Source organism: Bordetella genomosp. 7 (assembly GCF_002261265.1).
Taxonomy (GTDB): domain Bacteria; phylum Pseudomonadota; class Gammaproteobacteria; order Burkholderiales; family Burkholderiaceae_B; genus Bordetella_A.
Genome location: NZ_NEVK01000006.1, coordinates 169,113 through 226,783 on the forward strand (window position 1 = coordinate 169,113; position 57,671 = coordinate 226,783).

Here is a 57,671-nt window from a genome sequence, read left to right on the forward strand (position 1 = left end):
CATGACCGGATTTCGTGCACGGCCTCGTACAGGATGAGCTTTTCAAGCAGTGAAGCGGGCGAATCCCAGGTAAGCGGACGCAGTTCGAGCAGGCCGACGTCGAACCATGCCGACAGCAGCGATTCCAGGTCTTTTTCCAGCGCCTGCAACCCGGCCACCTGCTTGCGCCAGCGCAGCATGTCGGCGCGCAGCGCCACCAGGAAACGCAAGCCGTCGGGCAAGGCGTTGAAACGCCTGAAAAGCCTCAGGCCCTGGTCGCCGCGCGGTTCCAGCCCGCCGCTGACGCCGGCCAGTCCGGCCAGCAGCTCGCGCCGCCGCTTGCTGTCGGCTGCGGTATAGCCGCTGCACCAGCCGCGCGCCAGCTTGTTGGCCGCGACATCGGTCAGGCGCGCCTGGAACAGGGGCAGGAGCTCGGCGGCGCCCGGCAGGCGCCCGCGATCCCACCAACGCCCCAGGCGAGCCATCAGGCCGGCGCTTTCTGCCGCGGCGCTGTCGTCGACGGCGACGTCCGGCTCAGGCTGCCGGGTGCCGCGTGCGTACGGACTGGAGTCTAGGGCGGTCATGAGCGGGCTCCTGCGTGTAAGTGGGGGAAGATTCGGTCGCCGCCTCGGCCTGGCTGGCCAATACGCGCAATGCGTCGAGCTGGCGCAGCAGGTGCTTGCGCGCCAGCGCTTCGGCCGCTTCGGGGTCGCGGGCCTTCAGGGCCGCGAAGATCGCCAGGTGCTCGGCGCACGAGTCGGCCATGCGCCCGGGCAATACCAGGCTCTTGTGGCGAAACAGGCTGAGCACCTTGCGCAGGTTGCCCACCATGTCCGACAGCCAGTGATTCCTGGCCAGCGCCTGCACGGCTTCGTGGATGAGGGCGTTGGTGTCGTAATACGCGTCGATGCGGCCGGCCGCGGCATGTTCGGCCAGCGCACGGTGCAGCGGTTCAAGCGCCGCCAGGTCGGCGTCCGAAGCCTTGATGGCGGCCTCGTGGGCGCACCGCCCTTCCAGCATGGCCATCAGGGGAAAGATGTCTTCGAGGTCTTGCAGCGACAGTTCGTTGACGAAGCAGCCGCGCCGCGGCTCCAGCCGTACGAGGCCTTCAGTGGCCAAGACTTTGAGCGCCTCGCGCAAGGGGGTGCGCGAAATGCCGAGCAGTCCCGTCAGCCGCGTTTCGTCTATCCATTCGCCGCTGGCCAGGGCGTGCGAATGGATCATGGCGCGCAGGCGGTCGGCAACCTCGAGGTACAGCGCTTGCCGGACGATGGGAGCAGTCATGAGGCGGGATGTCGTAATTCATAATTATGAACAGCCATCATACCGACCTCCCCCCGGCGGGGGAAGCCCCCGCGCCATAGGTACTATCCCGATACCGCCGGTGGCTGGCGGCTAGAAATGCAGCATGCCGTCCACGGCGTGGCGCATCAGGGCGCGCGCCCAGCGCCGCGCCGGCAGGCCGTATTGCCCCTCTACGTCTTCGGCGCGGGCGAGCAATTGCGCGGGTGTGACCGCCAGGGGCGGCCCGGTGAAGGCCAGCACGATCTGGTTGCCGGCGTCGATTTCGGGCAACAACAGGATGCGGTCGTCGAACGCCTTGCGCAGGTTCTCGATATTGCGGCCGAAACTTTCGTGCTGGCCGAACAGGTTCACCGACAGAACCCCTACTTCGCCCAGCACGCGCCGGCAGCCACTGTAAAAGGCCACGGAATCACGCACCGGCCCGCGCGCCGAAGCGTCGTAGAGGTCGACCATCAGCACCGGGCAAAGACCCGCGTGGCGCGGGTCCGCCACCCAGGCGGCGGCGTCGTCGTGCTCGACCGAAAGGCGCTCTGCCGCCGGCAGGCGGAAGAACATCTGGCATACGGCCGTGACTTGCGGGTTCCATTCCACGGCAACCACCGGACTGCGGGTGTGTTTCAGGCAGAAGCGGGCCAACGAACCGGCCCCCAGCCCCAACAGGCCGATGGATTGTTCTTTGGGCGGCTCGAGAAACAGCAGCCACGCCATCATCTGCGCGGTGTATTCCAGCACCAGGGCGGCGGGCGTCTTGATGCGCATGGCGCCTTGGATCCATTCGGTGCCGAAATGCAAATAGCGGATGCCGTCGGCTTCAGAAAGCGTGGGCTGGTCGAGAGTATGGGGAGCGGGTCGGACAGGCATCGCGCGATTGTAGCCAGCGCGGTACCCTGTGGCTTGTCCCTGTTGATGGAGCCATGTCGATGTCCAACGCGCTCTCGAGCACGCAAGTCGTACGTAAAACCGTCATTCGCACCGCGGGCGGACTGGTGGCCTCACAACACCGCAGGGCGGCCGAAGCGGGCGCGCAGGTGCTGGCTGCGGGCGGCGACGCCGTCGATGCCGCAGTGGCGGTGTCGTTTGCCGCCGGCGTGGCCGAGCCCTGGATGAGCGGCCCGATGGGCGGCGGCGCCATGACCCTGTACCGGGCAGACCAAAACCGCGCCCAGGTGGTGTATTTCGGCATGCGGTCGCCGGCGGGACTCGACCCCGCCCACTATCCGCTGGCGGGCTCGGGCGCCGTGTCGACCGACCTGTTCCCATGGCCGGCGGTGGTAGACGACCGCAATGCGCGCGGCGCGACCGCCGTGGCGGTGCCGGGCACGGTGGCGGGCATGGAGCTGGCCCATGCCACGCACGGGCGCCTGCCCTGGCGCGAGTTGCTGCAGCCGGCAATTGCGCTGGCGCGCGAAGGCCTGCCGGTCGACTGGTACACGACCTTGATGATCGCGGGCTCGGCGCGCTGGCTCGCGCGCGACGCCGATGCCGCGCAGATGTTCCTGGACGACGGCATCTGGCCCAAAACCGGCGGGTGGGCCACCGCCGCGGGCCAGCGCATCATGATGGCCCGCGCCGCCGACACGCTGGCTTGCCTGGCCGAGGACGGGCCACGCGCATTCTACGAAGGCGACATCGGCGCGCAACTGGCGCGCGACGTGCGGGACAAGGGCGGATGCCTGACCCCGCAAGACCTGCGCGACTATCGGGCGTCGATCCAGGAGCCGCTGTCTATTCCATATCGCGGCGGACGGGTCTACGCCACGCCCGAAATGACGGCAGGCCCCAGCCTGGCCCGCTGTCTGCAGCGCCTTCAGACCCGGCTGCAACCCGGGCAGGCGCCCGATGCCGGTGCATTCCTCGCCTATGCCGACGTATTGCGCGAAGAATACCGGTGGCGGCTGTCGAACATGGGCGACAACGAAGACCCGCGCACGCCCGCCTGCACCACGCATTTCAGCGTCGTAGACCGCCATGGCAACCAGTGCGCCGTCACGCAGACGCTGCTGTCGGCTTTCGGGTCGCATGTGGTCTCGCCATCGACCGGCATGCTGCTGAACAACGGCATCATGTGGTTCGATCCCGAACCCGGCAAGGCGAATTCCCTGGCGCCAGCGCGGCGGTGCCTGATGAATATCTGCCCCGTGATCGGCGAGGCGGACGGCCGCCGCTTTGCGCTGGGCGCCTCGGGCGGGCGCAAGATCCTGCCTGCCGTCATGCAGCTGGTGTCGTTCCTGGTGGATTACCGGATGAGCCTGGAAGACGCCTTCCACCATGCCCGGCTGGACGCCAGCACCGACATCGTGACGCTGGATCCCGGCCTGCCCGTTCAGGCCTACCAGGCCGTGGCCGCCGCATACCCGCATGCACAGGCGCCGCGCACCTTCTACCCCTACGCGTATGCCTGCCCGTCGGCCGTGCTGCGTGATGGCGGCGAGAACCAAGGCTGCACCGAAATCATGGCGCCATGGGGTGACGTGGCGCCGGAGCCGCCGCGCGGCTGACGGGCGTCATGCCGCAGCGGCCTGGCCGCCGTCGTTCCACAGGATGTCGAGCAGTTCGCTTCGGCGCCGGCCGCCGCCCAGCATGGCGGCAATGTGCAGCACGCGCTTCAGGTACAAATGCATGCCGCTTTCCCAGGCGATGCCCAGCGCGCCATGCAGCTGGATTGCGTGCTGTGCGGCGCGCGGCGCGCTTTCCAGCGCCAGCAACTCGAACACGGCGCAGGCGCGCGCGGCGGGCTCGTCCGCGGCGTCGTCAAGCAGCCGCGCCGCTTCCTTGCCGGCCAAGGCGGCATCGTCCAGCGCCATCCAGTCGTTGGCCAGCCGATGTTTGACGGCCTGGTTTGCGCCGATTGCGCGTCCGAACTGCTGCCGTTGCCGCGCGTGTGCGGCAGCCGCGTCCAGCGCTGCCCAGGCCGCCCCCAGCATTTCCGCCGCGCGCAGCAGGCGATAGCCCTGCAGCCATGCGGCACGCTGCCCATCGCTCATGGACACGTCCAGGATATCGGCCGGCCGCCCTGCCGCGAGCCGCAGTGAACCGGCGGTCGGGTCGATGCCGACGCCTGCGGGGCCGGCGCACGGCCCGTGCAATTCGAGCCGAATGCCGGCCTGGCTGTACCGCCATGCCAACGCCTGCCTCTGCGCCAAGGCGTATTCCACCAGCAAACTGCCGTCGGGGCGACGTTGCGCGGGCGCGTACGCGGCACTGCCCGTCAGCACGGGTTCCAGCCAGGCCGCCAGCTTGCCGCCGTCATGCGACTCGGCCGGCAACCGCTGCAGAAGAGTCATGTTGGCCACGAGCGGCGCGGTCAGCAAATGTCGGCCCGCCTGCACTGCCAGGGGCCAGGCGGCGCCCAGCCCCTGCCCCATGCCGCCGGCGGGCTCGGGCAGCAACAGCGCCGGCCATCCCAGTTGTGCGACCGTGGCCCACAGGTCCGACTGCTCCGCGGGGTCGCCCGCCATGCGGCATGCAACCGTTGCCGGATGCCGTTCATCGAGAAAGCGCCGCGCGGACGCTTCCATCATGCTGTCGATATCGTTCAATTCGGCGTATCCCATGCGATCAGCCCTTGGGCAGGCCAAGTATCTGTTCCCCGATGATGTTGCGCTGGATTTCGGACGTGCCGGCCAGTATGGTTTCGGCACGCGACCACAGGTAGGCGCGCATCAGGCCTTGTTCTTCGCGACCCGCCGAGCCGCCCGCCAGGCAGGCGTCCGGCCCCAGCAGGTCCAGGCCCAGCTCGAGCAGCCGCTGATGCGCCTCGCTCCAGTGAACCTTGGTGGACGACCCCTCGGGCCCGGGCGGGTCGCCGCGCTGGGCGGCCTGCAAGGCGCGCCGCGATTTCAGGGCCAGCACGTGGCTATCGGCGGCAAGCCTGGCCCACCGGTGCCGCACGGCGGCGTCGTCCGCGCGGGCCTGCCCCGACGCGTCCGCCCGCAGCGCCAGGGCGCGAACCTGGTCGAGCTCTTGCGCAAAGCGCACCAGTCGCGGGATGAAATAGGTGCCGCGCTCGAAGCTGGCGGCCGCCATCGCAATTTTCCATCCCTGGCCTTCGTCGCCGAGCAGGCAATCGGCCGGCACGTGCACATTCTCGAAAAAGACCTCGCAAAATTCCGCCTCTCCGGTCAACTGCCGGATGGGCTCGACCCGCACGCCGGGCTGGCGCAGATCCACCAGCAGAAAACTCAGGCCGCGATGCCGCTGCGACTGCGCATCCGTACGCGCCAGCACAAAGCACCATGCTGCGCGATCGGCGAACGAGGTCCATATCTTGTGCCCGTTCAACAGATAGCCGCCCGGCGCGGCCTGGGCGCGCGTACGCACGGCAGCCAGGTCCGAACCCGCCCCCGGCTCGGAATACCCCTGGCACCACACATCGCGATTGGAAAGAATGCCGGGCAGGAACCGTTGCCTTTGCGCCTCGGAGCCAAAGTGCAGCAACGTCGGCGCCAGGATGCCATGACCGATCAGGTTGACCCCCAGCGGGGCGCCGCAGCGCGCATGCTCTTCATGGAAGATGGCCTGCCGCTGCAACGACAGTTCGCGCCCGCCGTACGCACGCGGCCAACCCATGCCAGACCATCCCTCTGCGCACAACGTGTCTTCCCAGGCTTGCCGGAAATCCAGGCTGGCAGGGTCGGGCTCGCCCTGCCAGGCGGCAATAAAGCGCGCATAGCGGCTGGCAAGCCAGGCGCGCAGCGCAGCGCGGAACCCGGCATCGTCGGCCTGCCCGTCCAGGGCGAGCGGATCAAGTTCTGCGGCGCTCATTGCAGGCGGATGTCCGAGTCGCGCGCCACCTTGGCCCACGTGCCGATGTCCTGCTTGATGAACGCCGCGAAGGTCTGCGGATCGCTGCCGATAATGTCCAGCCCCAGGTCGGCGAATTTGCGCTTGACCTCGTCGCGCTTCAAGATCCTGTCCAGCGCCCCGTAGATGACGTCGATGGCGGCGGGCGGCGTGCCGGCAGGCGCCACCAGGCCCAGCCAGGGCATGGCCGAATAGCCCGGCAGGCCCGACGCCGCTACCGTGGGCAACTCAGGCACCGAGGCCGACGGCTGCGACGTGGTGACCGCCAGCGCCCGCAGCTTGCCTTCTTTGACGAACGGGCCGGACGACGCCCAGGCGTCGAACATCACCTGCAGCCGGCCCGCCACCAGGTCCGTCAGCGCGGGCGCGCTGCCCTTGTAGGGAATATGTTCCATCTCTACGCCGGCCATGTGCTTGAAGAGCTCGGCCTCCAGGTGCGTAGAGCTGCCCGTGCCCACCGACCCATAGCTGACCTTGCCCGGATTGGCCTTCAGGTATGCGACCAGCTCGCCCACCGTCTTTACCGGCACAGACGGATGCACTTCCAGGATATGCACCACCGACGCCACCTGGCTCACGGGCGCAAAGTCCTTGACCGGGTCGTAATTCACCTTGGTGTAGATGGCGGGAGCGATTCCCAGCGACGACGCCGCCATCAGCAGCGTGTAGCCATCGGGCTGGGCGCGAGCCACATAGTCCGACGCGATCATCGTGCCGCCGCCAGGCTTGTTCTCGACGATGACGGGCTGGCCCAGTTCTCCGCTCAACTGGTCGGCGATCAGGCGCGTCATGATGTCGGTGGCGCCGCCCGGCGAGAACGGCACGATGATGCGCACTGGCTGCGACGGATAGGCGCCTTGCGCCCAGGCTGCGGCACTGATGGTTGTCGTGGCCAGTGCGATGCCGGCCAGCATTTTCTTCAGCATGATGTCTCCTCCTGTTTATGGATCGATGAACGACTGCGATATCGGCAGGATCAGGGCATCCAGCACGGCGACACCCTGCCCGGCCTCCTTGACCAGCAGCGGATTGACTTCGATTTCCGCCGCCTGCGGCGTGGCCAGTAAAGCCTGCCCCACGGCCACCATTGCCCGGCATGCGGCGGCCAGGTCCGCCTTGGGCTTGCCACGGTAGCCGTCAAGCAGCGGGAAAACTTTCAGCTCCCGCAGCATGGCTTCGGCCTCGGCGGCATCGATGGGCAGCAGCCGATGGGCCGTGTCCTGATACAGCTCGGTCAGTACGCCCCCCAGCCCCACTGTCAGCACCGGGCCGAACACCGGATCACGCGTGGCGCCCACGATCAGTTCGGCCACGCCCCGCTCCATTCGCTGTACAAGCACGCCGTCCAGGCGCGCCCGCGGTGCATGGCGCGCGGCCGCAGCGACAACGCGATCGTAGGCATTGCGCACGGCGTCGGCATCACCAAGCTGCAAGGCCACACCGCCCGCCTCGGTCTTGTGGGGAAGATCCGCGCTGACAATCTTCAGCGCCACGGGGTAGCCCAGGGCGTCGGCCTGCGCCACCGCCTGATCGGCATCCCGGGCATGCCGGGACGTATCCGCCAACCCGAAATGCTGCAAGTGAGCGCGCGCTGCCGCTTCGTGGCAAGGCAGCGCGATCGCGGCCTGCGCGTCGGCCTCGACCAGAGCGGCGGGCTCTTTACCGTTGCGTTGCCGGCGAGCGTCGCACCAAAGCAAAAAGGGCGCGAGCGCCGACACCGCGAGCCCGATATCATCGAACACGGCCACGCCCGCGTCGCGCAAGGCTTGCCGGCACTGCGCCGCACCGGTGTCGATCGCGGCGAACAGGCGCGGATGCGCGCGCGCCACCTCGGCCAGCGCATCCGCCATACGGTCCAGCATGTAGCCCGGGGCATACACCACCACGGCATCCACCGCCTCAGATGTCGCCAGCGCGCCCAGCGCCGCGCGCACGAAGCCCGGATCGTTTACTACGTTGCCCGTCACGTCCACCGGGTTGCCCACCATGCCGTAATCGGGAATGCCGCCTCGCAACACCTGTTGAAGCTCGGCGGGCAGCTCGGGCAGTTCCAGGCCGGCCACAATGCACCGGTCGGCCAGGATAGCGCCCAGCGCACCCGACATCGTCAATACCGCGACGCGCCGCCCGGCGCTGCGATGACGCAACGTAGCCAGATACGCCAGCTGCGCCATCTGCGCAAAGTCATGCGCTTCGATCACGTCCAACTGCCGGAACGCGGCGCCGTAGACGCGCCGGTCACCCGCCAGGGCCGAGGTATGCGAGCGCACTGCCTGGGCGCCCTTGTCCGTTGCCCCCGCCTTCAGGGCGATCAGCAATTTGCCGCGCCGCTGCAGCTCGCGGCAGGCCTGCACGAAGCGGCCGCCATCGCGCAGCTGCTCGATGTAACCCAGCACGATCTCGGTATGCTCGTCGCGTGCCAGGTATTCCAGATACTCGGAAAAATCGATGCACGCCTCATTGCCGGTATTGATGAACTGCGAAAACGGCAGCCCCTGGCGCCGCGCCAGCGCATACACCGCCGCGCAGACGTTGCCGCTTTGTGTCAGCAGGCTCACAATGCCCGGCTCCTGCTGCATGGGGGCGGTCTTGAATACCGATGCAAAGGCCGTGTGGGCCTGCGTATTCAGGTTGGCAAAGCCCATGCAATTCGGCCCGGCCACCAGCATGCCGGATGCGGCCGAAAATTCCTCGAGTTCGCGCTGCAGGCGTGTACCTTCTTCTCCTGCTTCTGCGAAGCCGGCTGCGTACACAATCGCCGCGCGCACGCCATGCGCGTGGCAGCGCCTGAGCATCGGCGTCACTTCGCCGGCGCCAATGGCCAGCACGGCCAGGTCGACCGATTGCGGCACCGACTCGATATCGGGCCAGCAGCGCAACCCGAAGACTTCCTGGTACTTCGGGTTTACCGGGTACACGTGGCCCGCATAGCCGAAGCGCGTCAGCAGATCCAGCGGCAGGCCGCCAATGCGGCCGGCGTTGTCGCTCGCGCCTATCAGCGCAATCGATGCGGGGTTGAGCAAAGGTTCCAGACGATGCGTCATGCCGAGCCGCCCGATTTGTTGCGCTGGATCGCCTGCGCCAGGCCGCGCTCGCGCACGGCGCGATATTCTTCGGTCAGGTGCGACAGCTGGTGCGTGTCGAAATGCGCCGCCAGCGACGTGCGAAAGCCTTGCGCATCGGCCGCGCGGTTCAGCGAACGCTTCAACAGCTTCAGGCCGAACGGCGGCGCCTGCGCGATGCGCTGCGCAAGCGCCAGGGCGGCTTGGTCCAGTTCGGCGGCGGGCACCACGCGGTTGACCATGCCGATACGCAATGCTTCCTGCGCTTCGATCTTCTCGCCGGTATAGAGCATCTCCTTGGCCTTGCGCAGCCCCATCACCCATGGGTGGATCAGCACTTCGGTTGCAGCCGCGGCCAGCGTATGCCCCACCGGATCGGAAAAATAGGCATCGTCGGCGCAGATCACCAGGTCGCACATGTTGGCCACCATGAATCCGCCGGCCACGCATGCACCCTGCACCTGCGCGATGGTGGGTTTCGAAAAATCCCAGATGCGCAGGCAATAGCCGTAATAGCGGCGCGATTCATACTCCCACCGCTCTTCAACCGTAAAGTCGGCGCGCTTGGCCTGCGCCTCTTTCAGGTCGTGGCCGGCGGAAAAATGGGCGCCCTGCCCCGCCAGCACCACCACCCTGGTCTGGGCGTCAGCCTCGGCCGCCGCCAGGGCGTCGTCCAGTTCATCCAGCATCTGCTGGCTTTGCGCATTGCGGGCTTGCGGGCGCGCCAGGCTGATGCGGCGAACCGCGCCGTGCTGTTCGACAGTCAGGGTCTGATAGTTCATGGTGTCTCCTCAATGCAGCTGCCTCGAGCATTGAATTTAAGACCCATGATTCCTAAAATACAAAATAATCGACATTAATTTCCCACAATATGAACAACAAGCACACAGCCGGCGCGCAAAGCATGCGGCGCGCGCTCGGGCTGCTGAGAGTCCTGGCCCAGCACCAGGAAACCGGCATCGGGCTCCAGGACGTCATGGCCCTTACCGGGCTGGAACGCTCCACCGCGCACCGCTTGCTGAGCGGCCTTCTGGAAGAACGCTTCGCCGAACGCGACCCGGCCACCCGCCATTACCGGTTGGGGATAGACGCCATGCAACTGGGGTTTGCGTCGCTGCGCCATACGCCGCTGCTGGACGCCCTGCGCCCGTTCGCGCAACGGCTGGCGCGCCTGTCGGGCGACACAGTGTTCCTGGTGATACGGCAAGGGGATTACGCGTTTTGCCTGCTGCGCGAGGCGGGCAGCTTCCCCGTCAAGGTATTCACCATCGACCAGGGAGAACGGCGTCTGCTGGGTGTGGGCGCCGGGGGGCTGGCGCTGCTGGCCGCGCTGCCCGATGACGAGATCGCGTCGCTCTACCAGCGGCACGCCGGGTCATATGCACAGGCGGGACTCAGCCGCGCGGCGTTGATGAAAATGGTGCGGCAGACACGGCAGGCGGGCTATTCCACCACGATAGACAGCATTACGCCGGGCGTGGCGGGCGTGGGCGCGGCATTCCCGGTGTCGGCGCTGACCTGGGTGGCCTTCAGTTTCGGCGCCATCAGCAGCCGCCTGGACAGCGCGCGTTGCATCGAAATGGGGCAGTTGCTCACACGCGAATGCCAGGCCTGGGCGCGGCAACACGGCATGCAGGGGTAAGCCGGCCCCATCATGGGCGGCGCAGGGGTTTCCGTGCGCCGCCCAATAATAAAAGCGGCGCCGGGCGCCGCCTTTATTCAGACCCGCTCGAATATCGCGGCGATGCCCTGCCCGCCGCCTATGCACATGGTCACCAGCGCATAGCGGCCCTTTACCCGCTGCAACTCATACAGCGCCTTGACGGTGATGATGGCGCCGGTGGCACCGATGGGATGCCCCAGGCTGATGCCGCTGCCGTTGGCATTGACCTTGGCGGGGTCCAGGCCCAGTTCGCGCGCCACCGCGCAAGCCTGTGCCGCGAAGGCTTCATTGGCCTCGATCACGTCCAGCTGGTCTACCGTCAGACCCGCCCGCTTGAGCGCCGCCTGCGTGGCCGGCACCGGCCCGATGCCCATGATTTCGGGATCCACGCCAGCGTGCGCGTAGGCCACCAGGCGCGCCAGCGGCTTGGCGCCGCGCCGCTCGGCCGCCGCCATGCTCATCAATACCACCGCGCCCGCGCCGTCGTTAAGACCCGAGGCGTTGCCGGCGGTCACCGTGCCGTTTTCTTTCTTGAACACCGGCTTCAGGCCGGCCAGGCTCTCGGCGGTGACATCGCGGCGCACGTGTTCGTCGGTATCGAACGTGACCTCGCCCTTGCGCGTCTTGATGACGACGGGCACGATCTGTTCCCGGAAATGCCCCGCATCTATCGCCGCGGCAGCGCGGCGATGCGACTCGGCCGCCAGCGCGTCCTGGTCGGCGCGGCTGATACCGAACCGGGCGGCCACGTTTTCGGCCGTTACGCCCATGTGCATGCGGCCGAAGGGGTCCGACAGCGCGCCGGTCATCATGTCGACCAGCGCCGCATCGCCCATGCGCGCGCCCCAGCGTTGCGCCGGGGCGATATACGGCGCGCGGCTCATGCTTTCGGCGCCCGCGCCCACTGCAATGTCGGCATCGCCCAGCATGATGGTCTGCGCGGCCGACACAATGGCCTGCAGGCCCGACCCGCACAGCCGGTTCACGTTGAACGCCGGCGTTTCCTTGCCGATGCCGGCATTCATGGCCGCCACCCGCGACAAATACATATCGCGCGGCTCGGTGTTGATGACATGGCCCACGGCAACATGGCCCACTTCGGCGCCTGGCACGCCCGCGCGCGACAATGCCTCTTTAATGACGGTCGCCCCCAGGTCGGCAGGCGGCACGTCTTTCAGCGCGCCGCCGAAATCACCAATGGCGGTACGGGCGGCGGCAACGACAACGACTTCGTTCATGGTGATCTCCCAGGCAATTGCCGGCACCATGCCGGCTGACGTCGATAAAAACGATGATAACGTGCGCGCCGCCACCCGGCGGGGCGGGCCGTGCGGATTGCTATGATGCGCGCATCCCAGCCATGCGCGGGCCCCGGGCCCGCCATCCCACCAAGGAGCCGCGATGCCCATCCTCAACATACAGATCATGCAGGGCCACGACGCCCGGCAGAAGGCAGCCCTGCTGAAGAACTGTTCCACCGCCGTGGTGGACAGCATCGGCGCGCCTCTGCCCTCGATACGCATCGTGCTCGAAGAGGTCGCCCCCGAGCATGTCATCGTGGCGGGCGAAATCGGCAAGGCCATGGCCCTGGTGGTGGTACGCCTGATAGCAGGCCGCACCGACGCTCAAAAGGCCGCGCTGATCGCGGCCCTGAGCAGCGCCGTCCACGCCAGCGTGAACATCTCGCAGGACGACGTGCGGGTAATCCTCGCCGATGTGCCCAAGACCGACATGGGCGTGGCAGGCGGGATCACCGCGCAGGCCGCGGGACGCTAGGCCGCGCTTTTCGCCCTAGGCGGCCGAGGGCGTATCCGAATTCGCCGGCTCGGCGTCGCCTACGTGTTCGGTCAGCGCCGGCGTCACCAGGTCCACCACTTTTTTGCGCGACAGCATCCCGATGAACTCGTCGTCCTCGCCGGTTACGGCTACAGGCTGGTCGCTGTGTACCAGGCGGGCCAGCACCTCGTCCAGGCCAGCCGTGGCGGGCACCGAGGCCAGGTCTTCCACATAGGGCGACACGTCGCGCGCGCCCGTATCGACGGCGCGCCGGGCCATTTCCGCTGTCAGGACGCCCGCCAGGCGCTTGCCGTCGAGCACGGGCGCATACTCAAAGCTCAGCGCCCGCATGCGTTCCAGTGCGTGGCTGGGCCGCGAACGCATGGTAAGCGTCAGGCGCGGCGGGTTCACGGCATGCGCGGCGTTGAGCACCTTGGTTCGGTTGACGTCCTGCAGGAACGCCTGCACATAGTCGGTGGCAGGATTCAGCAAGATGTCTTCCGGCGTCCCTTCCTGCACCAGCTCGCCGTCCTTCAGGATGGCAATGCGGTTACCCAGGCGCAGCGCCTCGTCCAGGTCGTGCGTAATGAACACGATGGTCTTGTTCAGCCGTGCTTGCAGCTGCAGCAGATGGTCTTGCATCTCGCGGCGTATCAGCGGGTCCAGCGCCGAGAACGCCTCGTCCATCAGCAGGATCTCGGCATCGGTGGCCAGCGCGCGGGCCAGGCCCACGCGCTGCTGCATGCCGCCCGACAGCTGGTGCGGATACTGCGCCTCGAAACCTGTCAGGCCCACCTGGTCGAGCCAGTGTCGCGCCCGCTGCTCGCGCTCGGCGCGCGCGACGCCCTGCACGGTCAGGCCGTAGGCCGCGTTTTCGAGCACCGTACGGTGCGGAAACAGGCCGAAGCGCTGGAAGACCATGCTCATCTTCTTTTGCCGGAAGGCCTCGAGTTCGCGCCGGCCCAGGCTGACCACATCCACGCCATCGACCAGGATGTGGCCGGCGCTGGGTTCGATCAACCGGTTGAAATGGCGGATCAGCGTCGACTTCCCGGAACCGGACAGCCCCATGATCACATAGATGCTGCCTTCTTCGATCGACAGGCTGATATCGCGCAGGCCCAGCGTATGGCCGCTCTTGGCCAGCAACTCTTCCTTGCTCATGCCTTGCTGTGCGGCCTGCAGCCACTTGGCCGGATGGGGGCCAAAGACCTTGTAGATGTTCTTGACTTCGATCTTGCTCATCGCTGGCCTCCCTTGCGCACGCGCTGTCCGTAAGATTGCGTGATGCGGTCGAAAAGGACGGCAAGCACCACAATGCCCAGCCCGGCCAGCAGCCCGCGCCCGACTTCCAGGCGGTTGATGCCCAGCAGCACCTCGTAGCCCAGGCCGCGCGCGCCGATCATCGAGGCAATCACCACCATCGACAAGGCCATCATCGTGGTCTGGTTGATGCCGGCCATGATGTTGGGCAGCGCCAGCGGCAGCTGCACGCCGAACAGCTGTTGCCGGGCCGTCGCGCCGAACGCGCGCGACGCTTCCAGGACCTCTCGGTCAACCAGCCGTATGCCCAGGTCAGTCAGGCGGATCAACGGAGGCACGGCATAGATCACCGTCGCGATAATGGCGGGAATCTTGCCCAGCCCGAACAGCATCACGACCGGAATCAGGTAGACGAAGCTGGGCATCGTCTGCATGATGTCCAGGATGGGCAGCATGATGGAGCGCAGCCAGTTGGCCCGCGCCATGAGGATGCCCACCGGGATGCCGATCAGCACAGACAGGCTGGCGGCCATGATCATCAGGGCCAGGGTCTGCATGCCCGCATCCCACAGGCCCAGCACCCCGATCACGCACAACAGCGCCCCCATGGCGACGCTCAGCCCGATGCGGCGGCTCACCGCCCACGCAATCGCAATCGTGACGGCCACGACAATCCACCATGGCGTGCTGCGCAGCACTTGCTCGAGCCAGACCAGCACATGCAAGAACGGCTGCGACATCGCTTCGAGCGTATCGGCGTAGCGCGTGACCAGATGATCGACAAAGGTGTCGATAGCGCCGCGCACAGCGCGCGGCGGAATAATTTCAGGAAACATAGCAACTCCTTGCGTGCCCGGGCCGCCCGTTCATCGGCAAGGCCCCGGGCGATGCGCTCGCGCGGGCGGCGCACGCCGCCCGCCACGCGCGGCGTGCGCTGGTTTACAGCGCGCCCTGCACGCGGGTGGCCACCTCGGCCGGCACCCATTTGGTCCAGACATCGGACTTGTTCTTCAGGAACCATTGGGCAACCGCGGCGGAATCGTCGCCGGATTCTTCCATGTGGGCCAGGGTTTCATCGACCTGGGGCAGCGGGATGGACACCTTCGACAGGAACTCGGTCAGTTGCGGAGCCTGCTGCGCGAACTCGGTATTGACTGCGGTGAACACCGGGTTTTCGGGGTAGGCGCTGGGTTGCGGGTCGGCGCATTTGGGCGCCGTCAGGCACTTGTGCTTTTCTGCATCGTACGGCGGCAGTTCCAGTTTGACCAGATCCAGCGCGCCCACCAGGGGGGTGGGATACCAGTAGTAGAAAACCACGTTCTGCTTGCGCTTGTACGCCGACATCAGCGCCGCTTTCTGCGCCGCGCCCGTGCCCGGCGAATACAGGGTGTAGGTGTCGCCCAGCTTCAGCGCATGGAACAGGTTGGTGCTGACAACTTCGCAACCCCATCCGGCCGGGCAGCCATAGAAGCGGCCTTTGCTGGGCTCTTCGGGGTCTTTGAACTCATCCTTGAACTTGGGCAGGTCGGCAGCCGCTTTCAGCTCCGGCAGGCGTTCGGCCGTATAACGGGGAATAAACCAGGCCTCCCCTCCCATGTAAACGTCGCCGATACGCTTGACCTTGCCGGTTTTCTCGGCCTGGTTCCAGGGTTCGGCCACGCTGTTGAGCCAGACCTCGGAGTTGATGTCCAGATCGCCCCGTTCCAGGGCGGCCAGAGCGGGCAGCGTCTCGGTGGGCAGGGTTTCGGTCTTGCAGCCGTAACCCTTTTCCATGATGAAGCGCTGGACATCCACCAGCACCAGGTTCGACTCCCAGTTCATGCCGCCGAACCGCACCGGGCGGTCCAGTTCGCACTTGGGAGCATCGGCGGCCTGTGCGGAACCGGCGAATGCAAGAAACGCCGCCGCGACGGCCAGGGATCTGACGGGGATAAAACGCATGGCTTTTGCCTCCATAGGTTCAGGGACACAACGTCAGCAAACTGCGCTGCGCTATGCCGTGGAGCTAAGGGGGTGTGCGGAAGACGGGCAGAACCGCCAATACAAACCGACACTAGCAACGAATCGCGGCCAAGGCGGCGGCGACTATTCAGACAGCAGGCCGGACGACCGCCGCACGGGCAGCTGGCGACCTGACAGAAAATTGAGCGAAACTGAATGAAGAAGCCGGCATCTTAGCCGATCTTGCTCTCACGACCAAGATCACCGCCGTAACATTCAGACATATTTGCACCGATCCTGGCGGGAACGCGACCGGTGCCACCGGGACGAAGCGCCCATTTCTCCGGGGCGCGTGGGCCACTTTCAGCCGGAAACTTTTAGTTTCATTTAATTTCTGTTGGATAAAACTTCGTTTCCGTGACCGCCGGAAACGAGCCGGGGCGCGGCTTCGTCCGGCAAAGCCATCGCGCCCCAGTCGCCGTCCACTTTACGCCTTGCTGTACATGTAGTCCCGGCGCCACGGATACGCCAGGTCAGCCGGGTTGTCGAGCTCATCGGGCCGGGCGGCAGCAGGCGGATTGACCGCAAGAATCTGGTGCAAGGCGATCCAGCCGTGCTGGAAGGCCATGGCGCAACCCGCTAGGTACAGGCGATACGCACGCAGCGACCGCGCGCCCTGCTCGCCTTGCAACACCTGTGCGGCGTCCGCGAGCCTTTCCTCCAGCGCGTCGCTCCAGGCCCACAGCGTACGGGCGTAATGCGGGCGCAGGTTTTCGACATCCACCGTCTCAAGGCCGCCGTTGGTCACCGCTTCCAGCACGCTGCTCACGTGGGTCAGTTCGCCGCCGGGGAAGATGTATTTCTCGATGAATTCGCCCATGCCGCTGCCCAGTTCGCTGTTGTACAGGCCGGCCGCCGTGATGCCATGGTTCATGATCAGCCCGCCGGGCTTGACCAGGCGATGCAGCTTGGCGAAATATCCCGGCAGCTGCGCGCGGCCCACATGCTCGAACATGCCCACCGACGCGAGCTTGTCGTACGGCCGCGTTTCGTCCAGCTTGCGGTAGTCGAGCAGTTCCATGCGAACCCGCCCGGACAGGCCCTTTTCCTGGATCAGCTTGTTTACATAGGCGTGCTGATTGCGCGAAAGCGTAATGCCGGTGGCGTCGACGCCGTAATTCTCGGCTGCCCAGAGCAGCAGGCCTCCCCAGCCGGCGCCCACGTCCAGGAAGCGCTCTCCTGCCTGCAGGCGCAACTTGCGGCAGATGTGATCCAGTTTCGCCTCCTGGGCCTGGGCAAGGTTCAGGTCGGGGGTGCGGTAATAAGCGCAGGAATAAACCCTGCGCGGGTCCAGCCACAAGGCGTAGAAGTCATCCGACAGGTCGTAGTGGAATTCGATCTGCCTGGCGTCCCGCTCGATCGAATGCCGCCATACCGAAATCACCTTGCGTACCAGTTCGGTCAACCAGCCTCCGCGGGCCGCCTCGACCGGCGATCCGGGCAACAGCGCCGCGGCAGCCTGCATGACGTGACGCATATTGCCCTGGATATCGACGCGGCCCTCGACGTAATCCTGGCCCAGCACGCCCACCGCCCCCTCTGCCAGGTGAGCAAGCGCAGACTTGTCTCGCGCCACGAAGCGTACTTGTGGGTCGGCCTGGCCGACCGTGGTTCCATCGGGCAGTTCCAATTGCACGGTAACCGGCAGGGACTGCAATTTGCGTTCTACAACAGACAGCAAAGGATTCACAGCTTCTCCCCGATATGAAAGAACTTGGCAACTTTATCGGAAACCATTGCAGCCCGTAAGAGGCTGGCGCTCATGATACAGTCGTCGGCTTGCCGCCCGCCTCCCACGTACCGGGGCGGCACAGACGCTTCCCGCCGCATGCTGCCCCGCTCTCTCACCCGCTACCTGCCAGGCTGGCTCATCCTCATGGGCGCCCTGACGGCTATCGGGCCGTTTTCCATCGACATGTACCTGCCGGCCTTCCCGGCCATCGCCAGCGATCTGCAAGTGCCGCGCGGCGCAATCGAGCGCACGCTGGCCGCCTACCTGGTGGGCATGGCGCTGGCGCAGGTGGTGTACGGGCCGCTGGCCGACCGCTACGGCCGCAAGAAGCCCATGCTGGCCGGCATGGTGCTTTATGTTGCCGCATCAGTCGGCTGCGCGCTGTCGGGCAGTGTGCAGGCCCTGACCGTCTTCCGGGTGCTGCAGGCGCTGGGCGGCGCCGCGGGCGTGGTGATTCCCCGGGCCGTCATCCGCGACCACTACGAAACACAGGACGCGGCAAGGGCCATGTCACTGCTGATGCTCATCATGGGGCTCGCGCCGATTCTGGCGCCCATCGCGGGAGGCCAGCTGTTGATAGTGTCGGGCTGGCGCAGCCTGTTCTGGCTGATGGCGGCCGGCGCACTGGCCCTGCTCGTGGCCACGGCGCTGATCATGCGCGAATCCCTGGACCCGTCGCGCGTGCAGCCACTGGGCGCGGCGCCCATCGCACGCAACTACGCCGCGCTGATGCGGCATCGCGGGTTCGTCTCGCACAGCCTGGCCGGCGGCTTCGGACAGGCCGGCATGTTCGCCTATATCGTCAGTTCGCCCCACGTATTCATCGAGCTGTACGGCGTCGATCCCCAGCACTACGGGTTCCTGTTCGGCGCCAATGCCGCCAGCCTGATCGCCGGCTCGCAGGTCAGCGCCCGGCTGCTGCGCTCGCATACGCCAAGGCAGCTGCAACGCCGGGCGCTGGCCGCGCTGGCCGCGTCCAGCCTCGCGGCGCTGGCGCTGGCGCTTGCGGGCCTGATGACCCTGCCGCTGCTCATGGCCTGCCTGATCGGATACATGTTCAGCCAGGGCTTCGTCAATCCGAACTCCGCCGCGCTGGCCCTGTCCGAGCAAGGCTCCCGGCTGGGCGCCGCATCCGCCCTGCTCGGCACGCTGCAATTGTCGTGCGGGGCCTTGGCGGGCTTCGTGGTCAGCGCCTGGCAGGGCGCCGGCCCATTGCCCCTGGCAGCGGTTCTGGCCGGCTGCGCCTGCCTGTCGTGGCTATCGGGCCACGCCGCCCCAGCGGAACACCGCCCCGTCGCTTGATTTAATTGGGTTTTTCAGGCTAGAATGGCGAGCTTCACGTTAAGTTTTCCCGTGTGCAGTCGCTATGCTTTGCGGCCGCCACTTTTTGACCACCACCCGTGTATTGGGCGGCAGGCAGCGGGTATAAGCACGGGCGCAAGCCCATCCACCTGTCTTTCCTTCCCCATCGCGGCCAGAACAGAGGTAAAAAACATGGCACGCGTATGCCAAGTAACTGGCAAAGCCCCGATGACGGGCAACAACGTTTCACACGCCAACAACAAGACCAAGCGTCGCTTCTTGCCCAACCTGCAAACGCGCCGGTTCTGGGTTGAAAGCGAAAACCGCTGGGTCCGCCTGCGTGTTTCCGCCAAGGCCATCCGCATCATCGACAAGGTCGGCATCGACGCCGTACTGGCCGATCTGCGCGCCCGCGGCGAAGTGGCCTGACCCGGCCCTCCCTCATCTACATCTAGGAGCACGACATGGCCAAAGGCATCCGCGAAAAGATCAAGCTCGAGTCCACTGCTGGCACGGGCCACTTCTACACCACCACCAAGAACAAGCGCAACATGCCCGAGAAGATGCTGATCAAGAAGTTCGATCCCGTCGCTCGCAAGCACGTTGATTACAAAGAAACCAAGCTGAAGTAATCCGGCTGGTTTAGGTATAGTTATACGGCCCTGCCCTGCGGGGCCGTTTTTTTGCGCGGCGTTGCCGCCCGGTTCACCCACCTTCCACGCGCCTCGCAGACCGCCATGTTCCGAATCCCGACCCTGTTGCATGCCGCCGCGATCGCCGCGGCGCTCGCCATAGCGCCCACGGCCCACGCCAAAAACGATGCCGCCCCGATCCGCATCGGCGAAATCAACAGCTACAAGGCCATACCGGCGTTCCTGGCGCCCTATAAAATGGGCTGGCAGCTGGCGCAAGAACAAATCAACGCGCAGGGCGGCGTGCTGGGCCGGCCGCTGCAGGTAATCTGGCGCGACGACAACGGCAATCCGGGCGATTCGGTGCGCGCCGCCCAAGAGCTCATCAGCCGCGAAAAGGTCGAACTGCTGTTCGGCGGCTTCCTGTCGCACACCGGCCTGGCACTGACCGATTTCGCCAAGCAGCGCAAGGTGTTCTTCCTGGCCGCCGAGCCCCTTACCGACAAGATCACCTGGCAGGACGGCAACCGCTACACCTACCGGCTGCGCCCATCGACCTGGATGCACGTGGCGGCCCTGGCGCCCAAAGCCCTGGCGCTGCGCAAGCAACGCTGGGCCCTGGTCTATCCCAATTACGAATATGGCCAGTCGGCGATCGCCACGTTCAAGGCCATGATGACCTCATTCCAGCCCGACATCGAGTTCGTTGCCGAGCAGGCCGTGCCGCTGGGCAAGATCGACGCGGGCGCCGTGGTGCAGGCATTGGCCGATGCCAGGCCCGACGCCATCTTCAACGTGCTGTTTGCCGCAGACCTCACCCGCTTTGTGCGCGAAGGCAACACGCGAGGGCTGTTCGAGAATCGCGCCGTGGTGTCGGTGCTGACGGGCGAACCCGAATACCTCGAGCCGTTGGGCGCGGACACGCCCGAAGGCTGGATCGTCACCGGCTACCCCTGGTATGCCATCGACACGCCGCAGCACAAGGCTTTCGCCGACGCCTATCGCAAGCGTTTCAACGAAACGCCCAAAGTCGGCTCGGTGGTGGGCTATGCGTCGCTGATGTCCATTGCGGCGGGCATCAAGCGCGCGGGCAGCACCGATACCGAAAAGCTGGTCGAGGCGTTCTCGGGCCTGCAGCTCGAATCGCCCTTCGGGCCCATCACTTACCGCCCGATCGATCATCAATCCACCATGGGCGTCTATGTAGGCGTGACGGCTGTCCAGGACGGCCAGGGCATCATGAAAGATTTTTCCTACCTGGACGGCAGCCGCCTGCAGCCCCCCGATGAATACGTGCGGCAGCTGCGCCCCGCGCCCTGATGAACGCCTCCGGCCTGCTGCTGCAGCTGCTCAACGGCCTGGCTGACGCCAGCGCGCTGTTCCTGGTGGCCGCCGGGCTGTCGCTGATCTTCGGCGTTACCCGTATCGTGAATTTCGCGCACGGGTCGTTCTACATGCTGGGCGTATACCTGGCGTTCACGCTCACTTCATGGCTGGGCGGCAGCGCATGGGGCTACTGGATCGCCCTGCCCCTGGCCGCCCTGGCCGTGGGCGTGCTGGGCGCGCTCATCGAAATCCTGGTGCTGCGGCGCATTTACCAGGCCCCCGAACTCTTCCAGTTGCTGGCGACGTTTGCGCTGGTGCTCATCATCGGCGATGCCGCGCTGGCAATATGGGGGCCCACGGATCTGTTCGCCGCGCGCGCGCCTGGCCTGGATGGCGCCGTCGAGATCCTGGGCCGCCGCTTTCCCCAGTACGACTTGCTGCTCATCCTGCTGGGGCCGCTGGTGCTGGGCCTGCTGTGGCTGCTGCTGATGCGCACCCGTTGGGGCCGGCTGCTGCGCGCCGCGGCGGAAAACCGCACGATGCTCGCCGCGCTGGGCGTCAACCAGGCATGGCTGTTCACCTCGGCATACGCGCTGGGCGCCCTGCTGGCCGGGCTGGGCGGCGCCATGGCCGCGCCGCGCATGCCGGCCACGCTCGGGCTCGATCTCGAAATCATCGCCAGCGCCTTCGTCGTGGTCGTAGTGGGCGGCCTGGGCTCCGTGCCTGGCGCGTTCCTCGCCGCGCTGCTGATCTGCCTGGCCAAGGCCGTGTTCGTATACATGGGCCAGACGCAGATAGGGCCCTGGACGTTCAACCTGTCCAAACTCACCCTGGTCGCCGAGTTCGCCATCATGGCCGTGGTGCTCGTGCTGCGCCCCTGGGGGCTGCTGGGCAAGCCGCCCGAACCCGCCGGCGCGGCCGAGACCGCAAGCCGCCCGGTGGCTCGCGCATCGCACCGCGCGCGGCTGGCCTACGGCGTCGTGCTGGCAGGGCTGGTGGCCCTGCCGTGGGTCGCCGCCGCCTGGCCCTATCTCACCGTACTGTTCACCGAAATCCTGATCGCCGCACTTTTCGCGGCCAGCCTGCATTTCCTTATCGGCCCCGCCGGCATGACCTCGTTCGGACACGCCGCCTGGTTCGGCCTGGGCGCCTACGGAGCCGCATTGCTCATGAAGCTGGCGGCGCTGCCCATGGAAGCCGCGCTGCTCGCCGGGCCGCTGGTTGCCGCCATGGGCGCGCTGTTCTTCGGCTGGTTCTGCGTGCGCCTGTCGGGCGTATACCTGGCCATGCTCACGCTGGCCTGCGCGCAGATCCTGTGGGCGCTGGCTTACCAATGGGACGCCATAGGCGGCAGCAACGGATTGATCGGCCTGTGGCCCTCCGACTGGCTGTCCAGCGGCACGGCTTACTACTACGCCACGCTGTTGCTGAGCGTGGCGGGTATCGCCTGGCTGCGCCGGCTGGTGTTCTCCGGCCTGGGCTACGCCCTGCGCGGCGCACGTGACTCGACGCTGCGTGCACAGGCTATCGGCATCGACGTGCAACGGGTGCAGTGGGCCGGGTTCACTGCGGCCGCGCTGGCAGCCGGCCTGGCCGGCTCGCTCTATGCGTATTCCAAAGGCAGCATCGCGCCCGACGTGCTCAGCGTCAGCCGCTCAGTAGACGGCCTGGTGATGGTCCTGCTGGGCGGGGTACAGTCGCTCGTCGGGCCGTTGGCCGGTGCATTCGCCTATACCTGGCTGCAGGACACGGCGGCCCGCCTTACCGAATATTGGCACGCCGTGCTGGGCCTGGCCGTGCTTGCGCTGGTCGTTGCACGCCCCGATGGCCTGGCCGGGCTTGTGCGCAGGAGCGCCACATCATGACGACGCCGCTGCTGCAGGTGCGCGGCCTGCGCAAGTCGTTCGGCGGCATCCATGCGCTGGACGACGTGTCGTTCTCGCTGGCTGCCGGCCATATGCTGGCGCTCATCGGCCCCAACGGCGCGGGCAAGTCCACGTGCTTCAACGCGCTGAGCGGGCAGATGCGTCCGGATTCGGGTTCGGTACTGCTCGATGGGCGCGAACTCGTCGGCCTGCGTCCCCAGCAGATCTGGCGTCACGGCGTCGGCCGCACCTTCCAGACCGCCGCCACGTTCCGCTCGATGAGCGCCCAGGAAAATGTGCAGACAGCGTTGCTTGCCCGCGACGGCAAGCTGTACGCAAGCTGGCGGCGCGCCGATCGCCACGGCGCGGACGCCGCCCTGGCCCTGCTCGACCAGGTCGGCATGGCCGCCCAGGCGCACCGGCCCTGCGGCGAACTGGCTTATGGCGACGTCAAGCGCGTCGAGCTGGCCATGGCGCTGGCGCACGAGCCGCGCCTGTTGCTCATGGACGAACCCACGGCGGGCATGGCTACCAGCGAACGGCACGCCTTGATGCAACTCACCCGTAATCTTGCCGACACCCGCCGCATCGCCGTGCTGTTCACCGAGCACAGTCTCGACGTGGTGTTTCAGCATGCCGACCGCATCGTCGTGCTGGTGCGTGGCCAGGTGCTTGCAGAAGGCCAGCCCGCGGCCATCGCCGCCGATCCGCGCGTCAAGGCGGCCTACCTGGGCACCGATCCGCTCGATCCGTTGAACTGACCGGCATGTCAGGCGCCGGCCTGCGGCGCCGGCGCGCCCGCGGCGCCATCGGCATCCCCCGCCCGGCCCCCGGCACAGGCCGCGCGCTGCCCCGCATACCCCATCGGCCCGCACTCGTGGAAAATACGTGCGCTGCAACTTGCGCAGATATCGGGGTCCAGGCGCATGTAGATGTCTGCAATGGCGGTGCGTTTGTCCGGGAACACGTGGTCCGCGCCCAGGCGGTCGATAAAGCCGGTCTGACGCCACATCTGCAGCACGGCCGGCCGGGGCCGATGGAAGTACAGATCGCCGCCGGCCGCTCGCCGCTTGCGCAGCTCGTCTTCCCACAATATGGCGCCCGCATGATCGATGAAGTTCATGCTCTTGGCCATGATCAGCAAGTGGCGGGGCGCGGCAGGCGCCGTGCGCATGGCCTGAAGCCTGTCGGCCACATGCGCCACCGCGCCGAAATACACCGAGCCCTCCATGCGCAGCAGTTTCAGTTGCGGGCATTCGGGCAACGCATCGGGCAGCCCATCCAGCACTGCAAAATGGCGATCTGGATCGCGAGCGTCGAAACCCATGGTACGCATGGCCGGATGCGATGTACGGTGCAGGTAGACCATCAGCGACAACAACGTGCCCAGCAAAATGGCGATTTCCATGCGGATAGTCACCGTGGCCACCATGGTGGCCAGCGCGATCATGCACTCGCTGCGCTGCACGCGCGCGGTCGCGCGCCAGCGCGGCAGGTCGAGCAGGTTCCAGCCCACCAGGATCAGCAGCCCCGCGATCGCGGCATGGGGAATCAGGGCCAGCAATGATGCGCTGGCAGTCACTAGCACAATCAGCAAGAGCGCGGCGAAGACTGCCGCCATGGGCGTGCGCGCGCCCGCCTCATAGTTTGGAATCGACCGGTTCAGCGACCCGCATGACAGGTACGACGAGAAAAAGCCGCCCACAATATTCGAAAGGCCCTGGCCCACGAATTCACGGTTCGCGTCGATAGGCTGGCCCGAACGCATTGCCACGGCCTTGGCAATGGAAATGGATTGCGCCAGCGCCACGATAGACAGCGCGAAAGCCAGGCCCAGCAGGTCGGGCAGCTTGCCCCAGTCGATATCGGGAACGTGAAAAGGCGGCCAGGGCTGCGCCAGGCTGCCCAACACGGAAATCGGCCGCCCGGCGGGCTCGAACACCCACGCATTCAACGCGGCGGCCAATGCGGTGCCCACCGCCAGCCCGATCAGCATGTGCGGCTTGCGGCGGCTTGCGCGGCGCACGGCCAGTGACGCCGCGATGGTGGCCACCGCAACCAGCAAGGCGCCCCAGTGCAACTGGCCTATCCCCCGCGCCACCGCCGCCAGGACGGCGCCGGCGCCATGTCCCTGGACGGGCGCCAGACCCAGCGCGTCCTTCAGCGCATGCACGCAGATCAGCAGGGCCGCTCCGCTGGTGAAGCCGAACAGGGCGGACGGAGAAATGAAGTTGGCCAGCGAGCCCAGGCGCAAGGTTCCCACCAGCCATTGCAGTATGCCGACCAGGATGGTCACTGCCAACGCCAGCTGGATATAGGCCTCGCTGCCGGCTATCGCCAGCGGCGCCAGCACCGCATACAGCGCCAGCGAATTGGCGTTCGTGGGGCCGGACACCACATGGCGGCTCGAGCCGAACAGCGCCGCCACCACACAAGGCACAATGGCCGAATACAGGCCGTATTCGGGCGGCAGTCCGGCCAGCGTGGCGAATGCAACGCCTTGCGGCAACACCAGCAGCGCGCCCAGCAGCCCGGCGAGCGCATCCGCGCGCAGCGTGTGACGATCGACCTCGTACACCCAGGCACCGAATAACCTGCTAGCCAGCTTGCCCACGCGCCGCCATCTCCCCGTTGTCGTTATCGAATCCGTGCCGGCAGGCCGCAAGGCCCGGCACGGCGGGCGTCTAGCGTAAACCCTTCCACAGCCTCGTGCAATGCAACGTTCGCACCGCAGTCAGGCGGCGCCTCCGCCGCGTCGCGCGCGCATGGCCCGGCTCATGTCGGCCAGGGCGTGATCGTCGATCAGCCGTTGCGCCATGGGCAGCAGCTCTTCGTCCTCGCGCCGGATATGCTCCGCATACAAAGAACAGAACGCCTCCACGCGCGCGGGATCCAACTCGGCAGGCCGGCCGTCGCTCCACGCCTGCAGCACGGCCTGCAGCCCGCTCCAGGCCGCTTCAAGCTGCCGATGCTCCTGCGTCAGGCCATCCACCAGCGCATGCAGGCAGCGCGCATCGGACCCCGCCATCGACTCGATCAGCGCCGGAAACAGGTCTTCTTCCTCGTCCTGGTGGTGATGCACGGCCGCCGTGTCGAAGTATCGCAGCACGCTGGCCGCGGCCGTGCGCGCCATGTCGTCGGCGCCGTGCGCGGCCACATGCGCGGCCAGCCGGCGCAGGGTCGCGCACTGGCGCTCCATGCGCTCGTGGCAGGCCGCCAGCAGCGCCAGGGGCTGGTCCGGTCCCGCCGCCGGCGTCGAAAATCCGGGAATATGCATAGCCATGATTCTGCCTTTCTGGATTGCCGTTCGGATAAAGCGCCTCGCGCGCGTTTCGCAGGAGCGCGAACCGCCATCGCGCGCTCGCCAAGGCTTCCGGCAAGCATAGCGCCTGAACGCGGTACATACATCGTCTGCGGCCCACCTTCGGCAGCGCGCCGCGAGCTTGCCGCAAACGCTGTGCAGCCATGGATCCGCACAGGGGGGCCGAAAAGCTGAAAACACGCGTTTTTGGCCGGAAAACAACAGGTTTTGCAAATACCGCGTGCCGAAATACGCGCGCAATTGGGAAGTTCCGCTATTATCGGGCGCGAGGTGCCAAGTGCCGATCTTCGGTGCCGCGCTATCTCGTGTCCTCAACATACGGATTTCGACCATGGCTACCAAAGCAAAAGCTCCCGCCAAGAAAGTCAGCAAGACCGCCGCCAAGGCTCCGGCCAAGAAGGCAACCGCCGCCAAGCCCGCCGCGAAGAAAGCGGCCGCTCCCCGCGCCATCAAGCAAGCCCTGAACAAATCGCAACTGATCGCTCACCTGGTTGAACAGACCGGCGTGGAAGCCAAGTCGGTCAAGGCCGTGCTGGCTGGCCTGGAAGGCGCCGTGCTCGGTTCCGTGGACAAGAAGGGCGCAGGCGAATTCAGCCTGCCCGGCCTGTTCAAGGTGTCGGTCCAGAAGGTGCCTGCCAAGCCCAAGCGCTTCGGCAAAGACCCGTTCACCGGCGAAGAGCGCTGGTTCCCGGCCAAGCCCGCTTCGGTCAAGGTCAAGGTCCGTCCGCTCAAGAAGCTGAAAGACGCCGCGCAATAAGCGCCCCGTCCGGCAGCCTCACCGGCAAGGCCCGTCTCGCCAGAGGCGGGCCTTGCCGTTTTCGGGCCTGCCGCGCCGCCGTATCGTCCGGCCTTCACGCCTTTTTTCGTTTCCGATGTCCCGTCCGTCCCCGCACCACGATAGCGTCACACCGGCACTGACGACGCCCGTCACCCTGCTGATGGCCGCGGCCACCGGCCTGGTCGTCGCCAGCAACTACTACGCTCAACCGCTGCTGCACACCATCGGGCAGCAATTCGCCCTGTCCGAAACCGCGGCGGGCAGTATCGTCACGACCGCGCAGCTATCGTACGCCGCCGGCCTGCTGCTGCTCGTGCCCCTGGGCGACATGGTCGAGCGGCGGGTTCTCATCGTGCTCATGACGGCGCTCGGCGCGGTCGGCCTGCTACTTTCGGCTTGCGCCACCAGCATTTCAATGCTGCTGGCCGGCACGGCCATCACGGGCTTCTTGTCGGTCGTGGCCCAGGTGCTCGTACCCTTTGCCGCCACGCTGGCTTCGCCCAGCCAGCGTGGCAAGGCGGTCGGCACCATCATGAGCGGGCTGCTGCTGGGCATACTGCTCGCAAGAACCTTCGCCGGTATGCTGGCCGAACTGGGCAGTTGGCGCACCGTGTACTGGGTGGCGGCGCTGCTGGTACTGGCCATGGCCGGCGCCCTGTGGCGCGTGCTGCCCCGCTATCGCACGCCCAACACCCACAATTACCCGGGCCTGCTGGCGTCGATCTTCCACCTCTATGCAAGCGAGCCGCTGCTGCGCGCCCGCTCGCTGATCGGCGCGCTGATCTTCGCGGCGTTCAGCATGCTCTGGACCCCGCTGACATTCCTCCTGGCCAATCCGCCCTACTCGTACGGCGACGCCACCATCGGCCTGTTCGGCCTGGCCGGCGCTGCCGGCGCCGTTGCCGCCAATCGCTACGGCAGCCTCAGCGACCGCGGGCGCGGCAACCTGGCCACGCGCGCGGGCCTGGCGGTGCTGCTTGGCTCCTGGGCCTTGCTGGGCATGGCGCAATACTCCCTGGCCGCCCTGCTGTGCGGCATCCTCTTGCTCGACATGGCGATCCAGGGGGTGCACGTCACCAACCAGAGCGCCCTGTACCGGCTGCGCCCCGATGCGCGCAGCCGCCTTACCGCCGGATACATGACGTGCTACTTCGTGGGCGGCGCCGCCGGCTCGCTGGCATCCGCCGCGCTTTATGCCCATACGGGCTGGCCCGGGGTGGTCGCGGGCGGCGCGGCGGTCAGCGCGGCCGCCCTGGCCTACGCATGGCGCGCCCGCGCCGCACGCCTGCCCGAAAACCCGTCACCGCCTGCCCAAGGCTAGGTACTTCTATAATCAATGGTTTAACCGCCGGCGCCTGGCGCGCTGCGGCCTTTCCTCTCTACTAGAATCGCGCACAGGTCCATGCAGGAACGCTACAGCCCCACCGCCGTCGAAGCGGCCGCCCAACAAGACTGGCAGGCCCGCGACGTCTATCGTGTCACCGAGCACGCCCGCGCCGCCGACGGCTCCGAAAAGCCCAAATTCTATGCGTGCTCGATGCTGCCCTACCCCAGCGGCAAGCTGCACATGGGCCACGTCCGCAACTACACGATCAACGACATGATGGCGCGCCAGCTGCGCATGCGCGGCTACAACGTGCTCATGCCCATGGGCTGGGACGCCTTCGGCATGCCGGCCGAGAACGCCGCCATCAAGTCCAGGGTGCCGCCAGCCAAATGGACCTACGACAACATCGCCTACATGAAAAAGCAAATGAAGGCGATGGGGCTGGCCATCGACTGGTCGCGTGAAATCGCCGCGTGCGACCCCAAGTACTACAAATGGAACCAATGGCTGTTCCTGAAGATGCTCGAAAAAGGCATCGCCTACCGCAAGACCCAGGTGGTCAACTGGGACCCGGTCGACCAGACCGTCCTTGCCAACGAGCAGGTCATCGACGGCCGCGGCTGGCGCTCGGGCGCCCCGGTCGAAAAGCGTGAAATCCCCGGCTACTACCTGCGCATCACCGATTACGCCGACGAACTGCTCGACCAGGTCCAATCGGGGCTGCCGGGCTGGCCCGAACGCGTGCGCATCATGCAGGAAAACTGGATAGGCAAATCCGAGGGCGTGCGCTTTGCGTTCCCGCACACCATCGCCGGCGCCGACGGAAAGCTCATCCAGGATGGCAAGCTCTACGTATTCACCACCCGCGCGGACACGATCATGGGTGTCACGTTCTGCGCCGTGGCGCCCGAGCATCCGCTGGCCACGCATGCCGCCCGCGACAACGCCGCGCTTGCAGAATTCATCGAGCAATGCAAGATCGGCGGCACCACCGAAGCCGAAGTTTCCACGCGCGAGAAAGCCGGCATGCCCACGGGCCTTGCCGTCACGCATCCCATCACGGGCGAGCCCGTCGATGTCTGGGTGGGCAACTACGTGCTCATGAGCTACGGCGACGGCGCCGTCATGGGTGTGCCGGCGCACGACGAACGCGATTTCGCCTTTGCCCGCAAGTACCAGCTGCCCATCCGGCAAGTCATCGGCGTCGAAGGAAAGACGTACTCCACCGACGCCTGGCAAGACTGGTATGCCGACAAGCAGATTGGCCGCACGGTCAACTCGGGCAAATATGACGGCCTGTCGTACAGCCAGGCGGTCGACGCCATCGCCGCGGATCTCGCCGCGCAAGGCCTGGGCGAAAAGCAGACCACCTGGCGCCTGCGCGACTGGAGCATCTCGCGCCAGCGGTACTGGGGCACCCCCATCCCCATCATCCACTGCGCCGACTGCGGCCCCGTGCCGGTGCCCGAGCAGGACCTGCCCGTCGTGCTGCCCGACGACCTCATTCCCGACGGCACCGGCAACCCGCTCGCCAAGAACGAAGCCTTCCTGTCGTGCTCGTGCCCCCGTTGCGGCAAGCCCGCGCGCCGCGAGACCGACACCATGGACACCTTCGTCGATTCGTCGTGGTACTTCATGCGCTATACCTCGCCCGACAACGACCAGGCCATGGTAGATGCCCGCAACGACTACTGGATGCCCATGGACCAGTACATCGGGGGCATCGAACACGCCGTGCTGCACCTGCTGTATGCGCGTTTCTGGACGCGCGTCATGCGCGACCTGGGCCTGCTGAAATTCGACGAGCCCTTCACTCGCCTGCTCTGCCAGGGCATGGTGCTCAACCACATCTACTCGCGCAAGAACCCGCAGGGCGGCATCGAGTACTTCTGGCCCGACGAAGTCGAAAACGTCTATGACGCCAAAGGCGCCATCACCAGTGCGCGCCACAAGGCCGATGGTTCCGAGGTGAACTACGGCGGCGTGGGCACGATGTCCAAGTCCAAGAACAACGGCGTCGATCCCCAGGCATTGATCGACACGCTCGGCGCCGACACGGCGCGCCTGTTCGTCATGTTCGCCAGCCCGCCGGAGCAGACGCTCGAATGGTCCGACTCGGGGGTCGAAGGCGCCAACCGCTTCCTGCGCCGCCTGTGGGCGCACTGCCATGCCCACCGCGATGCCGTCGCGCGCGGCCTGGACGGCGGTGCCGACTGGTCCCAGGCGCCCGCTGCCGTCAAAGACCTGCGCCGCGAAATCCATGGCCTGCTCAAGCAAGCCGATTACGATTACCAGCGCATCCAGTACAACACCGTGGTGTCGGCCTGCATGAAAATGCTCAACGCCATGGACGACGCCAAGCTGCCCGAAGGCACGCACGCCGACGCCGCGCGCGCCGAAACACTGGGTGTGCTGCTGCGGGTGCTGTACCCCGTCGTGCCCCATGTCACCTGGCTGTTGTGGCGCGAACTCGGGTACGCTCGCAGCCTGGGCGACCTGCTCGACGCGCCCTGGCCCCAGGTCGACGAAGCCGCCCTGGTCGCCGACGAAATCGAGCTGGTGCTGCAGGTCAACGGCAAGCTGCGCGGCGCCATCCGGGTGTCCGCGCAGGCGTCCAAGGCCGATATCGAGCAAATCGCCGCGGCCCAGGACGAAGTGGCCCGTTTCCTCGAGGGCCGGCCGCCCAAGCGCGTCATCGTCGTGCCGGGCAAGCTGGTCAATGTCGTAGGCTGAAGAGGTATCGCATGCATCCCGCACCGCATCGTCCGCAACGCTTTCCATCCCGCTGGCTGCTGCGCGCGGCCGGCCTGGCGGCCGTCATGCTGCTTGCGGCGTGCGGGTTTGCATTGCGCGGCACCACGCCGCTGCCCTTCGACACCATGTATGTCGGCATTCCCGACAACACCCGGTTCGGCGCCGACATCCGGCGCGCGCTGCGTGCCGCGTCGCCCAACACCACACTTGTAGACGAGCCGGGCGACGCCCAGGCCATCCTGCAGTCGGTGCGCAACCGGCGCACGCTGCGCGAAGTCTCGCTCAATGCGCAAGGCCGCGTCGAGGAATACGAACTCGGCATCGACTTCACCTTCCGGCTCATCACCAACAAGGGGGTGGCGCTACTGCCCGACACCACGCTGTCGGTGTACCGCGAGATGCCCTACGACGACCAGGTCGTGCAGGCCAAGCAGGGCCAGATCGAAAGCCTTTACCAGTCCATGCAGCAATCCCTGGTCAGCCGCCTGATACGCCGCCTCACGGCGCCCGATGTGCGCGAGGCGGCCGAAGCCGCCGCCCGCGGCGATGCCGATCCCGACCTGCCGGTCTACGACCCCAACGCCATGCCGTCGGACGCCAACCCGGAAACCTGGCAGACGCCGGCCTCGCCCGGCACCGGCGCCTGGTAAGCCATGGCGCAGGCGCTCGATGGCGACCGGCTGGCCGACCACCTGCAGCGCGCGGGCGGGCAGCTTGCGCCCCTCTACACGGTGTCGGGCGACGAACCGCTGCTGGTCACCGAGGCCATCGACGCCTTGCGTGCCGCAGGGCGAGCGGCCGGCTACACCGACCGCACCACGATGGTCATGGATGCCCGCAGCGACTGGAGCGCCGTCGCGGCCGCCACCCAGAGCGTGTCGCTGTTCGGCGACCGACGCATACTCGAAATCAAGCTGCCCACCGGCAAACCCGGCAAGACCGGCGGCGACACACTGACTCGCCTGGCCGAGCAGGCCGCGCGCCAGCCCGACCCGGACACACTGCTGTTGGTCGCCTTGCCCCGCCTGGACAAAGCCACGCGCGACACCAAATGGGCGCAGGCGCTGGCGGCCTCCGGCATCATGGTCGAACTGCCATCCATCGAACGCAGCCGCCTGCCCGCCTGGATCGCCGCACGGCTGGCGCGCCAGCAGCAGCGCACCGACAACGCCACACTGCAATGGATGGCCGACAAGGTCGAAGGCAACCTGCTTGCCGCCCACCAGGAAATCCAGAAGCTGGCGCTGCTCTATCCCGAAGGCCAGCTGGCCGCCGAAGACGTCGAACGCGCGGTGCTCAACGTGGCCCGCTACGACGTTTTCGGCCTGCGCGATGCCATGCTGGCGGGCGATGTCCCGCGCACTGTGCGCATGATCGCCGGCCTGCGCGACGAAGGCGAAGCGCTCCCGCTGGTGCTATGGGCCGTGGGCGACGAAATCCGCCTGCTGGCGCGTGTCGCCGAGGCGCGTGCCGCGGGGCAGGACACCGGCGCCATGATGCGACGGCTGCGCATATTCGGCCCCCACGAACGGCTGGCCCTGCAGGCCCTGGGCCGCGTGCCCGCGCGAGCCTGGCCCTCGGCGGTGCAACATGCCCACGAGGTCGACCGTCTGATCAAGGGCCTGCACGTCCCCGGCCGGCTTGCCGATCCCTGGGAAGAAATGACGCGCCTGGCGCTGCGTGTGGCGGCGGCCGGCCGGGCCTGAGCCCCGACGCAACACGCTACACTCGAACTCTACGCCGACGGCACGCCGCGCCGCCGACACCAACCATGCAAGATACGTGATGCCTACTACTGACATCGACACCGCCATGCTGACCCTGGGCGAAAACGCCCGCCGCGCTTCGCGCGCCATGATGCGCGCCAGCGGCGCCGCCAAAAACCAGGCGCTGCACGCCATGGCCGACGCTCTGGGCGACAGCCGGGCCGAGCTCAAGGCAGCCAACGCACAGGACGTCGACGCCGCGCGCGCGGCCGGACTCGAACCCGCCCTGCTCGACCGCCTGACGCTGTCCGACAAAAGCCTCGACCTCATGATAAGCGGCCTGCGCCAGATAGCCGCGCTGCCGGATCCTGTCGGCACGATCACGGCAAGCACCCTGCGGCCCAACGGCATGCGGGTGGCGCAGATGCGTGTCCCGCTCGGCGTTATCGGCATCATTTATGAATCGCGGCCCAACGTCACCATCGATGCCGCCGCGCTTTGCCTCAAATCCGGCAACGCCGCCATTTTGCGCGGCGGCAGCGAAGCCGTGCATTCCAATATCGCGCTGGGCGACGTGGTTCAGGCAGGCCTGCGCGCGGCGGCCTTGCCGGCCGAGGCCGTACAGGTCGTCAACACCACCGACCGCGCCGCGGTAGGCAAGCTCATCACCATGACGGAACACATCGACGTCATCGTGCCGCGCGGCGGAAAAGGCCTGATCGCGCGCCTGGCCAACGAAGCCCGCGTGCCGCTCATCAAGCACCTCGACGGCAACTGCCACGTGTACATCGACGCGGCCGCCGACCCCGAAAAAGCGCTTGCCATCGCACTCAACGCCAAGACTTACCGCTACGGCATCTGCGGCGCCATGGAAACGCTGCTGGTCGATGCCAGCGTCGCCGTGTCCATCCTGCCGCGCATTGCCGCGGCCTTCGCCGCCCATGGCGTCGAATTGCGCGGGTGCCCCCGCACTCGCGACATCGTCCCGGCAGCCAAGCCGGCCACCGACGAAGACTGGGCCACCGAATACCTGGCTCCCATCCTGGCCGTGCGCATCGTCGATTCCCTGGACGAAGCCATCGAACATATCGCGCGCTGGGGTTCGGGGCACACGGATGCGATCGTCACCGAAGATCTCTCGGCAGCCCAGCGCTTCCAGCGCGAGGTCGACTCCAGTTCCGTTTACGTCAACCTGCCCACTTGCTTTGCCGACGGGTTCGAATATGGCCTCGGCGCCGAAATCGGCATCTCCACCAATCGCCTGCATGCCCGGGGTCCGGTGGGGCTCGAAGGCCTCACCACCCTGAAATGGGTACTCAGCGGCCAAGGCCAGACCCGCGGATAACCGGCATTATCCGGCCCAGTCACGTACCAAACGTATCATTTCCATGCCCACGCAAGTTCTTGCCTACGCCTTCAGCCTGGTCACTCTCTGCTTCCTGGTCTGCACAATATGCGCCGTGCTGGTGTTCTTTGTGCGCGCCGATCACATCAACAATACGCTGCAGCACCCGCTGCTCAAGCACGGGCCATTCCGACGCTTTCCTTTCGCGGTCAAGACAGCAATCCTGCAAGACTATTTTTTCCGCCTGGCGTTTCCCGGGTTGAATTTCGGCTTGTTCGGCCGCGCCAACGCGCTGCTCAGCCATGTCGATCCCAAACGCACACCCTTCAGCGTAAAGGCGCCGGTTGTCGTTTTCTGGGCGTCGTGCTGGGTGGGCCTGGTGGCCATGATCGCCGTCTGGGTCATGCTGTTGATATACCGCTAAGGCGGGGCCGGGGCCATGCACAAAGCCCATCCACCCGCCCTACAACCCTGCCCGTGCGGCAGTGGCTCCAGCTACCAGCAATGCTGCCAGCTCTGGCACCAGGGGCCGCGCCGCCTGATGGCGCCCACCGCTGAAGCCTTGATGCGGTCGCGCTATAGCGCCTTTGTGCTCGACGAGCTGCAGTACCTGCTCGATACCTGGCATCCCGATACGCGTCCGGCCCAGCTCGAACCCAATCCACCCGGCCTGAAATGGCTGGGCCTGCAGGTCAGGCAGCACCGACAGCAGGACGATCATCACGCCACGGTCGAGTTCGTTGCCCGATGCCGCCAGGCGGGCCGGGCAACACGCCTGCACGAAACCAGCCGATTCATACGTCAGGACGGCCGTTGGCTCTACGTCGACGGCAAGCATTCCTGAAGCCGGGCGGGCTTTGCTCCAGCCGGCTGCGGCGTATGCATTGTAATTTTGCGTGTTTCAAAGACAAAACCCCAGCACGTTGTATGTGCTGGGGTTTTGAGGGATAAGAGCCTGACGATGACCTACTTTCACAGACGGGAAGTCCACTATCATCGGCGCGAAGGCGTTTCACTGTCCTGTTCGGGATGGGAAGGAGTGGGTCCACCTTGCTATGGTCGTCAAGCGTAAGCGCTAGGGTGCACGAGGTTTAGGGTCTCGGGCACCGCAATTGGGAAGAAGCACATCGAGCTGGGCGACAGGCGTTTCGGCCTGGCCAGCGATTGTGAAGGTATTTATTGATTGAACGGCACTTGTTCGCTATGTGTCATATCAGGTCTATAAAACCCGCAGAGTTATAGGATCAAGCCGCACGGGCAATTAGTATCGGTTAGCTCAACGCATTGCTGCGCTTCCACACCCGACCTATCAACGTTCTGGTCTCGAACGACCCTTCAGGGGGATCAAGTCCCCGGGATACCTAATCTTCAGACGAGTTTCCCGCTTAGATGCCTTCAGCGGTTATCTCTTCCGTACTTAGCTACCCGGCAATGCCATTGGCATGACAACCGGTACACCAGAGGTACGTCCACTCCGGTCCTCTCGTACTAGGAGCAGGCTCCGTCAAGTATCCAACGCCCACGGCAGATAGGGACCAAACTGTCTCACGACGTTTTAAACCCAGCTCACGTACCTCTTTAAATGGCGAACAGCCATACCCTTGGGACCGGCTACAGCCCCAGGATGAGATGAGCCGACATCGAGGTGCCAAACACCGCCGTCGATATGAACTCTTGGGCGGTATCAGCCTGTTATCCCCAGAGTACCTTTTATCCGTTGAGCGATGGCCCTTCCATTCAGAACCACCGGATCACTATGTCCTGCTTTCGCACCTGTTCGACTTGTCAGTCTCACAGTCAAGCACGCTTATGCCATTGCACTATCAGCACGATTTCCGACCGTACCTAGCGTACCTTCGAACTCCTCCGTTACGCTTTGGGAGGAGACCGCCCCAGTCAAACTGCCTACCATGCACTGTCCCCAATCCGGATAACGGACCAAGGTTAGAACCGCAAACAAACCAGGGTGGTATTTCAAGGACGGCTCCACCGAATCTGGCGACTCGGTTTCTGCGCCTCCCACCTATCCTACACAGGCCGGTTCACAGTCCAATGCAAAGCTACAGTAAAGGTTCATGGGGTCTTTCCGTCTAGCCGCGGGTAGATTGCATCATCACAAACATTTCAACTTCGCTGAGTCTCAGGAGGAGACAGTGTGGCCATCGTTACGCCATTCGTGCAGGTCGGAACTTACCCGACAAGGAATTTCGCTACCTTAGGACCGTTATAGTTACGGCCGCCGTTTACCGGGGCTTCGATCAAGAGCTTGCACCCCATCACTTAACCTTCCGGCACCGGGCAGGCGTCACACCCTATACGTCGACTTTCGTCTTGGCAGAGTGCTGTGTTTTTAATAAACAGTCGCAGCCACCGATTCTCTGCGGCCCCTTCAAGCTCTGCGCGCAAGCGCATCACCCTAACGGGGCATACCTTCTCCCGAAGTTACGGTATCAATTTGCCGAGTTCCTTCTCCTGAGTTCTCTCAAGCGCCTTGGAATATTCATCCCGTCCACCTGTGTCGGTTTGCGGTACGGTCTCGTACAGCTGAAGCTTAGAGGCTTTTCTTGGAACCACTTCCAATCACTTCGGTCCACTTGGGACCTCGTGCCACACCCTTGAATTACGCGCCCGGATTTGCCTAAGCGCCTTCTCCAATGCAGCAACAGGGACATCCAACACCCTGATGACATTCCGCGATCCGTCCCCCCATCGCACTGTACGACGGTGCGGGAATATTAACCCGCTTCCCATCAGCTACGCATCTCTGCCTCGCCTTAGGGGCCGACTCACCCTGCGCCGATGAACGTTGCGCAGGAAACCTTGGACTTACGGCGAGGGGGCTTTTCACCCCCTTTATCGCTACTCATGTCAGCATTCGCACTTCTGATACCTCCAGCAGCCTTTACAAGCCACCTTCGCAGGCTTACAGAACGCTCTCCTACCGCGTGCACTCTAAAGTGCACACCCGCAGCTTCGGTTTATCGCTTGAGCCCCGTTACATCTTCCGCGCAGGACGACTCGATCAGTGAGCTATTACGCTTTCTTTAAAGGATGGCTGCTTCTAAGCCAACCTCCTGACTGTCTATGCCTTCCCACTTCGTTTCCCACTTAGCGATAATTTGGGACCTTAGCTGGCGGTCTGGGTTGTTTCCCTCTTGAGTCCGGACGTTAGCACCCGGTGCTCTGTCTCCCAAGCTGGACTTGCGGGTATTCGGAGTTTGCCATGGTTTGGTAAGTCGCCATGACCCCCTAGCCATAACAGTGCTCTACCCCCCGCAGTCATACTTGAGGCACTACCTAAATAGTTTTCGGAGAGAACCAGCTATTTCCAGATTTGTTTAGCCTTTCACCCCTATCCACAGCTCATCCCCTAGTTTTTCAACACTAGTGGGTTCGGTCCTCCAGCACGTGTTACCGTGCCTTCAACCTGGCCATGGGTAGATCATCTGGTTTCGGGTCTACACCCAGCGACTGAATCGCCCTATTCGGACTCGCTTTCGCTACGCCTTCCCTATCCGGTTAAGCTCGCCACTGAATGTAAGTCGCTGACCCATTATACAAAAGGTACGCCGTCACCCCATAAAGAGGCTCCGACTGTTTGTATGCATACGGTTTCAGGATCTATTTCACTCCCCTTCCGGGGTTCTTTTCGCCTTTCCCTCACGGTACTGGTTCACTATCGGTCGATCACGAGTATTTAGCCTTGGAGGATGGTCCCCCCATCTTCAGACAGGATTTCACGTGTCCCGCCCTACTTCTCTTACGCCTAGTTCCACAAACCAGATTTCGTCTACAGGGCTATCACCTGCTACGGCCGGACTTTCCATTCCGTTCGACTACCTGATCTGCTAAATCGTAAAGGCTCTTCCGATTTCGCTCGCCACTACTCTCGGAATCTCGGTTGATGTCTTTTCCTCGAGCTACTGAGATGTTTCAGTTCACCCGGTTCGCCTCCACTGGCCTATGTATTCAGCCAGGGATACTGCATCGCTGCAGTGGGTTTCCCCATTCGGACATCTGCGGATCAAAGCTTGTTTGCCAGCTCCCCGCAGCTTTTCGCAGGCTACCACGTCCTTCTTCGCCTGTGATCGCCAAGGCATCCACCATATGCACTTAGTCGCTTGATCCTATAACACTACCGTCTTATAGGACGCTGATATGTTTCGCGTTTGTGCCGTTCATAAGTTTCAAAGCCGTTCTGGTCTTGCAACCAAAACCTTGAGAACTTGGAACAATCTAATGCAATCACAACCCGTGCACATGTTCATCAGCCTGGCGGCCAACTACTTCATGTGCACAATTTCGTTGTGCTTCTTCCTAATTGTTAAAGAACAATGTATAGCTTCATTGGGTAAAACCCAATGCATAAGACTGGCTACCAACCCTATGCACTGACTTCTACAAATCAATGGTGGAGGTGAACGGGATCGAACCGATGACATCCTGCTTGCAAAGCAGGCGCTCTCCCAGCTGAGCTACACCCCCAATCACACGAAACCGACCGCACCACGCGCCCTTGCACAAACCCACCATGCAAACACCCGTAACGCTGGCCAACCCCGGCAACCTGGTGGGTCTGGTTGGATTCGAACCAACGACCCCCGCCTTATCAAGACGGTGCTCTAACCGACTGAGCTACAGACCCAAAAACCTCTTCGGATCAGCAGTCAGGATTGCGGCACAGGGAGGTGTCCCCCTCTACCTACGCCCACAACCGATCCCAGCTACACATACAAACAACCGATAAGCGTGGACGCTCTGACAACACGGACTCACTCGCTCTTAAAGGAGGTGATCCAGCCGCACCTTCCGATACGGCTACCTTGTTACGACTTCACCCCAGTCATGAATCCTACCGTGGTAATCGCCCCCCTTGCGGTTAGGCTAACTACTTCTGGTAAAACCCACTCCCATGGTGTGACGGGCGGTGTGTACAAGACCCGGGAACGTATTCACCGCGACATGCTGATCCGCGATTACTAGCGATTCCGACTTCACGCAGTCGAGTTGCAGACTGCGATCCGGACTACGATCGGGTTTCTGGGATTGGCTCCCCCTTGCGGGTTGGCAGCCCTCTGTCCCGACCATTGTATGACGTGTGAAGCCCTACCCATAAGGGCCATGAGGACTTGACGTCATCCCCACCTTCCTCCGGTTTGTCACCGGCAGTCTCATTAGAGTGCCCTTTCGTAGCAACTAATGACAAGGGTTGCGCTCGTTGCGGGACTTAACCCAACATCTCACGACACGAGCTGACGACAGCCATGCAGCACCTGTGTTCCGGTTCTCTTGCGAGCACTGCCAAATCTCTTCGGCATTCCAGACATGTCAAGGGTAGGTAAGGTTTTTCGCGTTGCATCGAATTAATCCACATCATCCACCGCTTGTGCGGGTCCCCGTCAATTCCTTTGAGTTTTAATCTTGCGACCGTACTCCCCAGGCGGTCAACTTCACGCGTTAGCTGCGCTACCAAGGACCGAAGTCCCCAACAGCTAGTTGACATCGTTTAGGGCGTGGACTACCAGGGTATCTAATCCTGTTTGCTCCCCACGCTTTCGTGCATGAGCGTCAGTGTTATCCCAGGAGGCTGCCTTCGCCATCGGTGTTCCTCCGCATATCTACGCATTTCACTGCTACACGCGGAATTCCACCTCCCTCTGACACACTCTAGCCCGGTAGTTAAAAATGCAGTTCCAAGGTTAAGCCCTGGGATTTCACATCTTTCTTTCCGAACCGCCTGCGCACGCTTTACGCCCAGTAATTCCGATTAACGCTTGCACCCTACGTATTACCGCGGCTGCTGGCACGTAGTTAGCCGGTGCTTATTCTGCAGGTACCGTCAGTTGCTCCAGATATTAGCCAGAGCCGTTTCTTTCCTGCCAAAAGTGCTTTACAACCCGAAGGCCTTCATCGCACACGCGGGATGGCTGGATCAGGGTTGCCCCCATTGTCCAAAATTCCCCACTGCTGCCTCCCGTAGGAGTCTGGGCCGTGTCTCAGTCCCAGTGTGGCTGGTCGTCCTCTCAAACCAGCTACGGATCGTTGCCTTGGTAGGCCTTTACCCCACCAACTAGCTAATCCGATATCGGCCGCTCCAATAGTGCGAGGCCCGAAGGTCCCCCGCTTTCCCCCGTAGGGCGTATGCGGTATTAGCCACGCTTTCGCGTAGTTATCCCCCGCTACTGGGCACGTTCCGATACATTACTCACCCGTTCGCCACTCGCCGCCAGACCGAAGTCCGCGCTGCCGTTCGACTTGCATGTGTAAAGCATCCCGCTAGCGTTCAATCTGAGCCAGGATCAAACTCTTCAGTTCAATCTCTGTAGTTGTCGCACCGCTTGCCCCATGACAGGACTCGCAGCACTTCGCTCAAAGAAAATGAGGTTCCTTAAATGTGTTGGCCATGCACAAGGCACGGCCGCCTGACATTCTTGGTACTTCACTTCTGGTGAGCGCCTGATATATCTCTGTGGCTTAAAGAGCCCCAACCCGGCATGCCGCACCGAGCTTGCGCCCGATACCCACATACCCGATCAGAACCCCGTGGCCCGCATCATCAAGCGCCCACACTTATCGGTTGTTTCGTTGTTAAAGAACAGGTACTGCCACTGCGGTGCTGTTCGATCAGCACAGAAACGAGATTATGAAGCCTTTTTTGAAGGCTGTCAAATCGATCGCTTCGCGCTTCCGACTTGCCCCGCCGCTCGACTGCCGCTTCGTTATCAGGGTTAACCCTGAATAACTCGCTAACTGCCAAGCCCGACATCTTAGCACGATTTTTTCAGGCTGTGCAACAACGCGTATTCACATTGTGCCGCCCGACGCAACCAAGACACCGGCCCCGCCACCTGGAAAAACACACCCAGGCAACGAAGGAGCGAGACTATACACCAAAACCGGAGTGTGTGCCGCAACAGTTGCCGGCCCTGTTGGCAGGTACATCGGCGCGCCTACACGCGCAACCAGTGTTGGTGCTGAAGCCGCCGGGTTTCCTGGGCGATTTCCACGGCGCGCCGTATGCACGGGGGCACGCCGATGTCCTGCAGCAGGTGGTCGTCGAAATGAGACAACTCGGTGGCAGTGCGGTTGCACGCGTGGCGGGCGGCGACCGCGTGCCACCAGGCGACCACAGCCGGCCATACCGACGCGGTTGCCGACGCGGTTGCGCGCGACAGGCTTGCTTTACAGGCGGCCACAAAGCCTTGTTGGCAGGTAAGAGATTGCGATTGCATGACGAGTCTCCGCATCAAGTGGGCTTATTGGTAAGCCTACATGCACAACAATCCGGCGAAAATCGCATTGTGCTATACATATTGGTCAGTTATGCTAACCAGCATGAGTAGACTGCCCTTGAACACCCTGCCCGCCTTCCGCGCCGTGGCGGAGCTGCAGAACCTGCGGTCCGCCGCGCAGCGGCTGCACCTGACACACAGCGCGATCAGCCAGCAGATTCGCGGGCTGGAAGATCAGCTGGGCTTTGCGCTTTTTGACCGCGTCGGACGCCGGCTGGTGCTCAATGGCGCCGGCGAAGCCTTGTTGCGCAGCGTGCAATGCGCCCTGGAGCAGCTCGACGAGGGCGTACAGGCCGCGGCTCTGGTGTCCCGCGGCGCGAGCCAGCGTTTGCGAGTGTCGGCATTGCCTTCATTTGCGCAACGCTGGCTGCTGCCGCGCATGACGCGCTGGCGCGAGCGCCATCCCGACCTGGTGCTGGAGATAGAAACTTCGCATCAGGTAGCCGATCTGCAGCGCGAGGGGTTGCAGGCCGCGCTGCGCTCGGGCGTGGGCCCCTGGCCCGGTGTGGTGTCCGAGCCGCTGTTCGACATGCCCATGCCGATGATCGTGCTGGCTTCGCCGGACACGGCCCGGCTGCTGCCGGACAGCGAGCCGCAGACACTGGCGCGCCAGCCCCTGCTTGGCGACAAGGAAATGTGGCGGCAGTGGTTTGCGGCCGCGGGAATGACCGCCAACGTGACGCCGGTGGCAAGTTTCAACGATGCCGGCCTGATGCTGCAGGCGGTAGAACAGGGGCTGGGACTGGGGCTGGGGCGCGAGTTGCTGGCGGCCGATGCATTGTGCGCGGGACGGCTGGTAAAAGTGTCCTCAGTGAGCGTGGAGCTTGAGCCCGCCGATACTTATCACCTGGTATACCCGCCCGGACTGCGCGACTGGCCGCCGCTGCAGGCCCTGCGCACCTGGATCCGCGACGAACTGGAACGTTCGCGCGCAACCCTCACTTCGTCGGACGCGGCCCCCCGCAGACCCGCCCGCCCGAACCCGGGAAACTGAATCCAAACGTTGAGCAAGTAATCGCGTATGTCCGTGGCGGGGATCTCATAGGTTTTGTTGCATACGGCCGTAGCGGCCCTTGCTATGCTGCCTCTCGGAAAGAGGAGCCGAGAGGTTCTGTTGTCATGATGCTGTTGATGCGCGCACGACGCGCTGCCTGGCCGCGCCTGCTGGCCGGCCTGTGGCTTTGCCTGGTGCTCGGCGCTGCGGCGCAGGGCGCCACCCAGCCGGAACGCCCCCCCGATGCCGCACAGGCAGAAACTGTGCTGGTCGACGCCCGCAAGCAAATCGACCAGATACGGGAACACCTGGAAGACGGCGGTGAAGACGCCCAGCTGATGCGCTGGCGCAATGAAGTGCTGGACTTGCAATCGAAGGCCGATGCACTGGCCGAGGCCCTGGCGCCCCAGTTGGCCAGCGTCAGCGCACGCCTGGGCGAATTGGGCGAGCCGCCCGCGGGCACGCGCGAAGCGCCGGATGTGGCGGCGCAACGCGCCCAATTGCAGAAAGACAGCCGTGCGCTGGATTCGCAGATCAAGCTGGCGCGCCTGCTGGCAGTCGAGGCCTCGCAGACGGCGGAGCAGATTTCCGCGCTGCGCCGCAATCAATTCCAGGCCAGCCTGGGCGAGCGTCGCGATTCGGTGCTGGGCACGCCGTTCTGGCTGGAGTTGCGCGGCGACCTGCCGCGCGACTTGCAGCGTTTGGCGCGCCTGGGCGGCGAACTGCGCGAGGCAGCCGGCGCGACACCGGGCGGAGCATGGGCCGCGCTGGCGCTGGCCGCCGGCGTGATCCTGGCACTGCGGGCCGCCTGCGGCCGCCTGCTGCTGAAGCTGACCGCGACGCGCGTGCCGCCCGGGCGATTGCGGCGCTCGTTCCTGGCGATGTGCATCGTGGCGCTGTCCGTTGCCACGCCGGGGTTGATCGCCGCACTATTGAATGTGGGCCTGACCTGGGACGCCAGCCTGACCGACGACACGGACAACCTGCTCGGCGAACTGGTGGCCGTGGTGTGTTTCGGCGGCTATGTGGCCGGGCTGGGGCATGCCCTGTTGCAGCCGGATCGCACCAGCTGGCGCCTGCCCGCGATATCGGACGCGGTGGCGCAGGGATTGCGTCGCCTGCCCCTGGTGCTGGGCATACTGGTAGTGGCCATCTGGCTGAGCGACCAGTTGCCGGTGCTGCTGAACGCAACGTTGACCACGACCATTGCCGTCACCACCCTGGCAACCCTGGCCCTGGCGATGGTGCTGGCATGCGGGCTGCACCGCGCCACCCGCCTGCAGCAGCAGGCGCGCGAGGCCGACGAAGACGGACACCCCTCGCCCCGGCCGTTCTGGCTGTCTGCGCTGGCCGCGGCGGCCTGGACTGTGCTGGCCGTGAGTGTCGCCAGCGTGCTGGCCGGGTACGTTGCCTTCGGCAGCTTTCTGGTAAAGCAGCTGCTGTGGACCCTGGCAATCCTGTGCTCGACTTACTTGTTGTCGGTGTTGATCGAGGATGGCTTCAGCACCTTGCTGGCCCCCTCGCCTGGCGATGACGCCGACGCGCGCAACCGCGTGCGCGGCCAGGCGGCTGTGCTGCTTTCAGGCATAGGACGCGTAGCGGTGACACTGCTTGCCGCCACCCTGCTGCTGGCTCCGTTCGGCGAAGGCCCGAGCGACCTGCTGCACCGGGTCAACCAATTGCACAGCGGCCTGCAGATCGGCGAGGTGCACCTGCGCCCGGCCGCCCTGATGCAGGCCCTGCTGGTGCTGGCGCTGTGCCTGTTGGGCGTGCGGCTGCTCAAGCGCTGGCTGGCCAACCGTTACCTGCCCACCACCGAGCTCGATCCGGGCATGCAGCTGTCTGCTGCCACGCTGTTCGGATACACGGGCATCGTGGTGGCGGTGGCGCTTGCGCTGTCCGCGCTGGGCATCGGGCTGGAACGCGTAGCGTGGATAGCAAGCGCGCTATCCGTGGGTATCGGCTTCGGCCTGCAAGCCGTCGTGCAGAACTTCGTGTCCGGGCTCATCCTGCTTGCCGAACGACCGGTGAAAGTCGGCGACTGGGTATCGCTGGGCGGAGTAGAAGGCGACATTCGCCGCATCAATGTGCGAGCGACGGAAATCCAGATGTCGGACCGGTCCACGGTGATCGTGCCGAACTCGGAATTCGTGACCAAGACCGTACGCAATGTGACCCACGCCAACCCGCTGGGCGTGGTGCAGGTCAGGCTGCCCATGCCGCTGGACACGGATGCGCGGCGCGCCACCGAGCTGATGCTCGAGGCATTCAAGGCGCACGAGGGCATTCTTGAATCGCCGGGCGCGGAGGTTTTCCTGGAAGGCGTCGAGAACGGGCACCTGCTGTTCAACGCGCGCGGCTACGTGAGTTCGCCGCGCAATACGTACGGGGTGCGCAGCGCGCTGCTTTACGACATATTGGCGCGCATGAAGGCGCAAGGCCTGGCCCTGGCATCGCCATCGACGCTGGTGCTGGCGCGCAGGCCATCGCATGGCGGCGCCGCCCCCGACGATGAGCCTAGCGCCCCACATGGCGCTTGATGAAATCCAGGAACCGCGGATCGGTGGCGTATGCGATGTTCACGCGCAGCGCCGACGTCAACTGGCCGCGATCCGGCATGAAGATGGCGCCCGGCGCCAGGAAGATGCTGGCGTCGGACGCGGCGCTGGCGAGGGCCAGTTCGTCCTGCCCCGGCATGAGCTTGGCCCACAAGTAATAGCCGCCGCCCGGCGCATGGGGCAGCGACAGGCCCGCGGCCTTCAACGCGGTTACCGCATCGCGCGTGGCGCGTTCGACGTGGGCCTTGAGGCGACGCTGGTGCTTGAGATACTGGCCGCTTGCGATCAGGTCGAACACGACGCGTTCGACGTAATCGGACGTGCTGACTACCGTCAGCATCTTCAGGTCGCATAGGGCGCCCGCCAGGGCGCCGTTGGCCGCCAGGTAGCCCACCCGCAGGCTGGCTGACAGCGTTTTCGAAAACGTGCCCACATAGATGACGCGCTCGAGCTGGTCGAGCGTGGCCAGGCGCGGGCTGGCATGCGGCAGGATATCGGCGAACGGATCGTCTTCGACAATATAAAAACCGTACTGCGTGGCGGCCTGCAACACCCGGTGGCCGACAGGCAGGGTCATCGAACTGCCGGTGGGGTTGTGCGCCAGCGACTGTGTGAAGAACACCTTGGGCTTGAACGCGGCCGCCTTGCGGGCGAGATCGTCGAGATCGGGACCATCGGCGCGCCGCCGCACGCCCACCAGTTTCACATTCGAAAACCTCAACTTGCCGAACAAGGGGTAGTACCCGGGACTGTCCACCAAGGCGACGTCTCCGGGCTCGAGCAGCTGCCGTGCAACCAGGTCCAGCGCGTGGTTGGCTCCATGTGTCAGCAGCACTTGCTCGACGCCGGCCTGGATGCCGCGTTCGGCCAGCGTCAGTGCGATGCGCTCGCGCAGCGGCTTGTACCCCCAGGGGTTGCCATACCCATGCCCTATCTCGGTGTTGCGAGCGTTGCGGGCGCCGCCTGCGGGGCGCCCCAGGTCGAAACGCTCCATCCATGAGGGTGGAGGACGCCCGTCGCCGACCCGCACTTCATAGTGCTGCACCAATTGCTCGCGCAACAGAGACACCGTGTCGATGGCTTGGGCGACATGCCGCGAACGCTGCGCCGACGACAGCGGGCGGCTGGCCGACACGTAATAGCCCGACCCCGGCCGCGCCTGCAACTGTCCCATGGCGACCAGGCGATCGTAGGCGTCGGCCATCGTGTTTTTGGAAACGCCGTGCTCGACGGCGCCCGCCCGCACCGAGGGCAGGCGCTGCCCGGGACGAAGCGCGCCGCTGGCGATAAGCCCCGCAATTTGATCGACGATGGAGCCGACACGGCTCATGCATATCTCCAGAAGCGAACTGTACCGGTTTTGTGTCTGGTACAGTTTTCAGGCCAATTCCCAAACTGTACCTTGTTTTGTCCCGGGTTAACGCGGATTATCCCATCTGCTCCGGCAAATGCCATACGTGCCGGGTGCGTGTTGAACCGAGAGCGCATGCCACGGACCATGCCGCGCCAGACTAGAACATCAAGGAGAAGACATGAAGACCATCGATCGCCGTTCGGCTATCAAGACCCTGGGGCTGGGCACGCTGGGCGCGGCCGGCATATCGGCCGCGTTGCCCGCGCATGCGCAGGAAACGGTGACCTGGCGCATGCAGGCGCTCTGGGATGGCGGCACGACGCCGCAGAAGTTCGAGGAACGTTTTGTCGCGCGGGTGGCGGAACTGACCGACGGAAAGTTCAAGATCGAACTGTTTTCGGCGGGCCAGCTGGTGCCCGCCAACCAGGCCTTCGACGCCGTGCGCGGCGGGGCCTTCCAGATGATGAAGACATTCGACGGCTATGAGGCCGGCAAGATTCCCGGACTGGCATTTACCAGCACGGTGCCTTTCGGCTTTCCGGAGGCCGATCAATACGAGGCGTGGTTCTATGAGCTGGGCGGCCTGGACCTGGCGCGCGAAGCCTATGCGCCGGCCGGCCTCTTCTATATCGCGCCCACCGTCTACGGCCCGGAGCCGATCCATTCGAAGGTACCCATCAACACGCTGGACGACCTGCGCGGCAAGAAAGGCCGCTTTGTGGGCCTGGCCTCGACGGTGATGGGCGCGCTCGGCGTGTCGGTGACGCCGCTGCCTACCGGCGAGGTGTATTCGGCGCTGGACAAAGGCGTGATCGACCTGGCCGATCGCGGCGACCTGACGGCCAACCTGGAAGCAGGGCTGGGCGAAGTGGCCAAGTACATCGTCATGCCCGGTCCGCACCAACCTACTACAGCGACGAGCTACGTGGCCAACCGCGCGGCCTACGAGCGCCTGCCAGCGGCCTATAAGGCTGCCCTGGCGGCCGCGGCGCGCGAAACATCGGCGGCCCTGCGCCAGCATATCCTGGTGGCAGATGGCAAGGCGCTGGCAGCCTTCAAGGCGCAGGGTGTCGCCGTGACGGCGCTCGATCCGGCCGAGCTCGCGCAGGCGCGCGCACAGGTCATGCAGACCTGGCAAAAGGCGGCCGGCAACAATCCGAACGCGGTGAAGATCCTGGAAAGCCAGACGGCCTTCATGAAACAGCTGGGCCTGCTGGCCTGAGCGGCGCCCGAGGGGCGGGGCGCACACGGCCCGCCCTTTTGCAGCGGGCTTGCGGCCCGCATTCAATCACCGAGAATTACATGCCTGTTGCCATACGCTGGTATGTCACGCTGGTGACGGGGATCAACCGCGCGTTGTTCCTGGCCGTTACCGGTCTGATGCTGGTTATCGTGCCCGTCATGCTGTACGAAGTGGGGTCGCGCTATCTGTTCAACGCGCCCACCGTGTGGGGCATGGAACTGGCGACGATGCTGTTCGGCCCTTACTTCCTGCTGGGCGGCCCCTATCTGTTGCATTTGCGGGGCCATGTGAACCTGGACCTGGTGCGCAGGCGGCTGCCGGCCGAGCGCATCCGCCAGCTGGACCTGTTCAACCACCTGATCATCATGGCGTTCTGCGCCATTCTGGCCACGTATTCGCTGCCGCTGGCCATGCAGGCCATGGAGTTCAGGGAAACATCCTTTTCTGCATGGAACCCGCCCGTGTGGCCGCTGAAATTCGCCGTGCCCGTGTCGGTGATCCTGCTGGGCGCGCAAAGCCTGGCTGAGTTCCTGCGCTTGTGGGTGCGCGACCCCGGCGCCATGGAGGCCACGCCATGACGCTCAGTCCCAACACCGTGCTGGCCATCATGTTCGGCGGATTGACCCTGCTGATGCTGACAGGCCTTCCCATTGCGTTCGTGCTGGGCGGACTGTCGCTGCTTTTGACCGTGACGCTGTGGAACGCCGATGCGGTAGTGCTGATGGTGCTGCAGATCTTCGACACCATGAAGTCCGAGGCGCTGCTGGGCATCCCGTTGTACATCCTGATGGCCGGCATTCTGCAACGCTCGGGTGTGATCGAGGATCTGTACCGCGCCATGGAATTGTGGTTTGGCAGGCTGCGCGGCGGTCTGGCGATCGGTACCGTGGTGATCTGCGTCATCATGGCCGCCATGACCGGCGTAGTGGGCGCCGCGGTGACGGCGATGGCGCTGCTGGCCATGCCCGAAATGCTGCGCCGGGGCTATGACCCGAAGCTGGTCACCGGCACCATCTGCGCATCCGGCACGCTGGGCATCCTGATCCCGCCATCGGTGCTGACGATCGTGTACGCGGTGACCGCACAGGTATCCATCGGCAAGATGCTGATTGCGGGCATGATGCCGGGGCTGATCCTGGCGGTGCTGTATATCCTGTACATCCTTTACGTCGCGTACTTCCGCCCCGGACAGGTGCCGCCGCCGTCCGGCGACCCGGTGCCCTGGCCCGCAAAATTGCGCAGCCTGCGAGCGGTGATCCTGCCGATGCTGCTGATCGTGATGATATTGGGCTCGATTTTCTTCGGCATCGCCACCCCTACCGAAGCGGCCGCGGTCGGTGTGCTGGGCGCCATCCTGGCCAGCGTGGTGCGCGGCCGGCTGACCGTGAACGGCCTCGGCTCGGCCGCCGTGGAAACGCTGAAGGCTACCGCAATGATTCTATGGATCACCATCGGCGCGAAGGCATATGTGGCGATATTCACCGGGCTGGGCGGCGCCAATACGCTGATGGAATTCATCCAGCACCTGGATGTGCCGCCCTACGCCATCCTGGCGGCAATGATGCTGATCCTGATTTTCCTGGGCACGGCGCTGGACGAGATCGGCATCATCCTGCTGACCGTGCCGGTGTTCCTGCCCATCGTGCGCATGCTGGGTTTTGACGAAATCTGGTTCGGCGTGCTGTACGCCATCACGATACAAACCGGCTACATCAGCCCGCCCTTTGGCTACACGCTGTTCTACATCAAGGGGCCGCTGCCGCCCCACCTGGGCATGGGCACGGTATACCGCGGCGTGACGCCCTTCATGCTGCTGCAGATGCTGGCGCTTTTGATCTGCGCCGCCTTCCCCGGCCTGGTCACCTGGCTGCCGCGCCTGATGACGCACTGATCTCCTTTGACTTGATACGTGGACACATGACCGTGAATACACCAGCCAAGAATTCCCGCATCCCCGGATTGCACAAAGACGATATCGCGACGCGCCTGGCCCGGGTGGCCGCATTTGCCGATCTCGACGCGGCGACGGTGAGCCATCTCGCCGACATGGGCAACCTGGACCCGCAGTTGGCCGACCGCCTGATCGAGAACGTGGTGGCCACGATGAATATTCCGATCGGCATCGCCACGAACATGAAGGTGGACGGCGAGGACGTGCTGATTCCCATGGCGACCGAGGAATCTTCGGTTGTGGCCGCGGTGTGCAACGCGGCCCGGCAGTGTTATGAGCACGGCGGGTTTACGACGTCTTTGTCAGGCTCGCTGATGATCGCGCAGGTGCAGCTCGTGGGGGTGCCGGACCCGATGCATGCACGCATGCGGATTCTGGAGCGCAAGGCCGAGATCAAGACCCTGTGCGATGAATGCGACCCCATGCTGGTCAAGCTGGGCGGCGGACTGCAGGACGTGGAGGTGCGCCATATCGAAACTGCCGGCGGACCGATGGTGATCACGCACCTGATCGTGGATACGCGCGACGCCATGGGCGCCAATGCCGTCAACAGCATGGCCGAGAAGCTGGCGCCCCATATCGAGGCGTGGGCAGGCGGCCGTGTGTACTTGCGGATCTTGTCGAACCTGGCCGACCGCCGCCTGGCACGGGCACGCGCGGTGTGGACGTGCGAAGCGATCGGCGGCGAGCACGTGCGCGACGGCATTATCAGCGCCTACCGATTTGCCGCGGCAGATCCGTACCGGGCGGCAACGCACAACAAGGGCATCATGAACGGGGTCTCGGCGGTGGTGCTGGCAACCGGCAACGACACCCGCGCGGTAGAGGCCGGAGCGCATGCCTACGCGGCCCGCAAGGGGTGGTATTCCAGCCTGACCGACTGGGAAGTGACGCCTGACGGGCACCTGGCCGGCACCCTGGAAATGCCCATGGCGGTGGGGCTGGTAGGCGGGGCAACCAAGCTGCACCCGACCGCGCGCGCCTGCTTGAAGATAATCGGCGCGACAACGGCCGAGCGTCTGGCCCGCGTGATTGCCGCGGTGGGACTGGCGCAGAATTTCTCGGCCCTGAAGGCGTTGGCGACGACCGGCATACAGAAGGGCCATATGTCGCTGCACGCGCAGAACATCGCCATGATGGCAGGCGCAGCGGGCGACGAGATCGAACAGGTCGCTCAGGCCATGGTGGCGCAAGGCGCCGTGCGGGTGGACGTGGCGGAGGCGGAACTCGCACGGCTGCGCAATCGCGGGTGAACGCGCGGGATGTGCCTGCGCAGGCCCTATGCCAGCAGCGCGCGGGTGGCGGGAATGAGCAGGCCCAGGCCGGCAAGCAGCAACAGCACGAACACCAGGCGCTTGACGATATGCACCGAGCTCGACGACGCATAGCGGCGAACGATCCAGGTCAGACCCACGACCACCGGCAAGGCCTCCAGACTCAGCCATAGCGCCGTTGCGCCCAGACTGCCGTGCCCGGCCACGAGCGTCAGGCGCAGCACCGCGTTCGACGCGAACAGCACAAGCAGGCTGTTGCGCACCAGCGCCAGGGGCAGAGGCTGCCGGTACAGGTGGTACACCATGGGAGGCCCCGCGCTGGAGAACAGCCCGCCCAGCACGCCGGATAGTGCGCCAAACCAGAGGAAGGACAGACGCGAAGAAACCCGCGGCAACGGGCGGGTGCGCAGAATCAGCATCAGGGCGCACGCCAGGATGGTGAGCCCCAGCAGCCATCGCAGCAGCAAGGCGGTATTGCCGCTGATCCATTCCAGCGCGGCCACGCCCACGCCGACCCCCGCCAGGCTGGCGGCCATGGGCAGCCGGATGAAGCGCCAGCTCAGGTGCGAGCGCGCCTGGCCCAGCGCCACGATTGCATTGACCAGTGTCAGCATGCTGACCACGTTGGAAACCTCGGGCAGCGGAGCCAGGGAGAACAGCCCCGCCAGCCCCAGCAAGACCAGGCCGAAGGCAAACCCGGTCATGGTCTGCGCGTATGTCGCCAATGCCACGCAGGCCAGAAACAACAGATGTTCAACCCAACTCATACTGCCACTACGACAACCGCCACGGCGCGAAAGACGCGCAACGCACTGCTACCGCCTGCCTCCCGCGCGACTCGCATACATGTTCAAGGACAGCCCGGCCAGGACCAGACCCGCCGCCATGATTTTCCAACCCGGCAGCGGCTCATCGAGCAGCGCCACCGAGGCAAGAATGCCGAAAACCGGCACCAGCAGCGCCATCGGGGTAACGGTGGCCGCGGGATGGCGGGCCAGCAGCCATCCCCACGCGCCGAAGGCGAAAACGGTATTGCCCACCGCCTGCCACAAGGCCGCCAGCCATGCCCAGCCGCTGGCCTGCCCCAGGGCGTGCACGATCTGCGACGGGCCGTCCAGCACAATGCTGATCAGCGCAAGCGGAACAATGGCAAACAGGCTGCTCCAGGCAGTGAAGGCCAGCATATTGATGCGACCGGCGCCGCGCATGACCATGTTGGTGCAGGCCCAGGCCACGCCTGCGGTCAGCACGATGCCCAGGCCCGTCAGGGTGACGGCGGCCGACGAATCGGTGATGCTGCGCCAGGCCACGAGCCCATACCCGCCCACGGCCAGCACGGCTGCCACCAGTTGCAGGGGCCGCACACGTTCGCCATGCAAGACCACCGATATCAATATGGTGAAGAAGACTTGCGACTGGATGACAAGCGAGGCCAGGCCGGGCGAGATGTCTTGCCGCATGGCCCAGTAAAGCAGGCCGAACTGGCCCACTCCCAGCAACAGGCCGGCACACGCAAGCACGCGCCATGGCACTGCCGGCCGGCGAAACACCAGTATCCAGGGCAAGGCAGACAGCAGGAACCGCAGGGTAGCGAACAGAAAGGCGGGGAACTCGGCGAGCCCCCATTTGATGACGACGAAATTCGTGCCCCAGATGAAGACTGCGGCAAGCGCCAACAACGAATGGGACAGCGGCATGTATCAGGACATGGGCAGGGGCAAGGCGGCATCATACCCCGCCAGGCGCCGCCCCGCCTTGCCGCCCCCCACGCCCCGGACGGGCTTCAGGCCGCGCCGGGCGCCACCGGATGGGAAGCCTGTTCGCCCACGACGGTGGTCCAGGGCCGTACGCGCCACTGCCGCACCAGGCCGTTCTGCACATAAGGGTCGGCCCGCGCAAACGCTTCGGCCGCCTGTGGCGATTCGCCCTGGAACAACAGCACGGCCTGGTCGGCCGGATCGGCCAGCGCGCCGCCCAGCACCAGTTCACCCCGCGCGACGGCCTCGCGCGCAAGCGCCAGGTGGGCGTCGCGGAACTCCCCCCGGCGTTGCAGATAATCGGGCACCAAGTCATAGAACATCAGATAATGCATGACGGCTCCTACGCGGAATAATGACCGCCCGATCATACTAGCCATTGCAATCATCCCAACAAGGAAACCCCGATGATCCAGGAAATCGCCAGCATTCTCGTGGCCGCCGGTCACGAAGCCGACTTCGAGGCCGGCGTGGCCCAGGCCCGGCCGCTGTTCATGCGGGCCCGCGGCTGCCATGGCGTGGCCCTGCACCGTTCGATCGAGAATCCCAGCCAGTACACGCTGGTGGTCGACTGGGAAACCGTAGAAAACCATATGGTGGACTTCCGGGAGTCGGCCGACTTCCAGGAATGGCGCAAGCTCGTGGGGCCGCACTTCGCCCAGCCGCCCCAGGTACATCACGAAACCAAGGTGCTCTGAGGCGGCCCTTGCCATTTTCCAAGAGGCGCTCATGAAGCTGGCTGCGAATTTATCCTTGCTGTACCCCGGCCTGCCCCTGGCGCGGCGCATGCAAGTGGCTGCGCGCGACGGCTTTGCCGGCATCGAAATCCTGTTTCCCTATGACCAGCCTGCGGCGGAACTCGCCGCCATGCTGCGGGCCAACGGCCTGTCGCTGGCACTGGTCAACACGCCGCCCGGCCCTGGCGGCGAGAAAGGCCTTGCCTGCATCCCGGGCCGGGAAGCGGACTTCGATGCCGCGCTGGCGCGTGCGCTGGATGTGTGCCTGGCCACCGATTGCCGCAGCGTGCACGTCATGGCCGGGCATCCGCCCGCAGGGGCTGCTCATGCGGATTGCGAGCAGACGCTCGTGGCGAACCTGCGGCGGGCTGCGTCGCAGGCGCAACCACTGGGCGTCACGCTGACGCTGGAAGCCCTGAACCGGCACGACATGCCCGGGTATTTCTATTACCTGCCCGACCAGGCGGCCCGCATCGTCGGGCAGGTAGCCCATCCCGCAGTACGACTGCAATTCGATTTCTACCATTGCCAGCGCGAGTCCCTGGACCTCGACCACGCCTTGCGCCGCAGCCTGCCGTCGGTGCATCACGTGCAGATCGCCCATCCGCACGGCCGCCACGAACCCGACCCCGCCGACCCCGAAGTCAGCCGCGCGCTGCGCACGCTGGCCGCCAGTGGCTATGAAGGCTGGATCGGCTGCGAATACCTGCCGCGCGGCGACACCCGCGCCGGCCTGGCATGGCGGGAAGACTACCGCGCGCTGCTCGACGCTGCGCCACGAGGCTGAACCGGCTGGCCGCAACGGCGCCCGCAAGTCTTATATAAGATATAAGACACTTGCCCCGCCGGCCCTCTAGCCTCTACAATCGCCGCCATAACCCTCCTTGCAACCCGACTTTACGCAGGCCTTCCCATGCTGGAATCGTATCGCCAACACGTCGCCGAGCGCGCCGCGCTGGGTATCCCCCCGCTGCCCCTTACGGCTCAACAAACCGCCGACCTGATCGAACTGCTGAAGAACCCGCCTGCGGGCGAAGCCGAATACCTGCTGGGCCTGCTTACCCACCGCGTGCCCGCCGGCGTTGACGATGCGGCCAAGGTAAAGGCTTCGTACCTGGCGGCCGTCGCGCTGGGCAAGGAATCGTGTGCGCTGATCAGCCGCGCCAAGGCCACCGAATTGCTTGGCACCATGCTGGGCGGCTACAACATCGGCCCGCTGATCCAGCTGCTCGATGACGCCGAAGTCGGCACCATCGCCGCCGACGCCCTGAAGAAAACCCTGCTGATGTTCGACGCCTTCCACGACGTGAAAGAAAAGGCCGAGCAAGGCAATGCCAATGCGCGCAGCGTGTTGCAAAGCTGGGCCGATGCCGAGTGGTTCACCAGCCGCCCCGAACTGCCCCAGAGCATGACCATTACCGTGTTCAAGGTTCCTGGCGAAACCAACACCGACGACCTGTCGCCCGCGCCGGACGCGACCACGCGCCCCGATATTCCGCTGCACGCGCTGGCCATGTTGAAGAACAAGCGCGAAGGCGCGGCGTTCCAGCCCGAAGAAGACGGCAAGCGCGGCCCCGTGAAGTTCATCGAGTCGCTGAAAGAAAAAGGCCATCTGGTCGCCTACGTGGGCGACGTGGTGGGCACCGGATCGTCGCGCAAGTCGGCCACCAACTCGGTACTGTGGTTCACGGGCGAAGACATCCCCTTCGTGCCGAACAAGCGCTTCGGCGGCGTGTGCCTGGGCGGCAAGATCGCCCCCATCTTCTACAACACCATGGAAGATGCCGGCGCCCTGCCGATTGAACTGGACGTCTCCAAGATGGAAATGGGCGACGTCATCGAACTGCGCCCCTACGAAGGCAAGGCGCTGAAGAACGGCGAAGTCATCGCCGAATTCAAAGTGAAGTCCGAAGTCCTGTTCGACGAAGTGCGCGCCGGCGGCCGCATTCCGCTGATCATCGGGCGCGGCCTCACGGCCAAGGCGCGCGAAGCGCTGGGCCTGCCGCCTTCGACACTGTTCCGCCTGCCCAGCAACCCGGCCGACACGGGCCGCGGCTTTACGCTGGCGCAGAAGATGGTGGGCCGGGCCTGCGGCCTGCCCGAAGGCCAGGGGGTGCGCCCGGGCACGTACTGCGAGCCGCGCATGACCTCCGTCGGCAGCCAGGACACCACCGGCCCCATGACGCGCGACGAACTGAAAGACCTGGCGTGCCTGGGCTTTTCGGCCGACCTGGTCATGCAGTCGTTCTGCCACACCGCGGCCTACCCCAAGCCCGTAGACGTCAAGACGCATCACACCCTGCCGCAATTCATCAGCACGCGCGGCGGCATCTCGCTGCGCCCTGGCGACGGCGTGATCCACTCCTGGCTCAATCGCATGCTGCTGCCCGACACCGTCGGCACGGGCGGCGACTCGCACACGCGATTCCCCATCGGCATCTCGTTCCCGGCCGGCTCGGGCCTGGTGGCCTTTGCCGCGGCTACCGGCGTCATGCCCCTGGATATGCCGGAATCGGTGCTGGTGCGTTTCAAGGGCAAGATGCAGCCTGGCGTTACCTTGCGCGACCTGGTCAACGCCATTCCGCTCTACGCCATCAAGCAGGGCCTGCTTACCGTGGCCAAACAGGGCAAGAAGAACGTTTTCTCGGGCCGCATCCTGGAAATCGAAGGCCTGCCCGACCTGAAGGTGGAACAGGCATTCGAACTGTCGGACGCGTCGGCCGAACGTTCCGCCGCGGGCTGCACGGTGCGCCTGAACAAAGAGCCGATCATCGAGTACATCAACAGCAACATCGTGATGTTGAAGTGGATGATCGCCAACGGCTATGAAGACGAGCGCTCGCTGGGCCGCCGCATCAAGGCCATGGAAGCCTGGCTGGCCGACCCCAAGCTGCTGGAGCCGGACGCCGATGCCGACTACGCAGCGGTCATCGAGATCGACCTGGCCGACATTCATGAGCCCATCGTGGCCTGCCCGAACGACCCGGATGACGTAAAGACGCTGTCCGACGTGGCCGGCGCCAAGATCGACGAAGTGTTCATCGGCAGCTGCATGACCAACATCGGCCACTTCCGCGCGGCATCGAAGCTGCTGGAAGGCAAGCGCGACATTCCCGTCAAACTGTGGGTGGCGCCCCCCACCAAGATGGACGCCCAGCAGCTTACGGAAGAAGGCCACTACGGCGTGTTCGGTACGGCTGGCGCGCGCACGGAAATGCCGGGCTGCTCGCTGTGCATGGGCAACCAGGCGCAGGTGCGCGAAGGCGCCACCGTCATGTCGACCAGCACGCGCAACTTCCCCAACCGCCTTGGCAAGAACACGAACGTGTATCTGGGGTCGGCCGAGCTGGCTGCCATCTGCTCGCGCCTGGGCCGTATTCCTACCAAAGAGGAATACCTGGCCGACATGGGCGTCATCAACCAGAGCGGCGACCAGATCTACCAGTACCTGAACTTCGACAAGATCGCCGACTACAAAGACGTCGCCGATGTGATCGAGGTATAAGGCGCAGGCAGTGCGGCGGGTCGCTCGCCCGCCGCCATGCAACACGGCCCCGGGTGCATGCCCGGGGCCGTGTCGCATTCAGGCCTCGTGCAAAAGGGGCGGCGGCGCGGGCCGCGTCCGGCCCAAGGCGGGCGTGCGGGAAATGTTGCGCGCGGCGGGCTGTATCGGGATAATACGAAACATTCTTATTCCTAATACCATCATGCCCGCCACTCTTCGTATATTCCGGCACGCCTCCCGCATTCCGCTGCGCCCGCTGTCCCGCGCGCTGCACATTGCCTGGGCGGCGGGGCTGCTGGCCGGCAGCCCCGCGCTGGCGCAAACCGTGCAAGGCTCTGTGACGACCCTGGAGGCCACCACGGTGACGGGCGAGCTGGGCGTGTCCAACCCTACTCCCATTGAGTATGCAGGCGGCCAGGTCGGGCGCGGCGGGCAACTGGGTCTGCTGGGCAATATCGACAACATGGACGCGCCGTTTGTGGTGTCCAGCTACACATCCAAGCTTATTGAAGACCAGCAGGCGCGCACCCTGGGCGATGTGGTCAAGAACGATGCGTCGGTGCTGGTGGGCAATGGCTTTGGCAATTCGGCCGAGACATTTTCCATACGCGGCTTCGCGCTGAATAATGACGACCTGTCGTTCAATGGCCTGTACGGCATCCTGCCGCGCCAGGTGCTGCCCACGCAGATGATCGAGCGCGTCGAGATCCTGAAGGGCGCCAACGCCTTCCTGAATGGCGCCGCGCCGGGCGGCTCGGGCCTGGGCGGCTCGATCAATATTCAACCCAAGCGCGCCGGCGCCGACCCGCTGACGCGCGCCACGCTGGACTATACGAGCGACTCCCAGGTGGGCGCGGGGGTGGACATCGCCAGGCGGTGGGGCGACAGCCAGCAGTACGGCGTGCGCGTGAACGCCGCGCACCGCGAGGGCGACACCCGCGTAGACGACGCGGGGCAGCGCATGACAGTGGGCACCATCGGGCTGGACTACCTGGGCGAGCAACTGCGCCTGTCGCTGGATGCCGGCTACCAGAAGTATCACTACTCGCAGCCGCGCCCCACGAT

At 65.0% G+C, this 57,671-nt stretch carries 47 protein-coding genes, 2 tRNA genes and 3 rRNA genes (2 of these 52 cut by a window edge); 27 read left to right on the forward strand and 25 right to left on the reverse strand.

Annotation, left to right across the window (positions count from 1 at the left end):
• From CAL19_RS11705 to CAL19_RS11715, 3 genes are all read right to left on the reverse strand, one after another.
• Positions 1-563 carry the 5' portion of a malonyl-CoA decarboxylase domain-containing protein gene (locus CAL19_RS11705; RefSeq protein ID WP_170941520.1) on the reverse strand. It extends 739 nt beyond the left edge of the window, so only the first 563 of its 1,302 coding nucleotides appear in the window; the start codon lies at positions 561-563; its stop codon lies off the left edge, out of view.
• A complete protein-coding gene (locus CAL19_RS11710; protein ID WP_094796857.1) occupies positions 514-1,263 on the reverse strand; it encodes a GntR family transcriptional regulator in 750 nt (249 codons plus the stop codon). Before CAL19_RS11710 ends, CAL19_RS11705 begins: the two co-directional genes overlap by 50 nt.
• Before the next feature lie 111 nt (positions 1,264-1,374).
• Positions 1,375-2,145, reverse strand: a complete 771-nt coding sequence (locus CAL19_RS11715) for a spermidine synthase (RefSeq protein ID WP_026639104.1) — start codon at positions 2,143-2,145, stop codon at positions 1,375-1,377.
• Positions 2,146-2,204: 59 nt separating this feature from the next.
• Here CAL19_RS11715 and CAL19_RS11720 point away from each other — a divergent pair, with 59 nt between their 5' ends.
• Positions 2,205-3,782 carry a gamma-glutamyltransferase gene (locus tag CAL19_RS11720; protein ID WP_094796858.1) on the forward strand — a complete coding sequence of 526 codons (1,578 nt, stop codon included), beginning with the start codon at positions 2,205-2,207 and terminating at the stop codon, positions 3,780-3,782.
• Between the two features lie 6 nt (positions 3,783-3,788).
• Here CAL19_RS11720 and CAL19_RS11725 read toward each other — a convergent pair whose 3' ends face one another.
• The 5 genes from CAL19_RS11725 to CAL19_RS11745 are packed head-to-tail and all read right to left on the reverse strand — an operon-like array spanning position 3,789 to position 9,931.
• A complete protein-coding gene (locus CAL19_RS11725; RefSeq protein ID WP_249276297.1) occupies positions 3,789-4,838 on the reverse strand; it encodes an acyl-CoA dehydrogenase in 1,050 nt (349 codons plus the stop codon).
• Between the two features lie 4 nt (positions 4,839-4,842).
• Positions 4,843-6,048, reverse strand: coding sequence for an acyl-CoA dehydrogenase family protein (locus CAL19_RS11730; RefSeq protein WP_094796859.1), 1,206 nt, complete (start codon positions 6,046-6,048; stop codon positions 4,843-4,845).
• Positions 6,045-7,013, reverse strand: coding sequence for a Bug family tripartite tricarboxylate transporter substrate binding protein (locus tag CAL19_RS11735; RefSeq protein WP_026639108.1), 969 nt, complete (start codon positions 7,011-7,013; stop codon positions 6,045-6,047). Before CAL19_RS11735 ends, CAL19_RS11730 begins: the two co-directional genes overlap by 4 nt.
• A gap of 15 nt (positions 7,014-7,028) precedes the next feature.
• Entirely contained in the window at positions 7,029-9,131 is a 2,103-nt protein-coding gene (locus CAL19_RS11740; protein WP_094796860.1) for an acetate--CoA ligase family protein, read from the reverse strand.
• Positions 9,128-9,931 carry an enoyl-CoA hydratase gene (locus CAL19_RS11745; protein ID WP_026639110.1) on the reverse strand — a complete coding sequence of 268 codons (804 nt, stop codon included), beginning with the start codon at positions 9,929-9,931 and terminating at the stop codon, positions 9,128-9,130. Before CAL19_RS11745 ends, CAL19_RS11740 begins: the two co-directional genes overlap by 4 nt.
• 89 nt (positions 9,932-10,020) lie before the next feature.
• On the opposite strand from CAL19_RS11745, the gene CAL19_RS11750 reads away from it, so the two are divergent.
• Entirely contained in the window at positions 10,021-10,791 is a 771-nt protein-coding gene (locus CAL19_RS11750) for an IclR family transcriptional regulator (protein ID WP_026639111.1), read from the forward strand.
• A gap of 77 nt (positions 10,792-10,868) precedes the next feature.
• On the opposite strand, the gene bktB is transcribed toward CAL19_RS11750, so the two are convergent.
• Positions 10,869-12,050 carry a beta-ketothiolase BktB gene (gene bktB, locus CAL19_RS11755; RefSeq protein WP_026639112.1) on the reverse strand — a complete coding sequence of 394 codons (1,182 nt, stop codon included), beginning with the start codon at positions 12,048-12,050 and terminating at the stop codon, positions 10,869-10,871.
• Between the two features lie 163 nt (positions 12,051-12,213).
• Between bktB and CAL19_RS11760 the strand changes: the two genes are divergently transcribed.
• Complete coding sequence (locus CAL19_RS11760) at positions 12,214-12,588, forward strand: tautomerase family protein (RefSeq protein ID WP_094796861.1); 375 nt, start codon at positions 12,214-12,216, stop codon at positions 12,586-12,588.
• A gap of 15 nt (positions 12,589-12,603) precedes the next feature.
• On the opposite strand, the gene CAL19_RS11765 is transcribed toward CAL19_RS11760, so the two are convergent.
• From CAL19_RS11765 to CAL19_RS11780, 4 genes are all read right to left on the reverse strand, one after another.
• The gene (locus CAL19_RS11765; RefSeq protein ID WP_026639114.1) at positions 12,604-13,833 is read right to left on the reverse strand and encodes a quaternary amine ABC transporter ATP-binding protein; all 1,230 of its coding nucleotides are present in this window, start codon (positions 13,831-13,833) and stop codon (positions 12,604-12,606) included.
• A complete protein-coding gene (locus CAL19_RS11770) occupies positions 13,830-14,687 on the reverse strand; it encodes an ABC transporter permease (RefSeq protein WP_026639115.1) in 858 nt (285 codons plus the stop codon). The genes CAL19_RS11765 and CAL19_RS11770 overlap by 4 nt, the downstream gene beginning before the upstream one ends.
• Before the next feature lie 103 nt (positions 14,688-14,790).
• Positions 14,791-15,792, reverse strand: a complete 1,002-nt coding sequence (locus CAL19_RS11775) for an ABC transporter substrate-binding protein (protein WP_094796862.1) — start codon at positions 15,790-15,792, stop codon at positions 14,791-14,793.
• Positions 15,793-16,279: 487 nt separating this feature from the next.
• Positions 16,280-17,542 (reverse strand): class I SAM-dependent methyltransferase, encoded by a 1,263-nt coding sequence (locus CAL19_RS11780; RefSeq protein WP_094796863.1) that lies wholly within the window; start codon positions 17,540-17,542, stop codon positions 16,280-16,282.
• Between the two features lie 138 nt (positions 17,543-17,680).
• On the opposite strand from CAL19_RS11780, the gene CAL19_RS11785 reads away from it, so the two are divergent.
• From CAL19_RS11785 to CAL19_RS11810, 6 genes are all read left to right on the forward strand, one after another.
• Positions 17,681-18,886 (forward strand): multidrug effflux MFS transporter, encoded by a 1,206-nt coding sequence (locus CAL19_RS11785; RefSeq protein ID WP_094796864.1) that lies wholly within the window; start codon positions 17,681-17,683, stop codon positions 18,884-18,886.
• A 192-nt stretch (positions 18,887-19,078) separates the two neighbouring features.
• Positions 19,079-19,315 carry a 50S ribosomal protein L28 gene (rpmB, locus tag CAL19_RS11790; RefSeq protein ID WP_081745672.1) on the forward strand — a complete coding sequence of 79 codons (237 nt, stop codon included), beginning with the start codon at positions 19,079-19,081 and terminating at the stop codon, positions 19,313-19,315.
• 35 nt (positions 19,316-19,350) lie between these two features.
• Positions 19,351-19,518, forward strand: coding sequence for a 50S ribosomal protein L33 (rpmG, locus tag CAL19_RS11795; RefSeq protein WP_003810296.1), 168 nt, complete (start codon positions 19,351-19,353; stop codon positions 19,516-19,518).
• 105 nt (positions 19,519-19,623) lie between these two features.
• On the forward strand, positions 19,624-20,838 hold the full coding sequence (locus CAL19_RS11800; RefSeq protein ID WP_170941521.1) for an ABC transporter substrate-binding protein: 1,215 nt from the start codon (positions 19,624-19,626) through the stop codon (positions 20,836-20,838).
• Positions 20,838-22,709: an ABC transporter permease gene (locus CAL19_RS11805; protein ID WP_026639120.1), complete on the forward strand. Its 1,872-nt coding sequence runs from the start codon at positions 20,838-20,840 to the stop codon at positions 22,707-22,709. Before CAL19_RS11800 ends, CAL19_RS11805 begins: the two co-directional genes overlap by 1 nt.
• The gene (locus CAL19_RS11810; RefSeq protein WP_026639121.1) at positions 22,706-23,470 is read left to right on the forward strand and encodes an ABC transporter ATP-binding protein; all 765 of its coding nucleotides are present in this window, start codon (positions 22,706-22,708) and stop codon (positions 23,468-23,470) included. The genes CAL19_RS11805 and CAL19_RS11810 overlap by 4 nt, the downstream gene beginning before the upstream one ends.
• Before the next feature lie 8 nt (positions 23,471-23,478).
• On the opposite strand, the gene CAL19_RS11815 is transcribed toward CAL19_RS11810, so the two are convergent.
• Together CAL19_RS11815 and CAL19_RS11820 are read right to left on the reverse strand one after the other, a co-directional pair.
• Positions 23,479-25,323 carry a SulP family inorganic anion transporter gene (locus CAL19_RS11815; protein ID WP_170941522.1) on the reverse strand — a complete coding sequence of 615 codons (1,845 nt, stop codon included), beginning with the start codon at positions 25,321-25,323 and terminating at the stop codon, positions 23,479-23,481.
• A 120-nt stretch (positions 25,324-25,443) separates the two neighbouring features.
• Entirely contained in the window at positions 25,444-25,992 is a 549-nt protein-coding gene (locus tag CAL19_RS11820) for a hemerythrin domain-containing protein (RefSeq protein ID WP_026639122.1), read from the reverse strand.
• Between the two features lie 370 nt (positions 25,993-26,362).
• Here CAL19_RS11820 and CAL19_RS11825 point away from each other — a divergent pair, with 370 nt between their 5' ends.
• The 8 genes from CAL19_RS11825 (at position 26,363) to CAL19_RS11860 (ending at position 34,785) form a co-directional block, all read left to right on the forward strand.
• Positions 26,363-26,788, forward strand: a complete 426-nt coding sequence (locus tag CAL19_RS11825) for an HU family DNA-binding protein (RefSeq protein WP_026639123.1) — start codon at positions 26,363-26,365, stop codon at positions 26,786-26,788.
• 115 nt (positions 26,789-26,903) lie between these two features.
• The gene (locus CAL19_RS11830; protein ID WP_094797159.1) at positions 26,904-28,130 is read left to right on the forward strand and encodes an MFS transporter; all 1,227 of its coding nucleotides are present in this window, start codon (positions 26,904-26,906) and stop codon (positions 28,128-28,130) included.
• A gap of 81 nt (positions 28,131-28,211) precedes the next feature.
• Positions 28,212-30,869 (forward strand): leucine--tRNA ligase, encoded by a 2,658-nt coding sequence (gene leuS, locus CAL19_RS11835; RefSeq protein WP_094796866.1) that lies wholly within the window; start codon positions 28,212-28,214, stop codon positions 30,867-30,869.
• Positions 30,870-30,880: 11 nt separating this feature from the next.
• Positions 30,881-31,540, forward strand: coding sequence for an LPS assembly lipoprotein LptE (gene lptE / locus CAL19_RS11840; protein WP_094796867.1), 660 nt, complete (start codon positions 30,881-30,883; stop codon positions 31,538-31,540).
• A 3-nt stretch (positions 31,541-31,543) separates the two neighbouring features.
• Positions 31,544-32,596 (forward strand): DNA polymerase III subunit delta, encoded by a 1,053-nt coding sequence (holA, locus tag CAL19_RS11845; protein WP_094796868.1) that lies wholly within the window; start codon positions 31,544-31,546, stop codon positions 32,594-32,596.
• 79 nt (positions 32,597-32,675) lie between these two features.
• Positions 32,676-33,941, forward strand: a complete 1,266-nt coding sequence (locus CAL19_RS11850; RefSeq protein WP_094796869.1) for a glutamate-5-semialdehyde dehydrogenase — start codon at positions 32,676-32,678, stop codon at positions 33,939-33,941.
• Positions 33,942-33,984: 43 nt separating this feature from the next.
• A complete protein-coding gene (locus tag CAL19_RS11855; RefSeq protein ID WP_094796870.1) occupies positions 33,985-34,365 on the forward strand; it encodes a hypothetical protein in 381 nt (126 codons plus the stop codon).
• Positions 34,366-34,380: 15 nt separating this feature from the next.
• Positions 34,381-34,785, forward strand: coding sequence for a YchJ family protein (locus CAL19_RS11860; RefSeq protein WP_094796871.1), 405 nt, complete (start codon positions 34,381-34,383; stop codon positions 34,783-34,785).
• A gap of 109 nt (positions 34,786-34,894) precedes the next feature.
• Here the strand turns inward: CAL19_RS11860 and rrf are convergent.
• From rrf to CAL19_RS11890, 6 genes are all read right to left on the reverse strand, one after another.
• Positions 34,895-35,008, reverse strand: a 5S ribosomal RNA gene (gene rrf, locus CAL19_RS11865).
• 173 nt (positions 35,009-35,181) lie between these two features.
• Positions 35,182-38,068: ribosomal RNA gene (locus CAL19_RS11870) — 23S ribosomal RNA — on the reverse strand.
• Between the two features lie 282 nt (positions 38,069-38,350).
• Positions 38,351-38,426, reverse strand: a tRNA-Ala gene (locus CAL19_RS11875).
• A gap of 83 nt (positions 38,427-38,509) precedes the next feature.
• Positions 38,510-38,586 (reverse strand) — tRNA-Ile (locus CAL19_RS11880).
• A 139-nt stretch (positions 38,587-38,725) separates the two neighbouring features.
• Positions 38,726-40,256, reverse strand: a 16S ribosomal RNA gene (locus CAL19_RS11885).
• The 16S, 23S and 5S rRNA genes sit together here with 2 tRNA genes alongside, the layout of an rRNA operon.
• A 635-nt stretch (positions 40,257-40,891) precedes the next feature.
• Entirely contained in the window at positions 40,892-41,173 is a 282-nt protein-coding gene (locus tag CAL19_RS11890) for a DUF1127 domain-containing protein (RefSeq protein ID WP_170940333.1), read from the reverse strand.
• Between the two features lie 91 nt (positions 41,174-41,264).
• Here CAL19_RS11890 and CAL19_RS11895 point away from each other — a divergent pair, with 91 nt between their 5' ends.
• Positions 41,265-42,227, forward strand: coding sequence for a LysR substrate-binding domain-containing protein (locus CAL19_RS11895; protein WP_094796873.1), 963 nt, complete (start codon positions 41,265-41,267; stop codon positions 42,225-42,227).
• 125 nt (positions 42,228-42,352) lie between these two features.
• Positions 42,353-44,767, forward strand: coding sequence for a DUF3772 domain-containing protein (locus tag CAL19_RS11900; protein ID WP_094796874.1), 2,415 nt, complete (start codon positions 42,353-42,355; stop codon positions 44,765-44,767).
• Here the strand turns inward: CAL19_RS11900 and CAL19_RS11905 are convergent.
• Positions 44,745-46,115 carry a PLP-dependent aminotransferase family protein gene (locus CAL19_RS11905; protein WP_094796875.1) on the reverse strand — a complete coding sequence of 457 codons (1,371 nt, stop codon included), beginning with the start codon at positions 46,113-46,115 and terminating at the stop codon, positions 44,745-44,747. The genes CAL19_RS11900 and CAL19_RS11905 overlap by 23 nt on opposite strands.
• A 202-nt stretch (positions 46,116-46,317) precedes the next feature.
• Between CAL19_RS11905 and dctP the strand changes: the two genes are divergently transcribed.
• From dctP to CAL19_RS11925, 4 genes are all read left to right on the forward strand, one after another.
• Complete coding sequence (gene dctP / locus CAL19_RS11910; protein WP_094796876.1) at positions 46,318-47,361, forward strand: TRAP transporter substrate-binding protein DctP; 1,044 nt, start codon at positions 46,318-46,320, stop codon at positions 47,359-47,361.
• Positions 47,362-47,441: 80 nt separating this feature from the next.
• Entirely contained in the window at positions 47,442-47,960 is a 519-nt protein-coding gene (locus tag CAL19_RS11915; RefSeq protein ID WP_094797160.1) for a TRAP transporter small permease subunit, read from the forward strand.
• Positions 47,957-49,273: a TRAP transporter large permease gene (locus tag CAL19_RS11920; RefSeq protein ID WP_026640230.1), complete on the forward strand. Its 1,317-nt coding sequence runs from the start codon at positions 47,957-47,959 to the stop codon at positions 49,271-49,273. Before CAL19_RS11915 ends, CAL19_RS11920 begins: the two co-directional genes overlap by 4 nt.
• 26 nt (positions 49,274-49,299) lie before the next feature.
• Entirely contained in the window at positions 49,300-50,586 is a 1,287-nt protein-coding gene (locus tag CAL19_RS11925) for a hydroxymethylglutaryl-CoA reductase, degradative (protein ID WP_094796877.1), read from the forward strand.
• A gap of 26 nt (positions 50,587-50,612) precedes the next feature.
• On the opposite strand, the gene CAL19_RS11930 is transcribed toward CAL19_RS11925, so the two are convergent.
• From CAL19_RS11930 to CAL19_RS11940, 3 genes are all read right to left on the reverse strand, one after another.
• Positions 50,613-51,374, reverse strand: coding sequence for a TSUP family transporter (locus CAL19_RS11930; protein ID WP_094796878.1), 762 nt, complete (start codon positions 51,372-51,374; stop codon positions 50,613-50,615).
• Between the two features lie 48 nt (positions 51,375-51,422).
• Positions 51,423-52,304 (reverse strand): EamA family transporter, encoded by an 882-nt coding sequence (locus tag CAL19_RS11935; protein ID WP_094796879.1) that lies wholly within the window; start codon positions 52,302-52,304, stop codon positions 51,423-51,425.
• An 86-nt stretch (positions 52,305-52,390) separates the two neighbouring features.
• Positions 52,391-52,699: a YciI-like protein gene (locus CAL19_RS11940; protein ID WP_026640226.1), complete on the reverse strand. Its 309-nt coding sequence runs from the start codon at positions 52,697-52,699 to the stop codon at positions 52,391-52,393.
• 72 nt (positions 52,700-52,771) lie between these two features.
• Here CAL19_RS11940 and CAL19_RS11945 point away from each other — a divergent pair, with 72 nt between their 5' ends.
• The 4 genes from CAL19_RS11945 to CAL19_RS11960 form a co-directional block, all read left to right on the forward strand.
• On the forward strand, positions 52,772-53,062 hold the full coding sequence (locus CAL19_RS11945) for an antibiotic biosynthesis monooxygenase family protein (protein WP_026640225.1): 291 nt from the start codon (positions 52,772-52,774) through the stop codon (positions 53,060-53,062).
• Between the two features lie 31 nt (positions 53,063-53,093).
• Positions 53,094-53,888, forward strand: a complete 795-nt coding sequence (locus CAL19_RS11950) for a hydroxypyruvate isomerase family protein (RefSeq protein WP_094796880.1) — start codon at positions 53,094-53,096, stop codon at positions 53,886-53,888.
• A gap of 126 nt (positions 53,889-54,014) precedes the next feature.
• Positions 54,015-56,606 carry a bifunctional aconitate hydratase 2/2-methylisocitrate dehydratase gene (acnB, locus tag CAL19_RS11955; protein WP_026640223.1) on the forward strand — a complete coding sequence of 864 codons (2,592 nt, stop codon included), beginning with the start codon at positions 54,015-54,017 and terminating at the stop codon, positions 56,604-56,606.
• A gap of 202 nt (positions 56,607-56,808) precedes the next feature.
• Positions 56,809-57,671, forward strand: partial view of a TonB-dependent receptor gene (locus CAL19_RS11960; protein WP_038852423.1) — the beginning only. Its footprint extends 1,330 nt past the window's final position; the window shows 863 of its 2,193 coding nt (coding positions 1-863); the start codon lies at positions 56,809-56,811; its stop codon lies beyond the right edge, outside the window.

Coding starts and splice junctions, on each gene's coding strand:
- CAL19_RS11860 (WP_094796871.1), top strand. CDS start 34,381: ATGCACAAAGCCCATCCACCCGCCCTACAACCCTGCCCGTGCGGCAGT.
- bktB (WP_026639112.1), bottom strand. CDS start 12,050: ATGAACGAAGTCGTTGTCGTTGCCGCCGCCCGTACCGCCATTGGTGAT.
- CAL19_RS11740 (WP_094796860.1), bottom strand. CDS start 9,131: ATGACGCATCGTCTGGAACCTTTGCTCAACCCCGCATCGATTGCGCTG.
- CAL19_RS11895 (WP_094796873.1), top strand. CDS start 41,265: ATGCTAACCAGCATGAGTAGACTGCCCTTGAACACCCTGCCCGCCTTC.
- CAL19_RS11735 (WP_026639108.1), bottom strand. CDS start 7,013: ATGCTGAAGAAAATGCTGGCCGGCATCGCACTGGCCACGACAACCATC.
- CAL19_RS11855 (WP_094796870.1), top strand. CDS start 33,985: ATGCCCACGCAAGTTCTTGCCTACGCCTTCAGCCTGGTCACTCTCTGC.
- acnB (WP_026640223.1), top strand. CDS start 54,015: ATGCTGGAATCGTATCGCCAACACGTCGCCGAGCGCGCCGCGCTGGGT.
- CAL19_RS11720 (WP_094796858.1), top strand. CDS start 2,205: ATGTCCAACGCGCTCTCGAGCACGCAAGTCGTACGTAAAACCGTCATT.
- CAL19_RS11775 (WP_094796862.1), bottom strand. CDS start 15,792: ATGCGTTTTATCCCCGTCAGATCCCTGGCCGTCGCGGCGGCGTTTCTT.
- CAL19_RS11830 (WP_094797159.1), top strand. CDS start 26,904: ATGTCCCGTCCGTCCCCGCACCACGATAGCGTCACACCGGCACTGACG.
- CAL19_RS11920 (WP_026640230.1), top strand. CDS start 47,957: ATGACGCTCAGTCCCAACACCGTGCTGGCCATCATGTTCGGCGGATTG.
- rpmG (WP_003810296.1), top strand. CDS start 19,351: ATGGCCAAAGGCATCCGCGAAAAGATCAAGCTCGAGTCCACTGCTGGC.
- CAL19_RS11825 (WP_026639123.1), top strand. CDS start 26,363: ATGGCTACCAAAGCAAAAGCTCCCGCCAAGAAAGTCAGCAAGACCGCC.
- CAL19_RS11785 (WP_094796864.1), top strand. CDS start 17,681: ATGCTGCCCCGCTCTCTCACCCGCTACCTGCCAGGCTGGCTCATCCTC.
- CAL19_RS11800 (WP_170941521.1), top strand. CDS start 19,624: ATGTTCCGAATCCCGACCCTGTTGCATGCCGCCGCGATCGCCGCGGCG.
- CAL19_RS11750 (WP_026639111.1), top strand. CDS start 10,021: ATGAACAACAAGCACACAGCCGGCGCGCAAAGCATGCGGCGCGCGCTC.
- CAL19_RS11945 (WP_026640225.1), top strand. CDS start 52,772: ATGATCCAGGAAATCGCCAGCATTCTCGTGGCCGCCGGTCACGAAGCC.
- leuS (WP_094796866.1), top strand. CDS start 28,212: ATGCAGGAACGCTACAGCCCCACCGCCGTCGAAGCGGCCGCCCAACAA.
- CAL19_RS11805 (WP_026639120.1), top strand. CDS start 20,838: ATGAACGCCTCCGGCCTGCTGCTGCAGCTGCTCAACGGCCTGGCTGAC.
- CAL19_RS11715 (WP_026639104.1), bottom strand. CDS start 2,145: ATGCCTGTCCGACCCGCTCCCCATACTCTCGACCAGCCCACGCTTTCT.
- CAL19_RS11810 (WP_026639121.1), top strand. CDS start 22,706: ATGACGACGCCGCTGCTGCAGGTGCGCGGCCTGCGCAAGTCGTTCGGC.
- CAL19_RS11940 (WP_026640226.1), bottom strand. CDS start 52,699: ATGCATTATCTGATGTTCTATGACTTGGTGCCCGATTATCTGCAACGC.
- CAL19_RS11900 (WP_094796874.1), top strand. CDS start 42,353: ATGATGCTGTTGATGCGCGCACGACGCGCTGCCTGGCCGCGCCTGCTG.
- lptE (WP_094796867.1), top strand. CDS start 30,881: ATGCATCCCGCACCGCATCGTCCGCAACGCTTTCCATCCCGCTGGCTG.
- CAL19_RS11935 (WP_094796879.1), bottom strand. CDS start 52,304: ATGCCGCTGTCCCATTCGTTGTTGGCGCTTGCCGCAGTCTTCATCTGG.
- CAL19_RS11850 (WP_094796869.1), top strand. CDS start 32,676: ATGCCTACTACTGACATCGACACCGCCATGCTGACCCTGGGCGAAAAC.
- CAL19_RS11925 (WP_094796877.1), top strand. CDS start 49,300: ATGACCGTGAATACACCAGCCAAGAATTCCCGCATCCCCGGATTGCAC.
- CAL19_RS11820 (WP_026639122.1), bottom strand. CDS start 25,992: ATGGCTATGCATATTCCCGGATTTTCGACGCCGGCGGCGGGACCGGAC.
- CAL19_RS11760 (WP_094796861.1), top strand. CDS start 12,214: ATGCCCATCCTCAACATACAGATCATGCAGGGCCACGACGCCCGGCAG.
- holA (WP_094796868.1), top strand. CDS start 31,544: ATGGCGCAGGCGCTCGATGGCGACCGGCTGGCCGACCACCTGCAGCGC.
- rpmB (WP_081745672.1), top strand. CDS start 19,079: ATGGCACGCGTATGCCAAGTAACTGGCAAAGCCCCGATGACGGGCAAC.
- CAL19_RS11710 (WP_094796857.1), bottom strand. CDS start 1,263: ATGACTGCTCCCATCGTCCGGCAAGCGCTGTACCTCGAGGTTGCCGAC.
- CAL19_RS11930 (WP_094796878.1), bottom strand. CDS start 51,374: ATGAGTTGGGTTGAACATCTGTTGTTTCTGGCCTGCGTGGCATTGGCG.
- CAL19_RS11770 (WP_026639115.1), bottom strand. CDS start 14,687: ATGTTTCCTGAAATTATTCCGCCGCGCGCTGTGCGCGGCGCTATCGAC.
- CAL19_RS11730 (WP_094796859.1), bottom strand. CDS start 6,048: ATGAGCGCCGCAGAACTTGATCCGCTCGCCCTGGACGGGCAGGCCGAC.
- CAL19_RS11915 (WP_094797160.1), top strand. CDS start 47,442: ATGCCTGTTGCCATACGCTGGTATGTCACGCTGGTGACGGGGATCAAC.
- dctP (WP_094796876.1), top strand. CDS start 46,318: ATGAAGACCATCGATCGCCGTTCGGCTATCAAGACCCTGGGGCTGGGC.
- CAL19_RS11745 (WP_026639110.1), bottom strand. CDS start 9,931: ATGAACTATCAGACCCTGACTGTCGAACAGCACGGCGCGGTTCGCCGC.
- CAL19_RS11765 (WP_026639114.1), bottom strand. CDS start 13,833: ATGAGCAAGATCGAAGTCAAGAACATCTACAAGGTCTTTGGCCCCCAT.
- CAL19_RS11725 (WP_249276297.1), bottom strand. CDS start 4,838: ATGGGATACGCCGAATTGAACGATATCGACAGCATGATGGAAGCGTCC.
- CAL19_RS11950 (WP_094796880.1), top strand. CDS start 53,094: ATGAAGCTGGCTGCGAATTTATCCTTGCTGTACCCCGGCCTGCCCCTG.
- CAL19_RS11905 (WP_094796875.1), bottom strand. CDS start 46,115: ATGAGCCGTGTCGGCTCCATCGTCGATCAAATTGCGGGGCTTATCGCC.
- CAL19_RS11890 (WP_170940333.1), bottom strand. CDS start 41,173: ATGCAATCGCAATCTCTTACCTGCCAACAAGGCTTTGTGGCCGCCTGT.